The 57671-nt window shown below is 47.6% G+C and carries 55 protein-coding genes, 1 tRNA gene, 1 rRNA gene and 1 pseudogene (1 of these 58 running past the window's edge); 41 read left to right on the top strand and 17 right to left on the bottom strand.

Features of this window, described 5'->3' with window-relative positions; translation table 11 throughout:
- The 5 genes from BLT32_RS08770 to BLT32_RS13110 form a co-directional block, all read left to right on the top strand.
- Nucleotides 1-1703, top strand: the 3' portion of a protein-coding gene (locus BLT32_RS08770; protein WP_053954054.1) for a heavy metal translocating P-type ATPase. Its footprint begins 559 nt before the window's first position; the window shows 1703 of its 2262 coding nt (coding positions 560-2262); the start codon falls outside the window, past its left edge; it ends in the stop codon at nucleotides 1701-1703.
- Between the two features lie 37 nt (nucleotides 1704-1740).
- A complete protein-coding gene (locus BLT32_RS08765) occupies nucleotides 1741-2094 on the top strand; it encodes a cupredoxin domain-containing protein (RefSeq protein ID WP_011234468.1) in 354 nt (117 codons plus the stop codon).
- 214 nt (nucleotides 2095-2308) lie between these two features.
- The gene (locus BLT32_RS08760) at nucleotides 2309-2749 is read left to right on the top strand and encodes an EMC3/TMCO1 family protein (protein ID WP_034818226.1); all 441 of its coding nucleotides are present in this window, start codon (nucleotides 2309-2311) and stop codon (nucleotides 2747-2749) included.
- A gap of 103 nt (nucleotides 2750-2852) precedes the next feature.
- Nucleotides 2853-3119, top strand: coding sequence for a DUF5676 family membrane protein (locus BLT32_RS08755; protein ID WP_034818180.1), 267 nt, complete (start codon nucleotides 2853-2855; stop codon nucleotides 3117-3119).
- 45 nt (nucleotides 3120-3164) lie between these two features.
- Nucleotides 3165-3305 (top strand): cupredoxin domain-containing protein, encoded by a 141-nt coding sequence (locus tag BLT32_RS13110; protein WP_268762569.1) that lies wholly within the window; start codon nucleotides 3165-3167, stop codon nucleotides 3303-3305.
- Nucleotides 3306-3447: 142 nt separating this feature from the next.
- Here the strand turns inward: BLT32_RS13110 and merA are convergent, their stop codons facing one another.
- Genes merA through merT form a run of 3 tightly spaced genes read right to left on the bottom strand, consistent with a single transcriptional unit; the run spans nucleotide 3448 to nucleotide 5570 of the window.
- Nucleotides 3448-4851 (bottom strand): mercury(II) reductase, encoded by a 1404-nt coding sequence (gene merA / locus BLT32_RS08745; protein WP_053954053.1) that lies wholly within the window; start codon nucleotides 4849-4851, stop codon nucleotides 3448-3450.
- 55 nt (nucleotides 4852-4906) lie between these two features.
- A complete protein-coding gene (gene merP, locus BLT32_RS08740; protein WP_034818174.1) occupies nucleotides 4907-5206 on the bottom strand; it encodes a mercury resistance system periplasmic binding protein MerP in 300 nt (99 codons plus the stop codon).
- A gap of 13 nt (nucleotides 5207-5219) precedes the next feature.
- Nucleotides 5220-5570 (bottom strand): mercuric ion transporter MerT, encoded by a 351-nt coding sequence (merT, locus tag BLT32_RS08735; protein ID WP_011234881.1) that lies wholly within the window; start codon nucleotides 5568-5570, stop codon nucleotides 5220-5222.
- A gap of 74 nt (nucleotides 5571-5644) precedes the next feature.
- On the opposite strand from merT, the gene merR reads away from it, so the two are divergent.
- The gene (gene merR, locus BLT32_RS08730) at nucleotides 5645-6088 is read left to right on the top strand and encodes a mercury resistance transcriptional regulator MerR (RefSeq protein ID WP_011234880.1); all 444 of its coding nucleotides are present in this window, start codon (nucleotides 5645-5647) and stop codon (nucleotides 6086-6088) included.
- 51 nt (nucleotides 6089-6139) lie between these two features.
- On the opposite strand, the gene BLT32_RS08725 is transcribed toward merR, so the two are convergent.
- Genes BLT32_RS08725 through BLT32_RS08705 form a run of 5 tightly spaced genes read right to left on the bottom strand, consistent with a single transcriptional unit; the run spans nucleotide 6140 to nucleotide 13033 of the window.
- Nucleotides 6140-6475 carry a YnfA family protein gene (locus BLT32_RS08725; protein ID WP_053954052.1) on the bottom strand — a complete coding sequence of 112 codons (336 nt, stop codon included), beginning with the start codon at nucleotides 6473-6475 and terminating at the stop codon, nucleotides 6140-6142.
- A 2-nt stretch (nucleotides 6476-6477) separates the two neighbouring features.
- A complete protein-coding gene (locus BLT32_RS08720; RefSeq protein WP_053954051.1) occupies nucleotides 6478-7365 on the bottom strand; it encodes a cation diffusion facilitator family transporter in 888 nt (295 codons plus the stop codon).
- Between the two features lie 59 nt (nucleotides 7366-7424).
- The gene (locus BLT32_RS08715; RefSeq protein ID WP_053954050.1) at nucleotides 7425-10622 is read right to left on the bottom strand and encodes an efflux RND transporter permease subunit; all 3198 of its coding nucleotides are present in this window, start codon (nucleotides 10620-10622) and stop codon (nucleotides 7425-7427) included.
- An 11-nt stretch (nucleotides 10623-10633) separates the two neighbouring features.
- The gene (locus BLT32_RS08710; protein ID WP_053954049.1) at nucleotides 10634-11779 is read right to left on the bottom strand and encodes an efflux RND transporter periplasmic adaptor subunit; all 1146 of its coding nucleotides are present in this window, start codon (nucleotides 11777-11779) and stop codon (nucleotides 10634-10636) included.
- A 3-nt stretch (nucleotides 11780-11782) separates the two neighbouring features.
- Nucleotides 11783-13033, bottom strand: a complete 1251-nt coding sequence (locus BLT32_RS08705) for a TolC family protein (protein WP_053954048.1) — start codon at nucleotides 13031-13033, stop codon at nucleotides 11783-11785.
- A 211-nt stretch (nucleotides 13034-13244) separates the two neighbouring features.
- Here BLT32_RS08705 and BLT32_RS08700 point away from each other — a divergent pair, with 211 nt between their 5' ends.
- Nucleotides 13245-13430, top strand: a complete 186-nt coding sequence (locus BLT32_RS08700) for a hypothetical protein (protein WP_006956204.1) — start codon at nucleotides 13245-13247, stop codon at nucleotides 13428-13430.
- 186 nt (nucleotides 13431-13616) lie between these two features.
- Here BLT32_RS08700 and cadR read toward each other — a convergent pair whose 3' ends face one another.
- Complete coding sequence (cadR, locus tag BLT32_RS08695; protein ID WP_074668950.1) at nucleotides 13617-14036, bottom strand: Cd(II)/Pb(II)-responsive transcriptional regulator; 420 nt, start codon at nucleotides 14034-14036, stop codon at nucleotides 13617-13619.
- Nucleotides 14037-14130: 94 nt separating this feature from the next.
- Between cadR and BLT32_RS08690 the strand changes: the two are divergent.
- The 6 genes and pseudogenes from BLT32_RS08690 to BLT32_RS08665 all read left to right on the top strand — a co-directional run bounded on the left by BLT32_RS08690 (nucleotide 14131) and on the right by BLT32_RS08665 (nucleotide 21237).
- Nucleotides 14131-15008, top strand: a pseudogene (locus BLT32_RS08690) (cation efflux transmembrane domain-containing protein).
- Nucleotides 15009-15512 carry a signal peptidase II gene (lspA, locus tag BLT32_RS08685; protein ID WP_034818150.1) on the top strand — a complete coding sequence of 168 codons (504 nt, stop codon included), beginning with the start codon at nucleotides 15009-15011 and terminating at the stop codon, nucleotides 15510-15512.
- A 75-nt stretch (nucleotides 15513-15587) separates the two neighbouring features.
- Nucleotides 15588-15911: a hypothetical protein gene (locus tag BLT32_RS08680; RefSeq protein ID WP_006955685.1), complete on the top strand. Its 324-nt coding sequence runs from the start codon at nucleotides 15588-15590 to the stop codon at nucleotides 15909-15911.
- Between the two features lie 47 nt (nucleotides 15912-15958).
- Nucleotides 15959-17206: a TolC family protein gene (locus BLT32_RS08675; protein ID WP_006955684.1), complete on the top strand. Its 1248-nt coding sequence runs from the start codon at nucleotides 15959-15961 to the stop codon at nucleotides 17204-17206.
- On the top strand, nucleotides 17203-18105 hold the full coding sequence (locus tag BLT32_RS08670) for an efflux RND transporter periplasmic adaptor subunit (protein ID WP_053954046.1): 903 nt from the start codon (nucleotides 17203-17205) through the stop codon (nucleotides 18103-18105). The genes BLT32_RS08675 and BLT32_RS08670 overlap by 4 nt, the downstream gene beginning before the upstream one ends.
- A 12-nt stretch (nucleotides 18106-18117) precedes the next feature.
- A complete protein-coding gene (locus BLT32_RS08665; protein WP_053954045.1) occupies nucleotides 18118-21237 on the top strand; it encodes an efflux RND transporter permease subunit in 3120 nt (1039 codons plus the stop codon).
- 191 nt (nucleotides 21238-21428) lie between these two features.
- Here BLT32_RS08665 and BLT32_RS08660 read toward each other — a convergent pair.
- The 4 genes from BLT32_RS08660 to BLT32_RS08645 all read right to left on the bottom strand — a co-directional run bounded on the left by BLT32_RS08660 (nucleotide 21429) and on the right by BLT32_RS08645 (nucleotide 25501).
- Nucleotides 21429-21504: transfer RNA gene (locus BLT32_RS08660), tRNA-Phe, on the bottom strand.
- A 103-nt stretch (nucleotides 21505-21607) separates the two neighbouring features.
- Nucleotides 21608-23518, bottom strand: coding sequence for a biosynthetic arginine decarboxylase (speA, locus tag BLT32_RS08655; protein ID WP_053954044.1), 1911 nt, complete (start codon nucleotides 23516-23518; stop codon nucleotides 21608-21610).
- A gap of 3 nt (nucleotides 23519-23521) precedes the next feature.
- Nucleotides 23522-24436 (bottom strand): agmatinase, encoded by a 915-nt coding sequence (gene speB, locus BLT32_RS08650; protein ID WP_053954043.1) that lies wholly within the window; start codon nucleotides 24434-24436, stop codon nucleotides 23522-23524.
- 21 nt (nucleotides 24437-24457) lie between these two features.
- On the bottom strand, nucleotides 24458-25501 hold the full coding sequence (locus BLT32_RS08645; RefSeq protein ID WP_053954042.1) for an ATP-dependent 6-phosphofructokinase: 1044 nt from the start codon (nucleotides 25499-25501) through the stop codon (nucleotides 24458-24460).
- 71 nt (nucleotides 25502-25572) lie between these two features.
- Between BLT32_RS08645 and BLT32_RS08640 the strand changes: the two genes are divergently transcribed.
- The gene (locus BLT32_RS08640; protein ID WP_053954041.1) at nucleotides 25573-26643 is read left to right on the top strand and encodes an Ldh family oxidoreductase; all 1071 of its coding nucleotides are present in this window, start codon (nucleotides 25573-25575) and stop codon (nucleotides 26641-26643) included.
- Here the strand turns inward: BLT32_RS08640 and pdxH are convergent.
- Genes pdxH through BLT32_RS08625 form a run of 3 tightly spaced genes read right to left on the bottom strand, consistent with a single transcriptional unit; the run spans nucleotide 26624 to nucleotide 30537 of the window.
- Nucleotides 26624-27262, bottom strand: a complete 639-nt coding sequence (gene pdxH / locus BLT32_RS08635) for a pyridoxamine 5'-phosphate oxidase (RefSeq protein WP_053954040.1) — start codon at nucleotides 27260-27262, stop codon at nucleotides 26624-26626. The two genes, BLT32_RS08640 and pdxH, sit on opposite strands and share 20 nt — an antisense overlap.
- Before the next feature lie 30 nt (nucleotides 27263-27292).
- Nucleotides 27293-28840, bottom strand: coding sequence for a response regulator (locus BLT32_RS08630; RefSeq protein ID WP_053954039.1), 1548 nt, complete (start codon nucleotides 28838-28840; stop codon nucleotides 27293-27295).
- Nucleotides 28840-30537, bottom strand: a complete 1698-nt coding sequence (locus tag BLT32_RS08625) for an amidohydrolase (RefSeq protein ID WP_053954038.1) — start codon at nucleotides 30535-30537, stop codon at nucleotides 28840-28842. Before BLT32_RS08625 ends, BLT32_RS08630 begins: the two co-directional genes overlap by 1 nt.
- A 203-nt stretch (nucleotides 30538-30740) precedes the next feature.
- Between BLT32_RS08625 and BLT32_RS08620 the strand changes: the two genes are divergently transcribed.
- The 22 genes from BLT32_RS08620 to glnB all read left to right on the top strand — a co-directional run bounded on the left by BLT32_RS08620 (nucleotide 30741) and on the right by glnB (nucleotide 51065).
- Nucleotides 30741-31364: a LuxR C-terminal-related transcriptional regulator gene (locus tag BLT32_RS08620; RefSeq protein ID WP_053954037.1), complete on the top strand. Its 624-nt coding sequence runs from the start codon at nucleotides 30741-30743 to the stop codon at nucleotides 31362-31364.
- Nucleotides 31365-31373: 9 nt separating this feature from the next.
- On the top strand, nucleotides 31374-31901 hold the full coding sequence (locus BLT32_RS08615; RefSeq protein WP_053954036.1) for a DUF1285 domain-containing protein: 528 nt from the start codon (nucleotides 31374-31376) through the stop codon (nucleotides 31899-31901).
- A 21-nt stretch (nucleotides 31902-31922) separates the two neighbouring features.
- Nucleotides 31923-33368, top strand: coding sequence for a sigma-54 dependent transcriptional regulator (locus BLT32_RS08610; protein WP_053954035.1), 1446 nt, complete (start codon nucleotides 31923-31925; stop codon nucleotides 33366-33368).
- 115 nt (nucleotides 33369-33483) lie between these two features.
- On the top strand, nucleotides 33484-34491 hold the full coding sequence (locus tag BLT32_RS08605) for a sensor histidine kinase (RefSeq protein WP_053954034.1): 1008 nt from the start codon (nucleotides 33484-33486) through the stop codon (nucleotides 34489-34491).
- A 10-nt stretch (nucleotides 34492-34501) separates the two neighbouring features.
- Entirely contained in the window at nucleotides 34502-35902 is a 1401-nt protein-coding gene (locus tag BLT32_RS08600) for a sigma-54-dependent transcriptional regulator (RefSeq protein ID WP_053954078.1), read from the top strand.
- A gap of 67 nt (nucleotides 35903-35969) precedes the next feature.
- The gene (gene fliE, locus BLT32_RS08595) at nucleotides 35970-36302 is read left to right on the top strand and encodes a flagellar hook-basal body complex protein FliE (protein ID WP_053954033.1); all 333 of its coding nucleotides are present in this window, start codon (nucleotides 35970-35972) and stop codon (nucleotides 36300-36302) included.
- A gap of 48 nt (nucleotides 36303-36350) precedes the next feature.
- Entirely contained in the window at nucleotides 36351-38048 is a 1698-nt protein-coding gene (gene fliF, locus BLT32_RS08590) for a flagellar basal-body MS-ring/collar protein FliF (RefSeq protein WP_162838080.1), read from the top strand.
- Complete coding sequence (gene fliG / locus BLT32_RS08585; RefSeq protein WP_053954031.1) at nucleotides 38041-39087, top strand: flagellar motor switch protein FliG; 1047 nt, start codon at nucleotides 38041-38043, stop codon at nucleotides 39085-39087. Before fliF ends, fliG begins: the two co-directional genes overlap by 8 nt.
- 13 nt (nucleotides 39088-39100) lie before the next feature.
- Nucleotides 39101-39859 carry a flagellar assembly protein FliH gene (gene fliH / locus BLT32_RS08580; protein ID WP_053954030.1) on the top strand — a complete coding sequence of 253 codons (759 nt, stop codon included), beginning with the start codon at nucleotides 39101-39103 and terminating at the stop codon, nucleotides 39857-39859.
- A gap of 3 nt (nucleotides 39860-39862) precedes the next feature.
- The gene (fliI, locus tag BLT32_RS08575) at nucleotides 39863-41212 is read left to right on the top strand and encodes a flagellar protein export ATPase FliI (protein ID WP_053954029.1); all 1350 of its coding nucleotides are present in this window, start codon (nucleotides 39863-39865) and stop codon (nucleotides 41210-41212) included.
- A 4-nt stretch (nucleotides 41213-41216) separates the two neighbouring features.
- Entirely contained in the window at nucleotides 41217-41663 is a 447-nt protein-coding gene (gene fliJ, locus BLT32_RS08570; protein ID WP_053954028.1) for a flagellar export protein FliJ, read from the top strand.
- A 63-nt stretch (nucleotides 41664-41726) separates the two neighbouring features.
- Nucleotides 41727-43550, top strand: a complete 1824-nt coding sequence (locus BLT32_RS08565; RefSeq protein WP_053954027.1) for a flagellar hook-length control protein FliK — start codon at nucleotides 41727-41729, stop codon at nucleotides 43548-43550.
- 75 nt (nucleotides 43551-43625) lie between these two features.
- Entirely contained in the window at nucleotides 43626-44165 is a 540-nt protein-coding gene (fliL, locus tag BLT32_RS08560) for a flagellar basal body-associated protein FliL (RefSeq protein WP_053954026.1), read from the top strand.
- Nucleotides 44166-44181: 16 nt separating this feature from the next.
- On the top strand, nucleotides 44182-45246 hold the full coding sequence (gene fliM / locus BLT32_RS08555; RefSeq protein WP_053954077.1) for a flagellar motor switch protein FliM: 1065 nt from the start codon (nucleotides 44182-44184) through the stop codon (nucleotides 45244-45246).
- A 30-nt stretch (nucleotides 45247-45276) separates the two neighbouring features.
- Nucleotides 45277-45735 carry a flagellar motor switch protein FliN gene (fliN, locus tag BLT32_RS08550; RefSeq protein WP_053954025.1) on the top strand — a complete coding sequence of 153 codons (459 nt, stop codon included), beginning with the start codon at nucleotides 45277-45279 and terminating at the stop codon, nucleotides 45733-45735.
- Nucleotides 45695-46060: a flagellar biosynthetic protein FliO gene (fliO, locus tag BLT32_RS08545; protein ID WP_235443993.1), complete on the top strand. Its 366-nt coding sequence runs from the start codon at nucleotides 45695-45697 to the stop codon at nucleotides 46058-46060. Before fliN ends, fliO begins: the two co-directional genes overlap by 41 nt.
- Nucleotides 46060-46806, top strand: coding sequence for a flagellar type III secretion system pore protein FliP (gene fliP, locus BLT32_RS08540; RefSeq protein ID WP_053954023.1), 747 nt, complete (start codon nucleotides 46060-46062; stop codon nucleotides 46804-46806). Before fliO ends, fliP begins: the two co-directional genes overlap by 1 nt.
- Nucleotides 46807-46814: 8 nt before the next feature.
- Nucleotides 46815-47084 (top strand): flagellar biosynthesis protein FliQ, encoded by a 270-nt coding sequence (fliQ, locus tag BLT32_RS08535; protein WP_053954022.1) that lies wholly within the window; start codon nucleotides 46815-46817, stop codon nucleotides 47082-47084.
- A complete protein-coding gene (gene fliR / locus BLT32_RS08530) occupies nucleotides 47084-47869 on the top strand; it encodes a flagellar biosynthetic protein FliR (protein WP_053954021.1) in 786 nt (261 codons plus the stop codon). The genes fliQ and fliR overlap by 1 nt, the downstream gene beginning before the upstream one ends.
- Before the next feature lie 23 nt (nucleotides 47870-47892).
- Complete coding sequence (gene flhB, locus BLT32_RS08525; RefSeq protein WP_053954020.1) at nucleotides 47893-49020, top strand: flagellar biosynthesis protein FlhB; 1128 nt, start codon at nucleotides 47893-47895, stop codon at nucleotides 49018-49020.
- 65 nt (nucleotides 49021-49085) lie between these two features.
- A complete protein-coding gene (locus BLT32_RS08520; protein ID WP_053954076.1) occupies nucleotides 49086-50717 on the top strand; it encodes an NAD+ synthase in 1632 nt (543 codons plus the stop codon).
- 9 nt (nucleotides 50718-50726) lie between these two features.
- A complete protein-coding gene (gene glnB, locus BLT32_RS08515) occupies nucleotides 50727-51065 on the top strand; it encodes a nitrogen regulatory protein P-II (RefSeq protein ID WP_053954019.1) in 339 nt (112 codons plus the stop codon).
- Nucleotides 51066-51083: 18 nt separating this feature from the next.
- On the opposite strand, the gene BLT32_RS08510 is transcribed toward glnB, so the two are convergent.
- Nucleotides 51084-51854 carry an outer membrane protein assembly factor BamD gene (locus tag BLT32_RS08510; RefSeq protein WP_053954018.1) on the bottom strand — a complete coding sequence of 257 codons (771 nt, stop codon included), beginning with the start codon at nucleotides 51852-51854 and terminating at the stop codon, nucleotides 51084-51086.
- Between the two features lie 111 nt (nucleotides 51855-51965).
- On the opposite strand from BLT32_RS08510, the gene rluD reads away from it, so the two are divergent.
- The 5 genes from rluD to BLT32_RS08485 all read left to right on the top strand — a co-directional run.
- Nucleotides 51966-52931, top strand: a complete 966-nt coding sequence (gene rluD / locus BLT32_RS08505; RefSeq protein WP_053954017.1) for a 23S rRNA pseudouridine(1911/1915/1917) synthase RluD — start codon at nucleotides 51966-51968, stop codon at nucleotides 52929-52931.
- Nucleotides 52906-53604 carry a peptidoglycan editing factor PgeF gene (gene pgeF / locus BLT32_RS08500; RefSeq protein ID WP_053954016.1) on the top strand — a complete coding sequence of 233 codons (699 nt, stop codon included), beginning with the start codon at nucleotides 52906-52908 and terminating at the stop codon, nucleotides 53602-53604. The genes rluD and pgeF overlap by 26 nt, the downstream gene beginning before the upstream one ends.
- 72 nt (nucleotides 53605-53676) lie before the next feature.
- Complete coding sequence (gene clpB, locus BLT32_RS08495) at nucleotides 53677-56250, top strand: ATP-dependent chaperone ClpB (RefSeq protein WP_053954015.1); 2574 nt, start codon at nucleotides 53677-53679, stop codon at nucleotides 56248-56250.
- Nucleotides 56251-56338: 88 nt separating this feature from the next.
- Nucleotides 56339-57169, top strand: a complete 831-nt coding sequence (pssA, locus tag BLT32_RS08490; RefSeq protein ID WP_053954014.1) for a CDP-diacylglycerol--serine O-phosphatidyltransferase — start codon at nucleotides 56339-56341, stop codon at nucleotides 57167-57169.
- A 382-nt stretch (nucleotides 57170-57551) separates the two neighbouring features.
- Nucleotides 57552-57671: ribosomal RNA gene (locus BLT32_RS08485) — 16S ribosomal RNA — on the top strand; the annotation flags it as partial.

Here is a 57671-nt window from a genome sequence, read left to right as displayed (position 1 = left end):
TAATCGTTCCACACCTAGTTCCGGAAATGGCGCGTCACGTTTACTTTGAAGCGACTGCGATGATTATCGGTTTGATCAATCTGGGGTTGGCACTTGAACTGAAAGCTCGTGGGCGCACGTCCGAAGCCATAAAACGTCTCATTGGTTTGCAGGCGAAAACCGCAAGGGTGATTCGTGACGATAAACAATTGGATATCGCTATCGAAGACGTACTCGAGGAGGACGTAGTACGTGTTCGTCCCGGAGAAAAAATCCCTGTTGATGGAAAAGTTATAGAGGGAAGTACCACCGTTGATGAATCTATGCTAACGGGTGAACCCATGCCCGTGGAAAAATCAGTTGGTGATGACGTTGTGGCGGGCACGATAAATAAAAGTGGTTCCTTTTTGTTTCAAGCGACAAGAGTCGGAAAAGATACAGCACTTGCTCAAATTATTAACATGGTGAAACGGGCGCAAAACTCTAAGCCCCCAATCGGTCGTCTTGCCGATGTTATTTCAGCTTACTTTGTGCCAGTCGTTATGATTATCGCTGTTATCAGTGCTCTAGCTTGGCTTAACTTTGGGCCTGAGCCGGCACTGGCCTTTGCTGTGGTATCAGCGACCACTGTCTTGATTATTGCTTGCCCTTGCGCATTAGGCCTGGCGACGCCTATGTCGGTAATGGTGGGTGTAGGAAAAGCCGCAGAGGCAGGTGTGCTGATTCGCAATGGCGAAGCATTGCAAACAGCGTCGAAAGTATCGGCTATGATCCTGGATAAAACGGGCACCATTACACTTGGTTCTCCTAAAGTCACCGACGTATTAGTAGCGAGTGAGTACGATGAGCAAACCGTACTGCAACTTGCAGCGACACTTGAGTCTGGCTCTGAACATCCGCTAGCACAGGCGATAGTTGAGTCAGCCAGGGAAAGAGGGATTAAGACAAGTAAGGTCTCGAACTTCAACGCCATCGCTGGTCATGGCGTGGAGGCAGAAGTTGACGGGAAGTCCCTCCTTTTCGGTAATGAAAAGCTGTTGCGTGAACGTCAAGTTGAGCTCGGTAACTTTGTTGAAAAAGCCCAAGGCTTAGCTGCTGAAGCTAAGACGCCTATGTACTTTGCCGTTGATAATGAGTTAGCTGCAATTATTGCAGTTGCCGACCCGATAAAAGACGACTCCGTAGCCGCCATTAAACGTTTGCAAGATAACGGTGTGCGAGTAGTGATGCTTACTGGTGATAATCGCGCGACAGCAGAAGCAGTTGCTGAAAAAGTAGGAATTAAAGAATTTTTCGCTGAAGTTCTGCCGGAAGAAAAATCAAAAAAGGTTCAGGAGCTGCAGATGGAAGGCGAAATCGTTGGCATGACGGGAGATGGTATTAATGATGCGCCAGCACTAGCTATTGCCAATGTAGGCTTCGCGATTGGCACGGGAACGGACGTCGCTATTGAAAGTGCTGATATTACATTGATGCGTGGGTCGTTGCACGGGCTTGCCGATGCGGTCGCGGTGAGCAAGGCCACACTGAGCAACATTAAACAAAACTTATTTGGTGCTTTTATTTACAACGTAGCAGGTATTCCTTTTGCCGCAGGCGTTCTGTATCCATTTTTTGGAATGCTGTTGAGTCCGGTTATTGCAGGTGCAGCAATGGCTTTTTCTTCGCTTACGGTAGTGAGCAACGCTAACCGGTTACGCTTTTTCAAAGCCAAGAAACATTAATGCACCTTTTAACATTGGCGCATTCAGGAGAATAAATATGTTATTTATTAATATTGCTGGTATCGCTCTGATCGCACTGATCGTCTGGTGGTTTTGGCTTTACACGCCCAAGCAGATGAAGCTGGGAGAAGGTGATTGGGTGATTGCCGTCGAAAACGGCACCTACTCGCCTTCGAGAATAAACGTACCTGAAGGTAAGCCGGTTGAACTCAGGTTTCTGCGGAAGGATCAATCGCCTTGCTCTGAAACTCTGCTTATCCCTGACCTGGAAATCAGTGAAACGTTGCCTTTTAACAAATTAAAGCCAATTCAAATACCAGCACTGGAACCCGGAGAGTATGACTTTCATTGCCAGATGCAAATGTATCGGGGAAAAATCGTTGCTGGTTAAATGGCTTAAAACGTCCAGGTCACAATGAGAATTTTAAAAGTTTTCCGCTAGATTCAATGAAATTCAATTTCATCGAAGGCATTGAAGAATTCGGCGATGAATACTGCCGTTATATGGGATCTACGTCAGCGTGGGTTCCAAGATTTAACGATAGTGAAACAAAGTAAAATTAATGAGACCAATACAATTTGGTCATAGTCAAGAGGGTAATAAAATGAAAAAAGTACTTTCAGCTTTAACTATCACAGCTTTAATGGCCTCTCCTGTCTTTGCTGATGCACAGCATAAACATGGTGATGATAAAACAGGTTCAATGAGTGGAATGATGCATCATGAAAAAATGACATCAATGAATGAGCACATGCAAGAAATGCGCGAAGCTATGGAAAAAATAAAAAGCGAATCCGATCCCAAGAAACGTAAAAAACTAATGGAAGAACACATGAAGTCAATGCAGAAGGGAATGCAAATGATGAACCATGGGATGGATAAAGGCATGAACAAAGGAGAACATAAAAAGGGAGACAAAGCAGAGCAAATGGGCAAAGAGAATATGATGAATAAAATGAAAATGATGGAGCATAGAATGGATATGATGCAAATGATGATGGAGCAGATGATGGAACATCAGAGTGAAGAAAAAAAGGAAATGTAGTAGAGATTAAGCTCTCCGTTGGAAATGCCGCTACTTGCAGTGTGCAAGTAGCGGTACTTTTTCAATATATCTAATTTACAACGGTATTTTTAAGGAGGAAGTTATGAAACTTAATGCAAAGAAATTTGGCTTAGCAGCTGGCGGTGCTTTCGCAGTTTTATGGGGAGTTTGTAGCTTGCTAGTGCTTATTATGCCCTCTAGCATGATGGCTTTAACAGAAGGCATGGTTCACGGAAAACTCTCTGGTTTCGAGTGGCATTTGAGTTTTAGTGGATTTGTTACGGGATTATTCGGGTGGTCCTTGGGAGCTATGATTACTGGCTGGCTAATTGTAACGTTATATAATAAACAAATGAAAACGGCTAAATGAGATTGTTGTCAAACTGGAAGCCTTTAAATCTGTTGCTCTGAAACTTTGCTTATTCCTGATCTGGGGATCAGCGATACTTTACCGACCAAAAAGTTAAAGTTGATCGAATTGCCAGTATTAAAGACCGGAGAATACGATTTTCATTGTCAGATGCAAAGGTATCTAGGAAAACTTATTGTCAAATAAGTGAGACAAATAAGAGCTAATATGAATGAGAAAAAAGTGCTTATAACAACTATTATCACTCCTGAACTAGCTTAACCTATCACCAACCAGCAGCTAAATCCGAAATATTGGTAACTGTCCAGTGAAGTTAAGCTAGGTTATCTCACCCAGCGCAGCAAGATAATTGGCTAACATCTTTAGTAAACGTTTGAGCGCATAATTTTAAGCCTTCTACCATCGTAAGGTATGGGAAGAGCTCATCAGCCAACTCATTGACTGTCATTCCTGCTCTTATCGCCATTACAGCAGCCTGAATCAACTCACCGGCTTCTCCTGCGACGACTTGAACACCGAGCAGTCGGCCGCTGCCACTCTCTGCGACAATTTTTATAAACCCTTGGGTATTGAAGTTAACCAATGCCCGTGGGACATTTTCAAGGCCCAACGTGCGGCTTTCGGTGACGTAACCACCAGTTTTAGCATCAGCTTCTGATAAACCCACCGTGGCGACTTGTGGATCAGTAAAGATAACCTTGGGCATTGCACTGAGATCAAGATGCGCATCACCGCCCGTCATGTTAATAGCGGCTCGGCTGCCGCCTGCGGCGGCGACATAGACAAACTGCGGCTGATTCGTACAGTCGCCTGCCGCATATACTCTTGAGTTAGAGGTTTGCATGCGCTCGTTAATCGTTATTGTACCGCGTTCAGTTTGTACACCGATGGTTTTTAAATCGAGGTTTTCCGTATTGGGCGTACGGCCTGTGGCCACGAGCAGTTGTTCTGCTTTTAATGTTCCGGCATTGGTTTTGAGAATGAAGTGTTGTCCGTCGTAACGCACTTCGCTGGCTTCTGTATGCTCAAGCACATTGATGCCTTCGCGATCAAAAACAGTCGCTATTGCTTCACCAATGGCAGGCTCGTCTTGGGATAACACCCGATTGCGGGCCAAAACAGTAACTTCACTACCGAGACGCGCGAAGGCTTGTGCTAACTCAAGAGCAACGACCGAGGCTCCAATAATAAGGAGGCGCTTAGGAATGTCATTTAGCTCTAATGCGCTTGTCGAAGTAAGGTAAGGGGTTTCAGCTAAGCCGGGGATGGGGGGGTGTGCGGGTCGGGCCCCGGTGCCGATAAAAGCACGGTCAAAGTAAATCGTTTGCTCACCGCCATCGCGAAGTGATACGGAAAGAGTTTCATCGTTTATAAAGCGGGCTTCGCCGTTAATAACGGTAATGGCGGAATTCTCTCTAAGAATACTCTGGTATTTGGATTCACGGAGTTCTTCTACCCGAGCCTGTTGTTGCTCGAGGAGAGCTGATCGATTTACCTTAAGAGTATGAGTACTTAAGCCTTTATCAAAAGAGCTTTCTCGCCGCAGTTGGGCGATATGAGCCGCTCGGATCATGATTTTAGACGGGACACAGCCAATATTGACACAAGTTCCGCCAATAGTACCTCTCTCAATGAGCGTCACTCGGGCACCTCCCTCGGTCGCTTTGAGTGCCGCAGCCATCGCACTGCCGCCGCTACCAATGACAGCAATGTGTAAATTGTTATTACTCATAACGGTTACTCCTTGGTCTTTCAGTTTTACAGCAGCTATAAGGCATTGTGATGTTTCATGACTGATTTTTTGGTGCCGTTGCTTTCAGTGTTGATGGGTATCCTGCATTTGTCGTTGCTTCAGTGAGCTGCTTAACTGACGTTTTTTCGTCGTCGAATGTCACGGTTGCATCCCGCTCTTCAAAACGGACATCGACGGCGCTCACACCTGCAACTTGGCCAAGTGCAGCTTTGACAGTAATTGGGCAGGTGACGCATGTCATACCGGGTACTGATAGCGTAACCGTTTTCTCAACCGCCAATGCGGGCATGCTAAACAGTAAAAATAAAATGGTTGTTATCATTGTTTTTTTCATCGTGTATTGCCTCCTAGTAAAACAAAGGAACAACATAGGGGTAAGCCAATGCTGTTAAAGTAAGCACCGCAACGAGCCAAAACATCACTTTGTAGCTCTTACGAGCATTTGGCGTTGCGCAGGTGTTATCAGGGTTGCAGTCATCAGCACGCCGGTATATTCGACGCCAGGCAAAGAATATGGCAATCAATGCAATGGTAATAAAAATGGGTCGATAAGGCTCAAGTGCTGTGAGGCTCCCAATCCAGGCCCCGGATACACCGAGTGCAAGTAATATGAGGGGACCCAGACAACACGCAGATGCCAGAGTCGCTGCGATCCCTCCCGCGAGAAGAGAGCCCCGACCAGATTTTGAATTTGACATAAGAGTAACTCCTTCGGGCATTTTGCTTTAATGTGTTAATCTTAAACCCGTACCTCACTACGGAAGCAATAGCTATGTTAAAAAAACGCAACGTAATGACAATTGGCACGCTGGCCAAAACAGCCGGCGTGGGCGTGGAAACGGTGCGCTATTATCAGCGCCGAGGGCTAATGAGCGAGCCGGAAAAGCCGTATGGGGGGATCCGACATTACGACGAACAAGCGCTTGCTCGGCTTCATTTTATTCGCGCGTCTCAATGGCTTGGATTTAGTCTGGATGAAATTGGTGAGCTATTAACTCTGCAAGATGGCGCTCATTGCGATGAGGCACGGGAGCTTGGGGAGCAAAAGCTCACCAGTGTTCGTCGAAAGATATCGCACTTACAGCAAATTGAACGAGCGTTGAATGAGCTGGTGCAAAAATGCAGCGCCGGACACGGAGATGTCTATTGTCCACTGATGGCCTCGCTTAATGACGGGGTTGAGGACGCTACCACGGACAAACATAAGGTGCGTTAGTCTGTGTAGTAAAACTTTTGAGCGGAGTTCTTTAACTGAATTGCTTTATAGCTAACGCCAGCCATACACAAGAATCCCCATACCGGTTAGCACAAACGCCGTGCCAATCAGGTCGAAATTGGATAGTGGCGATTTATCGACAATTCGCAGCCAGACTATGGCAGTTAACACGTAAATACCACCATAAGCTGCGTAGACCCGCCCGCTTTCCGCTGGATGAAGTGTTAATAAGTAAGCAAATAAAGCTAAGCTTATTGCTGCCGGAATGAGCAACCAAACGGAATGGCCCTCTTTGAGCCATAGGTAGGGTAAATAGCAACCGACAATTTCGGCAATTGCGGTTGCAATAAATAACCCGAGCGTTTTCAATAAAAATAATGCACTCATTATCAGTTGTCCCTACACGCTTCATCAGGATCTTCTAGTTCTACCGTTGTATGGCTTAGAGCATAGGGCGCAAGGACGTTATCGATGTGCTGTTTTAAGTCGCTACGGGCCTCGATATCAAGATTTTCAGTTAACACCAAATGAACGGTTAATACATGCTCCTCGCCGTCTAGTGACCAAAAATGCAAATGGTGTAGGTCAGCAACATGAGGTAGCTCCAGTAAAGCGTCAGCGACTTGTCTGTAGGTTTTTTTGTCCGGAGTTGCTTGTATGAAGAGTTTCAGCGTTGCCCACAGGTTGCGCAGCACATTCACTAAAATAAATAGAGTAAAGCCAATCGACAATATAGGGTCGAGAATTGGCCAGTCTACGAACAACAAAACAATACCAACGATAAGTACAGCAACCCAGCCGAGAACATCCTCCAGCAAGTGCCAGTTAACAACGCGTTCGTTTAACGTTTTGCCCTCTGACAATTTGTAAGCGGCAAATCCATTAACTGTAATGCCAACGACGGCTAAAGCGATCATGCCATCAGCGATGGGCATTTGAGGGTTCCAGAGTCTGGGAATCGCTTCCACAAGTACCCAGGCAGAGCCTGCGATTAAAACAACGGCATTAATAAATGCACCGGCAAGATTGAGTCGCTTATAACCGTAGGTAAAGTGTTGGTTAGCCTGTTTTTTGCCCAGCTTATTAAGTACCCACCCCAGGCCAAGCGACAAGCTATCGCCAAGATCATGAACGGCATCAGCTAAAATGGCGGTACTGTTGGTAAGAAAGCCACCAATAAACTCGATAATGGTGAAAACAAAGTTAAGAACAAATGCCCACCCTAATCGGTTGGACGGCATGTCCTTTGAGTGATCATGGTTATGGTGATGCCCCATAATACGTTCCTCTTTGTAGTAGAAGGGGCGGCAATAACCGCCCCCTTAAGTGCTGAACCCTAACGGCTCAGATCCTTAATTTTTTGTTTCGAAAACCAAGGATAGAGCACGGGTAAGATAACCAGTGTTAGCAATGTCGCAGACACCAAACCGCCAACAATGACGGTGGCCAATGGACGCTGAATTTCAGCGCCTGCGCCGGTTGCAAACAGCATGGGAATGAGTCCTAACGCTGAGGTTATTGCCGTCATTAATACCGGGCGTAGTCGCGACCATGCGCCATCAAACACGGCATCATTAACTGCATGCCCATCGGTTATTCTCTGGTTTATACTTTCGACCAGAACCACACCGTTTAGTACCGCCACACCAAACAGTGTGATGAAACCCACGGCGCTGGGCACCGATAAGTACTGTCCTGACACATAGAGTGCCACAATACCACCGATGACTGCCAACGGTACATTCACCAAAATCAACATGGCTTGACCCATGGTGCCGAAAGCAAAATAAAGCAGCAGGGCGATGAGTGCCAGCGATATGGGAACGACAATGGACAAGCGCTCCTGTGCTCGTTGTTGACTTTCGAACTGGCCACCAATATCGACTGAGTAACCGGTTGGTAAATCCACCTTCTCGTCAATCGCCTTCCGAATATCGGCAACCACGCTACCCATGTCACGACCCTGAACGTTCGATTGAATCACAACGCGACGCTGTACATCATCACGACGGATTTGCGGTGGTCCTGATTCAATTGCGACGTGGGCGACTTCGCCTACGGTTACCCAGGCTCCCGAAGGAGTTAACAAGCGTAACGAGCGAATAGACTCCGGCGTATCGCGGAATTGCTTGGCCAGCCGCACGTAAATATCATAGCGCTCATTACCGCGAATGATCTGGCCTGCCGAAGCGCCACCCAAGCCATTGTCGACAACGCTAAGTACATCGGAGACATTTAAGCCGTAGCGTGAGAGTTGTTGGCGTTTCGGCGAAACCACCAGTTGTGCTTCACCTTTTATTTGCTCCATCGCTACTGCAACGGCCCCGTCAACCTGCTTGACGGCACTTTCTATTTCCTGGCCTTTACGGGCCAACACGTCAAGCTCGGGTCCAAATAGTTTGATGGCTAGCTGCGATCTTACACCTGAGAGCAGTTCATCAACCCGTGTTGCAATAGGTTGTGAAAAATTAAACAACAAGCCTGGGTGATCATCTAGTTTTGCTTCCATCTTTTCCTGCAAAGCGTAACGGTCTGATGCCGTAGTCCATTCTGACTGGGGTTTAACACCGACATAGATCTCAATATTACTGATAGGCTCCGGATCGCCGCCGACCTCTGCGCGACCAATACGGCTCAGCGCATACGTGGTTTCTGGAAATGACATCAGTATTTTTTCGAGCTTAGGAGCAACCTCCAACGCCGTTTCGAGATTAGAAGAGGGGGCCAATGTCACGCGAATATTAATCGTGCCTTCTTCTAGCTCAGGCGCAAACTCGGTGCCGAGACGAGGCACTAACACCAAAGCGCCGACAAACAGCACACTGGCCAGGGTAATAACAGCCTTTTTACTGCGTAACGCCACCGATAATAGTCTTTTATAACCATTATCTAGTGGTTTAAGCAGTTTATTTTCACGAGGCTTAATACCCCGACTGAAAAAGTAACTGGCTAATGCCGGTACAACCATGATGGCCACAAAAACCGCGGAGATAATGGCCAACATAATACTGATAGCCATGGGCTCAAATAATTTAGCTTCAACACCCTGAAAACTAAACAGTGGCATAAAGACCACCAAGATAATCATGGCGGCAAAGAATACCGGTCGTGCCACTTCGTTAGCCGCTTCCTTAACTCGCAGCTTGATACCATGACTATCGAGTTTGGCTGCCTGAGGATCCGGGTCGCGGTGCTCTGTGCGTTGCTCGGCGTCGTCTTGGTGTTCACTATCCGGACGACTTAAGTGCTTAAAGATGTTTTCAACCATCACCACGGAGCCGTCGACCAGCATACCAATGGCAACAGCAATCCCGCCCAGCGACATCAGGTTAGCTGACATGCCCATCGCGGACATTACCATCAGGGCAATGGCGATAGAAACGGGAATGGACAGTAACACTAAAAAAGTAGCGCGTATGTTGAGCAAAAACAGTGTTAATACTGCGATAATAAACACAAAGGCAATGAGCAGTGAATACGCGACCGTAGATACGGCTTTTTGTATTAAATCGGCCTGATCATAATACGGCTCAAAGGTGACACCCTCGGGTAATGCTTGCTGAATAAGCGGAATGCGCTTTTTAATACCGTCGATGGTGGCTTTGGTATTCGAGCCCATGCGTTTGAGCACAATACCCGACACCACTTCGCCCAACTGGTTGACCTCGCCGTCGACTTTACGCGACATTGAGACCGCCCCCTGGCGAATTTCACTGCCGATTTCGACGTCGGCAACCTGTCCCAGTGTTACGGAAACGCCGTCAACGGTTTTGAGCGGTATTTGTCGTATTTGTTGCAGGCCTTTTTTACCGCTTTCCAGCCAGCCGGTGCCGCGAATAACCAACTGCTCCTGACCGCGGGGCATATACCAACCACCAACGTTACCGTTATTCTTGTTGACCGCGCTCATCACATCTTGCTGGGTAAGGTCGTAAGACAGCAGCTTGGCGGGATTGAGGTTAACCTGATATTGCTTAACTTCACCGCCAAAGGACAAGACTTCGGTAATTCCCTCAACGGGCATCAGTAGCAGTTTAACCACATAGTCGTTAAGACTGCGTAGCTCGATGCTACTGACACCAGAGCCCGGCTCGGCAAGTAGCAGATACTGATAAACCTGGCCGAGACCGGAAGAGTTAGGGCCCATTTCGGGCGTGCCGACTCCCTCTGGAATCAACTCCTTTGCCGCTTGCAGCCGCTCGAATACCAGTTGCCGGGCAAAGTAGATATCGACACTCTCGTCAAATACCACGGTAATGCCCGATAAACCTGTTTTTGAGATTGACCGAACTTCTTTGACGTCGGGCAGGGCATACATCACCGACTCTATCGGATAGGTAATCAGCTGCTCGACTTCGGGCGCTGCTAATCCTGGTGCTTCCGTATTTACCGTTACCTGAACGTTGGTAACATCGGGAAAGGCATCCAGATTAAGTTTGGGAATAATAAAAAATGACGCAATGCTGATGCTGAATAAAGCCAATACCAATAACAGGCGATTGGCGACAGCAAACTGAATAATGCGCTGAAACATACAACCTCCTGTTAGTGGTTATGTGGGTCAAAACCGCCTTTAGCGATTTGTGAGCGAACGAAAAACGCGCCGTTGTCTACGTATTTTGTGCCTTCCTTAACGCCTCGAATGACTTTCCACGGACCCTTTTCATCAACCAATTCGACTTTCTTCGGTTCAAACTTTCCGGGTTCGTGCTCAATGAATATCTGCCAGTCACCATCAGATGCCCGCATTAAGGCTGAGTCCTTAACTGCAAGCACCGGTCCATCCGACTTGACTGAGAAATAAACATCCGCAAATAAACCAGGGTGTAATTGGTCCTTTTCGTTATTTACCGCAAGTCGTACCGTTCGGTTGCGGGTTTTATGGTCGATTGTGTGGCCTTCCTGAATGACTTTTGCCGCAAAGCGCTGATTGTCGACACTCACTGTAACAGGATCACCAAACTGCACACTAAGGTCAGCTGAGCCTGGTAGACGAGCATTAACCCACAAGGTTTCTTCTTGCAGCACTTCAACCAAGTGATTACCGGCATTAACTTGCTGGCCTTGCTTGAAATTATCGCTAACCACAATTCCGCCAATTTCTGAGGTCAGTTGGTATTCGCCGATAGGGTAGTCAGCTTTACTTAAACGCTTAATATCACTGGCTGACATACCAAATGCTTTGAGCTGCGCTTGCGCTGAAGTAAAGGCGTTTTTCGCTTCGACAAAGCGTTTTTCACCCACCGTTGACTCGCCGAGTGACTGCACGCGTTGCCACTCGTTAAGTGTGACCAAATACTGACTTTGCGCCTCCGCCATGGTGGCGCTGAAGAGGGTGGCTAGAGGTTCACCTTTTTCGACGTGGTCGCCAATACTGACAAAACGTTTGAGCACGGTCGAGTCGATGCGCGGACTCACGATATAGCTGTTAAAGTCGTTAGCAACCACCTCGCCCGGAGCATAAACCGGGTATTCAATAACTTGAGTTTGCAAGGTTCGCGTGGTGATATCTGCCATGGATAGCTGCTTGCTGGATAGCTCCACGCCTGAGCTTTCCTTATGTTCACCTTGCTCGTGTTTGCCTTCTTCCTTGTGGGTATCTTCTTTTTCGTCGTGTCCGTGTTCATCCTGCGCCATAACCGAAAAGCTCAGCGCAAGTGCTATTGCTGCGTATAAAGGTTTTACTGACATCGTTTACTCTCCAATCTCTGCGTTTGTTGGCTGGCTTAACGGCGATAACGTCAGCGCTTTACTGAGTTCGCCCGAACGGTACAACCATTCAATGGCGGCCAACCGATATTGTGTTTGCAGCGCTATCCCTGCAAATTGGCTATCGAGCTGCTGTTGCACAGCGGTGAGGTAGTCGGTGGTGGATAGGTCACCGGCGAGCCAGGACTGTTCAATCACCTGCATCGACTCATCCTGCCGAGATTGAAAGTCTCTTTGCCAGCTTTGCCACTGTTTTTTCACAAAACGATAATTGTTAAGAGACGATTTCAGTGCTGCTTGCCATTGTTGCCTTAGTGCAATCAAACGTTTTTCTTCAGCAACAGCTTCGCTATTGGCTGCGCGCACCGCATCGCTGTAGTTATTGCGAATCTGTAGTGGAATGCTGAATGATAAGCCAACTACTGTTTCGTTATCGTTCTCGCCCGCTTCGACGCCTACGGTTGGGTTGGCGGTGGTTAACGAGCGTTTCCAGTCGACATCGGCGCGCTTTAATTGCCATTGCAGGTAAGCAGCTTTTAACGCCGGATGTTGTTGCCAGCGAGCCGTTAACGCAGGTTCAACGTTAAATAGCTCCTCATTCACGGAGAGTTGAGCGACGTCAATCGTGGTTAGCAGAGCGTTTAACTCTGCTTCAGCGGATTGCAGCTGTTGATAAGCCGCTGCCGTTTGTTGCAGTTGCCGACTTAGTGCGAGTACCGTCAGTTGTTCGTCGACGGCACCTAAGTCACCGGCTTTACGTCGTTCGGCAACCAAGCTTATCGCCTGTTTAACGATTTTCTCTTGTTGCTCGGCCAGTGCGTAACGCTGTTTTGCGTCCAGCCATTGCACATAGGCATTCAACAAAGTTTTAGCATGCGATGTCGCCGACTGGCGATAAATACTCACTGCCATAGCCGTCATGGCGTCACTCTGACTGGCCCTTGCTTCATTGCGAGTGCTCCAGTCCAGCGTCTGGCTTAGACCAACAGCGTAATTATTGATGTCACCATCGCGCTCTAAGCGTGACGATAAGCTAGGGTTGTACAAAGGCTGATTTAATTGTTTGCCCTGTTGGATCAGCGCTTCAGCCTGCTGTTGAGCGGCTTCAACACTGGGGTGTTGCTGCACAGTTTTTTGCCATTGCTCGGGCAACTGTTGTGCATTGGCGTAGCTTGAACTTATTGCCAGACTTACGGCAATAAACAAGCGTTTGCTATGTGTCGAAAACGGACCCATAGATAGACTCCTCAGTCATATTACTGCGTAAAATAATGATTTTCTTGCGCTGCTAAAGCAGCGTATTAGGCAGCTATGAGGAGATGGGAGGCCGGAACAGCGGCGATGATAGTGGGTTAGTGTAAAACTCAGTATACCCAAGACGTATTGTGCCCATTCGTGGTAACGCGAGAGTTTTTTCAGCCTTCATGGCATATAAATGAAATGAACCATGGCAGTGACAGCAATGATGGTAGTCAAAGCTGATTTCGCCACTTTTAGGGAGATTGCGCTTATCGATGTGGGATTCGTCATGCTCAAAATTGAGGTGTTGCTCAGAAGAGGACTGGTGAGATTGATGCACATCAGCAACCGCCTGACTGATTTGAGTCAGAACAGCAACAAGCACCAGTATTAAAAATCCGAGTCTAAGCATCATTACCTACAGTTCTAAATAAGCAGCTTAACGGTACATTAATTAAAAATAGTTTTCAACTAGTGCATTCTGAATCGCCACTAGTTCACTAGACACTCAGTAGCCTAACGAAGCTCCGCTGGACAACCTTAAAAAATTGTGTAAGTACGTTGTGTAACCTCCGGAAATTTAGACGTCTCGGTTACAACTAACAGATTCTATTTCATCAATTTTATTAAGAATTGTACACGCAATAACTTTGCTTTGGCCAGTACAACTTGTTCTAATTGAAGTGAGTTGCTTCTCAAGATCTTGCAAAGAAGTAATTTGAGAGCGTATGTGCATTATGTGTTCATCAATCAGGGTATTAACGGCTGAGCAAGGTTGATGTGGATTGTCTTGATAATCTTGTAATCTGCGGGTTTCAGATAATGAAAGGCCTATAGCTCTGCAGCTACATACAAACTTAAGTCTTTTGTAATGTTTTTCAGTGTATACTCGATATCCGTTATAACTACGAGCTGGTAAAGGTAACAAACCCTTTTTTTCATAGAACCTTATTGTCTGGGTTTGAATTCCTAATAAGTCTGCTAGTTGACCAATACGCATAAGAAAATTTCCTATCTAGTTAAGTAATTTCTTGACCTTATAGTAACTTTATAGTTTTTAATTGTGAAACTATATATTTAAGGTAAGTAATACGATGGCTAGTTCCTTTGATACGGTTCGAACAAATGGCGACTCAAAAAATGCCTACGAAGAGTCAGGTAAACGGCTCATCGTTTACTCTGTAGCAAAAATGGATTGCCCATCAGAAGAACGAATGATTCGCTTGGCCTGAATGGGTTTGAGGAAATTCATTCATTATCCTTCGACTTGTCAAACCGTCGGCTGAAGGTATTACATGATGGTGAGACAGCCTTTATTACTTCTAAATTAGAGACTCTAGGTTTGGGGGCCTCGCTTGAAAGAGACACTGCTGCGGACTCCGAGGCAATCAAAGCTGAGGAGTTTTCGGCAAGTTCGGATAAGCAGGAGTCCCGCACCTTGTGTTGGTTGCTCACCATCAATACTCTTCTGTTCTTGGTGGAAATGACTGCCGGACTGCTTTGGCAGTCTGCTGGTTTGATTGGGGAATCTTTAGATAATTTTGCCGATGCGGCAGTTTACGGGCTTTCTCTTTATGCCGTAGCGCGTAGTGTTAATATGCAAATACGTGCTGCGCACCTAGCTGGCGTACTACAACTGGTTTTGGCTCTGGGTGTACTTGCAGAAGTTGTGAGACGCTTCGTATTCGGGAGTGAACCTGAGTCACTTGCGATGATGGGGATTGCATTTGTCGCGTTGATTGGCAATACCATCTGTCTTCTACTTATCTCCAAACATAGAGGAGGTGGTGCGCATATGAAAGCAAGTTGGATTTTTTCAGCTAATGATGTAGTGATTAACCTTGGCGTAATCATCGCTGGCACCCTCGTTGCGTTGACCGGGTCGAATTACCCAGATCTTATTATAGGTAGCATAGCAGGTTTAATCGTGCTTAACGGGTCAAGACGCATTTTTGCACTGAAGGGGAACTGAATGTCCTGCGTTGATAAAGGATTTTCGCCCTATATTTCTCTGTTAATTTCTGGTTTAACTGTAGTCCTTGACCAAGTGATCAAGTGGCAGACGCAGCAATCAATAGCTTACGGTGATTCGATTTCATTGACCCCTTTTTTCAATTGGGTACACACTTGGAACACTGGTGCGGCATTTGGCCTGCTTTCAAATGGTGGAGGTTGGCAGCGCTATTTTTTTATTGGGGTTGCTCTGCTAATGTCTGTGGCTTTAACGAGGTTGATCTTTAATAAAGTAAGTAAACGGGATGGCATTAGCTACGGGCTGATTCTTGGGGGGGCGGTTGGGAACCTCATTGACCGACTGTTTCGTGGCTATGTTGTCGACTCCCTTCATCTAGGTTGGCAAACGTGGCAATTGCCAGTTTTTAATATTGCCGATATTGCAATTACCCTAGGAGTTATCCTATTACTGTTAAGCAACTTGCAGGTCTCAATGATACCGAATCTACCGGGTTCTAAGTAAATAGTAAGTATAATAATTAATATGGCCGAGCTTATTTTGGATGGATTAGGAATTTATATTGAGTGGGGTAATTGAATGAAAATATCTTGGTTTTTAATACTGACTGTGCTCATTCATAGCTCTTTTGCCTGTGCTCCTGTGGCTGGTACTTTCAGTCAGTCTTCAATAAAGAGTGCAGGAGTTGCGTATGACTTAGTCTTAGAAATTGAGCGTGAAAATCAAGACTTAAATAAATCAATATATGATAGTAAACAACAAACACAACCTCATATTAGTTGCATTACTGGTTATAACCTCTTAATTTCAGCCGTGCCTGTTATTTTGGCACCCAACTCAAACTCGGTAGGTTTTGACCAAAGCCTGACTCACCAACCCCCTGTACCTCCACCAAACGCGTAACCGTTAACTTAGACTTTTTAAAACCTATAAGTTAATGGAGAAGCAACATGAAGTATTTATACTTCGTGGCAGCCTTTTGCTTAGGTGCGCTAGTGCCTGTGGCGACGGCTGCGACGACAGATTTAAAGCTGAAAGAAGCGTTACAAAAAACGATCAAGAATAACCCTGAGTTACTGGAGTATGATTATAAAATACGAGCTGCAGGAGCACTGATAGAGCAGGCTGAGTTTTCAGCGAACCCAAGGGTATCTGCGGAAATAGAAAACTTTGCCGGCTCAGGACGGCTAGAAGGTATCAGTAACTCAGAATTGACCGTATCCTTTTCTCAGCTCATAGAGTTAGGGGACAAACGGCAGTTACGAGTTAAAGCTGCAACCGAAAAAGAGAAAGCTCAGCGAGCAGAGTTTGAGTATCGTCAAATTGAGGTTTTGGCAGAAACCACACAGCGTTTCTATGACATTTTAAAACTTCAGCAAGTCGCGCATACCAGCGAGCGTCAAATTCAGCGAACTGAGCGACTGATAAAAGTGGCACAGGAGCGTGTAGAAGCTGGCGCGGTGCCTAAATCCGAGGTTATTCGCATTAAATTACAGTTAGAGCGCCAATACGCTTTCTCTGACGAGTTGAACGGTAAACTGAAAAAGCAACAAGCTGAACTGGCTTCAATGTGGGCAGGCGAGCTCAATTTTACGCGCGTCTCTGGAGACTTTACTTTTCCGCTAAGCCTCCCGGAAAAAGCCAACGTGTTATCGGCTGTTAATCGGGCGCCGGAGTATTTGCGTTTACTGGACTCTGAGCAACTTCTACAAGCGCAAGCCAGAGCGTTAGCAGCGGACTCAAAGTCGGATATTACCGTTGGTGTCGGGGCTCGCTACAATAATGAGTTCGATGATGTAGGTTTAATCGTCCAGGCATCGATGCCATTGCAGTTCACTGACCCTAACGTCGGTCGCATAAAACAAAGCCGATTACTGCATCAGTCTAACCTGGCGCAGCAAAAACAGGTTCGGCAGCAACTAAAATCACTGGCTTTATCGCTAGTGCACAGTTTGCAAACTCACCAAAGTTATCTGCAAAAGATAAATCAGCGACTGATGCCATTATCTGAGCAATTACTTGAACAGACTCAACAGGGTTACGCACGCGGAACGCATTCTTTGTTGCAAGTGTTAGACGCGCAAACGGAGTTAGCCAAACTCGAGTACGAAAAAGTTTCTCGGAAACATGCGATTTACAGCGACATCATCGAATTAGAGCGCATGACCGGACAGCCGTTTTTAGGAGTACAACAATGAAACTCAACACATTGATTACAATTATCTGCATTGCCAGTTTTTCACTGCCCGCATTGGCTTATGAGAAAGAACACGAAGAGCATGAAGCACCCCATACCAATTTAAGTGATGCAGCAATAGAAAACGCGAAATTAACGTTGGCAACAGCGAGCGCTCAAAGCATTCGAGTAAAGCAAACAATTTTCGGTGTAATAGCCCCCAATAATAACAATATTGTGCATATCGGAGCGAAGTACAAAGGTATTGTTACGTCACTAAAGGCCAATATCGGCGATGCCATAAAAGCCGGGCAAACTCTGGCTGTTGTTGAGAATGTTACGACAGGCACGGCATTTGAAGTCATCAGCCCAATTAGCGGAGAGGTAACTGCACGTTTTACCAACGTTGGTGAAGTGGTTGAGCAAAAGCCATTATTTGAAGTCCTGGATCCATCATCGGTCTGGGTAGAGCTTTCAGCGTTCCCGGAGAACATTGAGTCGTTAGAAGAAGAGCAAACGACCTATGTGTACGACTTGCATCATCATAAAACCGTCGAAGGAACTGTGTCTTATATCTCGCCACAAATGACTGGCGGACATATTGCACGCGCACTTATCGAGTTGCCCAATCAGTCGGGGCATTGGCGACCGGGAATGCACGTAAAAGCGGATGTCGTTACAGACAGCTTTAACGCGAGCTTGGCGATAAACAATGATGCTGTTCAACGTTTAGACGATAACCCCGTTGTTTTTATTAAAGAGGGTAATCGTTTCGAAGCCAGGGAAGTTGAGTTAGGCCGAACTGACGGTGAATACACCGAGGTGTTATCGGGTATTGAGAATGGCGAAAGTTATGTCGTTGAAAACAGCTACTTGATAAAGGCTGACATTCTAAAACAAGGCGCAGGCCACAGCGATTAGGGAGAGTAAACAATGATAGATGCACTCATTCGCTTTGCTGTTGAGCGTCGATGGCTGGTGCTTGCCGCAACTTTGTTAGTAGCAGCTGCGGGCGTTTATAGCACATTAAAGCTACCCATCGATGCTGTGCCGGATATTACCAATGTTCAGGTACAGATAAATTCAGAAGCGCCAGGCTATTCGCCATTAGAAACCGAACAACGTATTTCTTATCCGGTGGAAACCGCGATGGCAGGTTTACCAAAGCTGGACTACACCCGCTCGATCTCACGCTATGGGTTGTCGCAAGTTACCGTGGTGTTTGAAGAGGGCACCGATATTTACTGGGCTAGACAGCAAATCAGTGAGCGATTGCAAAAGGTAAGGGGAGAAGTACCCGACGGTATCGAGCCGACGATGGGGCCAATAGCCTCCGGCCTTGGTGAAATTGTTAATTATGTAGTACGCGCGAAAGAGGGGGCTACCAATGCCGATGGCGAGGCGTATACGCCCGAGCAGTTGCGTACCATCCAGGATTGGATCATTAAGCCGCAACTGGTCAAGGTGCCCGGTGTTACCGAGATTAATAGTGTGGGGGGTTATGAAAAGCAATACCAGGTGGCTCCCATCCCCGGTCGTATGCTGGCCTATAAAGTGACCATGCAGGACCTTTTGGCAGCATTGGATCTTAACAATAGAAACGCTGGTGCCGGTTATATCGAGAAAAATGGTGAGCAATGGTTGGTGCGTTCGCCTGGACAGCTTAAGACACTTGACGATATTCGTGATGTGGTCGTGACAAAACGTGATGATGCACCGGTGCGCGTGAGTGACGTGGCTGAGGTCAAACTGGGAGAACAATTACGCACTGGCGCTTCAACCTCGGGCGAGAGCGAGGTGGTATTGGGCACGGCCATGATGCTTATCGGCGAAAACAGCCGTATTGTTGCACAGAATGTGGCCAATAAAATTGAGGAGGTGCAACGAAGCTTGCCAGACGGTGTCGTCATCGAAACGGTTTATAACCGCACATCCTTAGTGGATAAAACCATTGCAACGGTAGAGAAAAATCTGTTTGAAGGTGCCGTGCTGGTTATTGTCGTGCTTTTCATTCTACTCGGAAATGCCCGTGCAGCACTGATTACCGCCTGTGTCATTCCGTTAAGTATGCTGTTTGCGGTAAGCGGCATGGTCGCCAACAAGGTGTCTGGTAATTTAATGAGCCTGGGCGCAATTGATTTTGGTATTATCGTCGATGGTGCGGTCATTGTGGTTGAAAACGCTTTGCGACGGCTTGGAATTGCACAGCAACGCTTAGGCCGGGTACTTACCACTAAAGAGCGCTTAATTGAAGTAACCCATAGTACTCGTGAGGTATTTAACCCTGCGGTATTTGGTGTGCTTATCATTATGCTGGTGTACTTGCCCATATTTGCGTTAAGTGGTGTTGAAGGCAAAATGTTTCATCCCATGGCGTTTACTGTCGTAGCCGCGCTTTTAGGGGCTCTGATTTTCAGCGTTACCTTTGTACCCGCTGCTATTGCAATATTTGTCCGTGGCAATATTAAGCACGGTGAAAACCGAATAATGCGAGCCGCCCGCAAAGTGTATCAGCCGGTTTTACGGCAAACACTGAAGCTTCCAGTTGTCATTATTTTGCTTGGCTTTGGGCTGTTTGCGGTATCAATGTTTCAGGCGAGTCGCATGGGAACTGAGTTTTTGCCACAGCTTGATGAAGGCGATATTGCCATGCAAGCCTTGCGCATTCCGGGGACTGGCTTGCAGCAGTCTATAGCAATGCAAAAAGATGTCGAGTCTGTGGTGTCACGCTTTGACGAAGTTAAACTGGTATTCTCAAAAATTGGTACCCCGGATGTTGCGACCGACCCTATGCCACCGAGCGTCGCTGATACCATTATTATTTTAAAGGAGCGTGAGGACTGGCTAAACCCAGAAAAAACCAAAGAGCAACTGGTTGCTGAAATACGAACTGCTGTGCAAGAGCTTCCCGGTAATAAGTACGAGTTCACTCAACCGATTGAAATGCGGTTTAACGAACTTATTGCAGGCGTTCGAGCTGACTTGGGGGTTCGTATTTATGGCGATGACTTGCAAACGCTTAAACGGTTAGGCGACTCAGCCGCGGCAGTCATTCGCACCGTTGATGGCGCTGCTGATGTTCGGGTTGAACAAATGACCGGTTTATCGACACTCTCAGTTATACCTAAGCGTGATCATTTAGCGTTATTAGGCCTAACAGTCGCTGATGTACAGCGAGCAGTTCAAGCTGCGGTTGGTGGAGTTCAGTCAGGGATTATTTACGAGGGGGATAAACGCTTCAAGCTAATGGTACGTCTCGACAAAGAATGGCGTAAGAGCATTGAACAGCTTAAATCACTGCCTATTGATCTGCCTGCCGGCAACCCTGAGCTGCGCTATGTGCCGTTGGGAGAGGTCGCCGAATTGAGTTTGGAAAGTGGACCGAACCAAATTAACCGAGAAAGCAGCAAACGCAATGTTATTGTGAGTGCGAATGTTGAAGATCGTGATTTGGGCTCTTTTGTGGCAGATGTTCAGGATGCGCTAACGACTGACGTTGATTTGCCAGCAGGTTATTGGGTTAACTACGACGGTACCTTTGAACAGCTGCAATCAGCTTCCCAACGGTTGAGTTTGGTTGTGCCATTAGCGCTGCTATTAATTATTGGCCTGCTATACAGTGCGTTTAATTCGCTGAGCAGTGCACTCGTCATATTCACAGGCGTTCCCTTAGCGCTGACCGGCGGGATATTCGCATTAGCGCTGCGTGATATGCCGCTATCAATTTCCGCTGCAGTCGGCTTCATTGCACTGTCGGGCGTGGCGGTTTTGAACGGCGTGGTCATGCTGACATTCATACGGCAACTGCTGCGCGACGGACTGCCATTGAAAGATGCGGTGTTTGAAGGCGCGCAACAGCGGTTAAGACCTGTACTGATGACTGCTCTCGTAGCTAGCCTGGGCTTTGTCCCTATGGCATTTAATACCGGTGTGGGTGCCGAAGTGCAGCGGCCGTTAGCGACAGTGGTTATTGGCGGTATTGTATCGTCAACATTGCTGACGTTGGTGGTGCTTCCAGCGCTTTATTATTTAGTGCAGCGTTTTAAAGAATAGAGAGTTAGGTCATTGAGCGCAGTTAGAGCCCGCTTTTATGAGCGAGCTTTAACTGCCTCAACTCACGCGAACGTCGCCTTGGCTTTGGAAGGCGGTAACGTCAGGTTATAGGCCTGTGTTACTAAGCGTGTTACATCCGTTGCTCAGAAACGAAAAAGCCCCGCACTAAGTGCAGGGCTTTAGAAAGAAGTTGGTGCCCGGAGGCGGAATCGAACCACCGACACGAGGATTTTCAATCCTCTGCTCTACCGACTGAGCTATCCGGGCAACGGCGTGTATTAAACGTTTTTTTCGGTTTCGAGTCAACCGATTTTCGTGCCTTTTTTACTGTTTGCTCAGTAATTGCACATTAAGCGGTTGTTTTGGTGAATTATTCAACGCTTAAGTAGGTGCTGCCGGCCAAACACTTCTCGTAAAAGTTTGTCCAGCGAACACCGGCTCTTGGTGCGAGACCACCATTTCGAACCTGACGGTCAATTTGCTTTTTCACCGCTTTCGCCATGTATTCTGTATTGTATTGCATGGTTTGCAGTACTTTTTCAGCGGAAGTACCTGGCACCACTTCTTCAATGTAGAAGTCGCCGCGCTCGTCATCGTGACAATACACGTGCACCTCTGTGAGTCGACCAAAGAGGTTATGCATGTCGCCCATGACGTCCTGATACGCACCCGTTAAGAACAGCCCAACATGATAATCTTCGCCCTTACGCAAAGAGTGCATTGGAATGTTATCGCTAATTTCGGTGCCTTCAATGTATTTGCCCAGCTTACCGTCACTGTCACACGTAATATCAGCAATAGAGCAGCGCACTTCCGGCTTCTCGTTTAAACGCGAAATAGGCACTATTGGCAGTACCTGACCAATGGCCCAAGTGTCTGCGGCTGACTGGAAAATAGAGAAGTTACACAGGTACTGGCTGGCGAGCATATCTTCAAGCTCTTCCAGCTCTTGAATAACATAGGCGTCTTTGTCCAGCGACTGATGAATGTCTGCCAGTATTTGCCAATACATGGTATCTAGCTTCGCCATTTCCTGTAACGACAAAATGCCCAGTTTAAAGGCTTCATAAGCATTCTGCTTATAACCAGCGGCATCGTTATAGCGTTCTTGCGGATGGAACTGGTCACCCGACTGGTGCAGTTCACGCATATTCTTCACTAAAATATGCTCGTCCTCGCTAGGGCTGACATCGAAATTGGTGCTGGCTGGCTTTATTTCACCGACAATGTTGGTGACGACACAGCTGTGGTGCGCGGTCATTGCACGCCCACTCTCGCTGACTAAATTCGGGTGCGGCACCTCTTCTAGGTCACACACCTGTTTGACGCCCCAAACCACGTCGGCAACGTATTCTTCGGTCGAGTAGTTACGGGAAGAGTCGCTGGTGGTACTGGTGCCGTCATAGTCAATGCCCAAACCACCGCCTATGTCTAAATACTCGAGCGGAACACCTTCCTGAATGAGCTTGGCGTACAGACGTGCGCCTTCGCTGACCGCTTCTTTAATTTTGCGAATGTCGGACAGCTGGCTACCAATGTGGAAGTGCAGAAGTTTGGCGCAGTGCAGCATGTCTTCCTGGCGCAAACGCTCAATCACATTCAGTATTTCAGCAATGCTTAAGCCGAATTTAGCGCGGTCACCACTGGAGCCGGCCCATTTACCGGCGCTTTTCACCATCATTTTTGAGCGCAGACCAATCATAGGTTCAACGCCTAATTCTTTGGCCAGCGGAATCAGCATTTCCAGCTCGCTGTACTTCTCAATGACTATGATCATCTTACGGCGTAGCTGACGGCCCAGCAGCGCCAGTGTCAGATAGTCTTTGTCTTTGTAGCCGTTCAGTATGGTCAGCGCATCCGGGTTTTCGTTATACGCCATAACGGCCATAAGTTCTGGCTTAGAGCCAGCTTCCAGTCCGTAATTGTACGGCTCGCCGGCATCCATGATTTCTTCAACCACTTCACGCATTTGGTTGACTTTAATCGGGAATACACCGCAATACTTGCCTTTGTAGTCGGCCTCCTGAATTTGCTGGGCAAAGGTCTCGTTAATAATTTCAACTTGCGAGCGAAGAATGTCGTGAAAACGAATAACCGCCGGCAGCTCAATGCCCTCGGCTTTTATCTCTTCAACCACTTCCTGCATATCAATAGCCAGGTCAGGCAAGCGGTGATTCGGGCGAATTTGGATATTGCCGTTTTCACCAATAGAAAAATAACCTGCGCCCCAACGGTTAACGCCATACAATTCTTCTGCTTGATCAATATTCCAGTCTGACATTAATTAGGCTCCTGAGCGCTCTAAAACAAGTAACAACTCGCGCACCACTTTGGCCGCGAATACATTGGAGTTGCCGGTAGGGTCTATCGGCGGTGAAAGCTCAACAGCGTCGGCGCCGACCAAGTTCTTTTGACGCAGAATTTTCATGAGGCTGACGAACGAGTGAAAGTCTTCGCCACCCGGCTCTGGAGTGCCTGTACCCGGGAAAAATGACGGATCGAAATAATCCAAATCTAACGTCAAATACACCGGTCTGTCTGCCGCAATGGCTTCAACGCTTTCTAAAAACTCTTGGCGTGATTTACGAATGGTTTTGTGCTCTTTCATCCACTGATATTCATCGCGAGTGCCGGAGCGAATGCCGTATTGAATAAGCTCGTGGCCGGGACCAAAATGGTCCACCGAGCGACGAATTATCGACGCGTGTGAATAATGGTAGCCGAGGAACCCGTCGCGCAAATCGGCATGAGCGTCTAAATGCAGTAAAACCAAGTCGGGGTATTGCTTCAAATACTTCACGATAGGGGCGTAGGAAATAGAGTGCTCGCCACCTAACGTTAGTAACTTGATGTTTTCTTTGGCTAAGTCGACGTTGTCAAAAATCTGATTAAAGTCACTCAATGCATGATGCCATTGCTGCTCTTCGTCATCGTCAAAGCCCAGTCGCAAATTACCTAAGTCATAAAAGGTATGGTCTTCAAGGTCGGCATCTAAATACGGCGAGTAAGACTCGATGTCTTCAGAAACCGAGCGCAGGCCATCCGGCCCCTCTTTGGTGCCTTTGCGAAAACAGGCGGTGCCGTCAAATCCGAACCCTAAAATATGAGTATGACCCGAATGCAATTCGGTACTGTGTTCCGCGCCAAAATATGGGCGAATAGGATCGTTCAACGATACGGGTAATGACAATGCGGGCATGCGCTTTGGTGACCTCTCTTTCTAGTCGTCGACTTGTGTCGATTTCTGCCGATTTTTCTTAATCGGGTTAAACAGACTTTGTTGAATATTAATGAGCTCTTCGCTCAATTTTTTACGTTTTGTCCAGGTGTCTGACAGCGGCGTTGCACTTAGCTCATTGGCGCTGACGCCGGCCATAACACCGGTCTGATTTTGGCGGACTAATTCTACCGCATGAACGCCCAAACGTGTTGCTAAAATTCTGTCCATAGCAGTGGGGCGACCACCGCGTTGCACGTGTCCTAATAAACACGGACGACAAGGTAAGTTAAGACGATCTTCCAGCTGCTCTGCAAGTCGAACCGCGCCACCGGGCCACTGGTTTTCACACAGCACCATTACGTAGCTGGAGTCTCCGCGAACACGTTGCACTGACTCAATGTGCTTCACCAGCGCCTCGACCGTTAACGGTTTGTCTTTTTGCAGCTCCGGTAGAATCATACGCTCGGCGCCGCTTGCCATAGCACTGCTTATACCAATATAGCCAGCATTACGCCCCATTACTTCAACAATAAACACGCGATCCATGGCTTCTGCGGTGTCGCGAATTTTATCCAGGGCGTCCATAGCGGTTTCCACCGCCGTGTCATATCCAATAGTGTGATCGGTGCCGTACAGATCATTATCGATAGTGCCGGGCACACCAATGACTGGTCCGTTCCAAAATTTCGCTAAATGGTCAGCACCACGGAAAGAGCCATCGCCACCAATGACAATAAAGGCGTCAATTTGGTGTGCGTCTAAATTTGTTGCCGCTTCGCGTCCGCCTTCATCGGTTTTAAAGCGCTCGCTACGAGCACTTTTAATAATGGTGCCTGAATACTGCATAATGTGCTCGACGTCTTCCCTGTCCAGGCGCACGAAGTCGTTGCTCAGTAAGCCTTCGTAGCCGTGGCGAAAACCAATGACTTCAATGCCATAATTTTCCGCGGCCAATACCACGGCGCGAATGGCGGCGTTCATCCCTGGCGCGTCACCGCCGCTGGTAATCAATGCTATTCTGTTTATTGTGTTATCAGATGACACAATCTGTACTCCTTGATAATGTCTTATGCGTAGCTTAAACGACCTGTCAGCCGTCACCAAGAGGAAATTTCATGAACACCGACGTGTCACGTTTTGATTATTCTGAATTAGCGCAATGGGCGCAGTCGTGCTTAACCAATTCAGGGGCTTCGGGCGAGGTCGCTCGTAATGTGGCTTATTATCTTTTAGAAGGTGATTTACTGGGTTTTAGTACGCATGGCTTAATTCGTTTGCTGAATAACTGCCAATGGTTAAAAGACGGCAAGAGTCTGCCAAAAGGGCAGCCTGTGGTATTAAGTGAACGCGCCGCCGTCGCAAATTGGGATGCCCAGTTTCTGCCTGGGCCCTATGTGGTGCCGCAAGCAGTCAATGCGGCGTGCGATATGGCGAAACAGGCGGGAACAGGGACCGTGGTATTGCGCCGGAGCCAACATGTCGCTTCGCTGGCGGCGTATTTAACCATTGCCACCGATAAAGGCATGGTTGTGAATTTAATGTGCTCGACTCCGGGGCAACGAGCGGTGGCACCGTTTGGCGGAAAAGAGGCCGTGTTTTCGCCGAATCCGTTTGCGGTGGGGGTACCCAGTTCAAAAGAGCCGATGCTGTTTGACATCAGCTTTTCGATGACAGCGGCGGGTAAGGTGCGCCAGGCAAAAGCTAATGGCGAAAAATTACCTTATAAAGCGTTGATAAAACCGAACGGTGAATGGACCGATGACCCGCTTAGTTTCTTTGAGTCGCCGGGCAGTGCTATTGCGCCTCTTGGTGGCGAGCAATTGGGCTATAAAGGGTACGGTTTAACCTTGTTCAGTGAAATTTGGTCCATGGCACTGGCACAATACGGTCGTGTGCAAGGAGCTGATGACGGCGATGCAAATACCGTATGGGTTCAGGTGATTGACCCGGCAGCCTTTGGTGATAAAAGCGAGTTTCTGAAGCAAGTTGACAGTTTGCTGGACGATGCGCGCAACAGCGCTCCTGCTGACTCCGACGCACCGGTTCGTGTGCCGGGCGAAGCTGCCCTTGCCCGTAAGCGCGAGCAGCTCAAGAAAGGCGTTATCTACGCACCTTCGACACTTAAAGTGTTAAAACGTTGTGCCGAGTTCTGTGGGGTTGAACTGCCTAAGGTTGCAACCGGGTAATTCGCCAGTTGACACCATCTTGGGTGTACTGGTAGCGATCGTGAAGGCGGTGTTTGCCGCCTTGCCAGAATTCAAAGGTGTCCGGTATAACTCGATATCCACCCCAGTGACGTGGGCGTGGCACTTCGGTATCGGCGTACTCTTTTAATAGCGCTTGATAATGGCTTTCTAACACATCTCGACTGTCGACCGGGCGACTTTGCTGGGAGGCAAGGGCGGCCACTTGGCTTTCTTTCGGGCGTGAATGAAAGTAGGCGTCGTTTTCCTCGTCACTTAATTCCACTGCTTTACCGGCAATGCTGACTTGTCGCTCAAGCGCAAGCCAGGCGAAATGCAGCGAAACCTGACTGTTTCCGCGAATATCGTCGCCTTTTTGGCTGTTTTTATTGGTGTAAAAGCAAAAGCCTTGCTCGTTATAGCCTTTTAGCAACACTATGCGTTGGCTTGGCACTCCTTCTGCATTAACCGTTGCTACCGTCATCGCTGTTGGGTCAGTCAGCACACCGCTATCAATGGCGTGTTTCATCCAGTGTTCGAACTGCTCAACCGGGCTGGCAAATAATTGCTCTCGGTGCAAACTGCCTAAACCGTATTCACGGCGCATGGCCTGTAAATCCATAGTGGTTCCTTTTATTACACCTGTTATAACTTAATGATTGTCCTGATAACGCTTGCGGATTTTTTCCATTGCATCCAGGTTATCCAGCATAAGGCCGACTAACTCTGGGTCAAAAAACTGACCGCTGTGTTTCAGCAGATAGTCTGCGGCTTCTTCCGCGTCCTGCGCATCACGGTAGCTGCGCTGAGTGCGTAGTGCATCGTAATGGCTGGTTATTGACAAAATACGGGCATTGAGATTAATGGCGTCGCCGGTTTTCTGCGCGGGAAAGCCAGAGCCGTCCCAACGTTCATGAATGTCCTGCGCGATGCCGGCCGCTATTTTAGCCACTGCAGTATCCGTTTGCTGCAAATAATCATGCCCTTGTATGACTTTTTGCATGATCTCTTCATAGTCATGAATGCTCAGAGCGTCAGCACGTTGCGCTAACTCCAGCTGCACCGACACTTTACCAATATCATATACCGATGCGGCTTGCTTTAACGCTTGCGCCTGCTCGTGGTCACAACCGGCTGCAATAGCCAGCTGTCCAGCCATTTCTGCCGAACGTTTCACGTGGTGACTGACTTCATCAATAGAGCGTTTCTCGATGGCTTCGCCTACGCTGTACAGAAGTTCGCGCTGCGCTTCTCGCTCGCTTTCAGTGGCCTGTAAGTTATCAATGGCAATGGAGCTATTATTCACAAATAGACCTAAGAGGTTTTGATCCAACTCAGACAAGTCACGAACCCCCTTAATGAACAGTAAATATTGACGCGAGCTACTGGTTTTATACAGACCGTAATAGTTGTTGTTTACGATGCGAAAGTCGACGTTTTTTGAGCTTTGCTGCATGGGGCGCACAATATCCCAGTCAATTTCGCTATTGACTGGGTCGCCCACAGCCTGCTCGAAGTCCCCAGTGCCGCCAATAATTTCAAAGGGCTCGTTGGTGTCTGAGCTGGCGGTGAGTGCATCAATGCGGCAATACATGGCGTCATCGCTGTGAGTAATTAATGCGACCAACTGCTCTAAAATGCCCTGACAGAGGCCTTGCATTGAACGCGCTGAAAACACTTCCGCTGAGGCATTAATGACTTTTTCGAGTCCGCGCTTATTTCGCTCAATAGCGTTTAAGTCGCGGTAAGCGCGTAAGCATGAGTACATTAATGTGACCAGCTTGCGGTATGTCAGCTCGGTTTTTTCTTTGTAGTCATCAATATCAAAGCGGGCAATGACATCTTCTTCTGGCGCCTGACCCGGTTGGCCAGTACGAAGTACAATGCGTATTAAGCGGTTTTTTAATTCTTCGCGCACCCATTTGGCTACGTCTAAGCCAGCGTGGTCGGTTTCCATAACCACATCGAGCAACATCATGGCAATATCGCGATTTTTATTCAAAAAAGCGATAGCTTCCTTGCCTGAGTGAACCGAATGGAACTCCAGCGGGCGACCATCGAGACGAAACTCGCTGAGTGCCATTTTGGTTATCGTGTGAATTTCTTCATCATCATCGACAATGAGAATATGGTACGGTTCGATGGCCTCGTCGCTGACTGACTCTACTTCGTCTTCTGCGAATAGAAAGTCATCACTCATTAGTCGTTGTCTCCCTTCGTATAAACGCGCTCACCAGCAACATAGGTGGCTTGCACATTAGTACGCCAAATATCTTCAGCGTCGACTGCAAATGGGTCTTGGTCCACAATAATAAAGTCCGCCCATTTGCCCGGCTCTAAAGAGCCTAGTTGCTGCTCCTGCCATGCGGAGTAGGCGGCATCAATAGTGAAAGAACGCAGTGCTTGTGCACGGCTCATGCTCTCATCGGCATACCAACCGCCTTCTGGCATATTTTCACGGTCCTGACGGGTCACGGCGGCATGTAAGCCATAAAACGGGTTGGCAAGTTCAACCGGGAAGTCAGAACCAGAGGCAACGATAGTGCCTTGTTGCAGGAATGTCTGCCAGGCATAGGCGCCTTTCATGCGCGCTTTGCCTAAACGATCTTCCGCCATGTTCTTGTCACTGGTCGCGTGAGTTGGCTGCATGGATGCGACTAAGTTCAATTCTTTAAACCGGTGCAGGTCATCGGGGTGCACAATTTGTGAATGTTCAATGCGGTTACGCAAATTACGGCCACCCATTGTTTCGTAGGCTTTTTCGATATTATTCAGTACAACTCGGTTGGCACGGTCACCGATAGCGTGTGTATTAACCTGGAAGCCCTGTGGAATAATCAAGCGGTACAGCGACATCATTTGTTCTTGTGAGGTCACCATAAGACCGTGATTACCATGGTCGTCGCTATAATCTTCGATAAGCGCCGCACCGCGGCTTCCTAAAGCGCCGTCTGCGTATATTTTGACACTACGAATTGTTAGCTTGTCGTCGTCGGTATAGTAAGGGCCCTCAGCCAAAAGTTGCGGTAGTTTAGGCTCTGTAGCTGCGAGCATGCCATAAATACGCAGCGGCATTAGTCCTTGATTATGTAGTCCTTTATAAACCGATACTTCATCTGCGCTTATACCGGCGTCGTGAACCGACGTAATACCGCGCTCGACTAAATGCTCGAAGGCCAGCTGAAACGCTTGTCGTTGTTGCTCAAAGCTAGCTTCCGGTATGACTTTTTCAACCAGTTGCATGGCGTTATCAATGAGTACACCGGTAGGCTCGCCATTTTCGTCTTTAACAATTTCGCCACCATCAGGAGACACGGTGTCTTTATCAATACCGGCTAAACGCAGTGCTTCTGAATTAGCCCAGCCGGCATGACCGTCTACGCGGGTTAGCCAAACGGGGCGTTCATTAACTAACTCGTCAAGGTCGCTGGCGCGCGGAAAACGCTTCTCTTCCCAGTTTTCCTGGTTCCAGCTGCGTCCAGTGATCCACGGCAGTGCTTGTTGTTCGTCAGCGTAGCGTTTAACTCGCTGAGCCGCGTCCTGAACTGATGTGCTGTCGCGTAAATCGACTTGTAATAAACTGTTACCCAAGCCCAGCACATGGCCATGTGCGTCAATGAGTCCTGGGAGAACGGTTTTACCTTGTAAGTTGACGATATCATCCGTACTTGAGTAGCGTTCGTTGAGTTCGTCACCACCAATAGCTTTTATTTTACCGTTGTCGACCAGTATTGATGAAAACTGCTGTAAAACGGCGTTTTCTCCGGCTGGGCTGGTTAATGTATAACCATTGGCATTGGTATATAAGGTGTCAGCGCCTGCAGCCGTGCTTAGAAGCGCGCTGGCAAGAGTCGCTGTAGCTATTGACGTTAACGAAAAACGACGTGAAAAAGACATACTCAAAACACTCTTTATTTTTTAATTTAACTCACACTATAGCGTTTTTTGCCCTGAATAAACCAGACAGCATAATAAACTTTTTGTTAACGAAACTAACAACTCATCTGGGATAGACAACATCGCCGACCGAAATACTTGCTGTCTGTTATATTTTAGGTATGCTAAAAGTTAATTTTAGAACGAGTGATTTGGACGTCGGAATGAAGATTCTCATTATAGACCCTGAGTTTTTTATGCGTGCAGGGCTGATACAACTTTTAACAAACTATGCGAATCAGCCTTCGATTTATGAAGCCGACTCATTTGAGGTCGCTGAAAGTTATTTATCGGCCGATAAATACGACCTTATTTTCCTGGATATGGATTTACCGGACGCTGAAATCCGCCCGGCACTGCAGAAAATTAAAAAAGAAGCCCCTATGGCGCATTTGGTTGTATTTACACGCCCGCGCTCTATTTCGGAAGTGCGCCAGGTATTGGCGGTAGGGGTACGTAGCTATTTACCGAAAGACAGTACTGCAGAGCAGGCGAAATTAGCCGTTCGCGCATTGCTAAACGGCGATCGTTACATTCCCGATGACCCTTACCTGAATGAGCCTCGTGACAAGTCCAGCGGCGCCGAGGGCTTTTTGTCGCCACGTCAGCTGGAAATTATGCAGTTACTGGCGCAAGGTCTTTCTAATAAAGAAATCGCTAACATTTTGGGCATTACCGAAGGCACGATACGTGTGCATTTGTCTGCGATATTTAAAGCCATAAAAGTGTCCAACCGCACCGAAGCGACACTGTGGTATTTGCTGCGTCAAAAGAAGTTAGTTGACTGATAACTCCGTATGTCGTTAAACCATCTTATTGCTGAGCTGGAAAAGCATCAACATGCGCCCACCGAGCAGTGGGACCCACCCTACTGTGGAGAAATTCCAATACGCATTGACGGCGACGGCTGTTGGTATTATCAAGGCAGTGAAATTAAGCGGCAGGCGCTTGTGAAACTTTTCGCTTCGGTGCTTGTAAAAGAAGACGATGACTACTTTTTGATCACGCCGGCTGAAAAAGTGAAAATTACCGTCGATGATGCGCCTTTTATGGTGGTCGATTGGGAGCAACGCACAGAAGATGGTGAAAGCCTCTTGCTGTTAACAACCAATATCGGTGATACTCTTGTTTTGAGTTCTGAACATCCGTTACAAATTAAAGAGGGTGTTCCTTACGTCGTGATGCCAAGAGAGCTCGAAGCGAAAGTGCATCGAAATGTATTTTATCAGTGGGTATCGATTGCACAGACTCGAGAAGTCGATGGAGCGGAAGAATATTTTCTTTCCAGTGCGGGCGAGACCTTTGTGTTGGGCAGTATGAAGTAGGACGTTGCGGTAAATTCGTCTATGGTAAGAACAAGAACAGTCTATCTGGTTGAGCAGCAACCTGAGCGCCGACAACATTTTGAAACGGTTCTGACCTTTATTGGTGAATCTGTCAAAGTAGTCGAGCCGTCGCAATTGTTGGATCTCAGCCCGACTGAAGCGCTCTGCATTATTGCTGGAACCGGGGTTGATAACCTTAGGGACTTAGCCAGTAACGTTCCACACCTGCCTTTTATTTGCGCGGCCAGCGAGCACCAAAGTGCGTTGGAAAAAGCGAACGTCCTGGGCCCACTGGACGACTCTTTTGACTATTCGAGTTTATCGAACCTGCTGCATTACTGTCAGGCCTACCATCAACAAATGCCTGGCCGTAAGATTAAGAAAGAACACCCGAAACGTTCTCACTTAGAGCAAACCCTTGTTGGTCAGGGGCGTGCTATGAAGCATGTCAGACAGCTTATTGAGCAAGTGGCGGGCTCTGACGCAAACGTACTGATTCTTGGCGAGTCGGGAACGGGTAAAGAAGTGGTCGCACGCGGCGTTCACGATTTGTCGCAGCGACACAAAGGACCCTTTGTGCCAGTGAACTGCGGTGCCATTCCTGGTGACCTGTTAGAAAGTGAATTATTCGGTCACGAAAAAGGCGCTTTTACGGGGGCTATAGGCGCTCGGAAAGGACGTTTCGAGCTGGCGCAAGGCGGTACTCTGTTTCTGGATGAAATTGGCGATATGCCAATGCCAATGCAGGTAAAGTTACTGCGTGTTCTTCAAGAGCGTACGTTCGAACGGGTTGGTGGTACTAAAAGTATTGCCGCCGACGTTCGTGTCGTAGCAGCCACTCACCGTGAGCTCGAACAAATGATTATTGACGGTAACTTCAGGGAAGACTTGTATTACCGTTTGAATGTGTTCCCAATTGAGATGCCGGCGCTGCGTGAGCGTCAGGAAGACGTACCGCTGCTTATGCAAGAACTGACACAGCGCTTTAAAAAAGAGCAGGGGGTAGGAGTTCGTTTTACCGACCGAGCGTTGGAATCCTTGTCTTATCATCGCTGGCCGGGCAACGTGCGAGAGCTGACCAACCTTATTGAGCGCTTGACCATAATGCACCCTGACAGCTTGGTTGATGTGTCTGACTTACCTCCTAAGTATCAGCATATTGATCACAGCAGTCCGACCCCCGATTACCCGGAAGAGGTGCTTGAACGTGAAGCACTGAACGCTATTTTCTCAGACTCTGAAGACGACGAGGATATCGAGGAGTCGACAAGCGCTTCATTAGACTCGGAGCTACCCGACGACGGTGTGAACCTAAAAGACATGCTCAGCGAGATTGAAACCGGCATGATAGCCCAAGCACTGGAAAAGTCCGATTGGGTTGTGGCGAAAGCGGCTGAGCTACTCAGTATGCGGCGCACCACCTTGGTCGAGAAAATGAAAAAGTACGGTATTCAAAAAGACGACTAACTCTGCCGCCGATTTTTTGACATCTTAACTCATTGAAATAAAACAATAATTTGCTGGCATCCATTTTGCATTACTAAGCCTAATTAAAACTTAGTGTGAAGTGGGAGATGTCAGTATGGCGACCTACCATCAAATTATTGATGCGATGCCAAATGCCGTAATTTTGCTCGACAGTCACGGTGTTGTGGACTACTGCAATGACAATGCGCAATCATTACTGGAACACTCGCTCAAAGGCGAAGTATGGCGTGATCTTGTCGCGACACTGTTCGCTCCCAAAGCCGATGACTGGCACGAAGTGTCGTTAAAAAATGGGCGACGAGTTCGTATAGATACCTCTGAGGTGAATGAAAAACCAGGCCAGCTAATTGTCTTAACTGATTTAACCGAAACTCGGCAACTGCAACAGCGTATTTCTCACTTACAGCGTTTATCATCAATGGGGAAAATGGTGGCGTCGTTAGCGCACCAAATACGAACCCCTTTGTCAGCTGCGATTCTCTACGCACAAAACTTATCACAAGGCATGATATCGCCGGTTAAGCAGCAACGTTTCTCCCATAAATTACTGTCTCGTTTGCATAACCTCGAACAGCAGGTCAATGACATGCTGTTGTTTGCTAAAAGCGGCGAAAAGCCCGTCTTGGAAGAACTGACAACGGACAGCTTATTGAGTACGGTTGCTTCAAATGTTGAGTCTTATGCGGCACAGCATCATGTCAATATTGTCATGCCTGAATGCGGGCACAGTGCTGTGTTGAAAGGGAATAAAACCGCACTAACTGGTGCATTACAGAATTTGATTAATAACGCCATAGATGCCAGCCAGGCGGGCCAAGAGGTATTGGTCAAAACACATGTCGAAGGAAATAACTGGTGTGTTTCCGTCATAGATGCAGGTGCTGGCATTGATAAAGAAAAGCAAGCGCAAATATTTACGCCCTTTTTTACCGGAAAATCAAATGGCACCGGGCTTGGTTTAGCTGTCGTACAAACGGTTTTACGAGCTCATCATGGCAGCATTGACTGGGAAAGCGAGCTGGGTAAAGGCAGTCGCTTCACACTCTCTATTCCGGTTCATTGTTTTAATGAGCAACCGGTAAGCGAGGTGCGTTATGGCTAACGGTGAAACTATGAATGCACGAAATGTTCTGGTCGTCGAAGACGATGTTTCCCTTCGCGAGGCTATTGTCGACACACTTGAGCTGGCTGATTGTGAGTGTATTGAAGCGGCCAACGGCGAAGAAGCGCTCATTGCGCTGAAAGGCAATAAAGTGTCGTTAGTGATAAGCGATGTGCAAATGCCAGGTGTTGATGGCTTGCAGCTGCTGCGCAGCATGAATCGTCAACAGTTTGATATTCCGGTCATTATGATGACAGCCTTTGCCAAAGTTGACGACGCTGTCGTGGCTATGCGTGAAGGCGCTGTCGATTATTTGACGAAGCCGTTTTCCATCGAAAAGTTACAAACATTGGTGCAACGGTATTTACCGGACGGTGCTATTGATGATGTGAGTCCGGTAGCGGAAGAAGCGTCCAGCCAACAGGTGTTTGCCATGGCAAAACGTGTTGCAGACAGTGATGCCAGTGTGATGATCACAGGCCCAAGTGGGACCGGTAAAGAAGTGCTGGCGCGCTATATCCATAAACAATCCAGTCGTGCACAGGCGCCTTTTGTTGCCATTAACTGCGCAGCAATTCCTGAAAATATGCTGGAGTCCATGCTGTTTGGCTATGAGAAAGGTGCATTTACCGGCGCAACACAGTCGCAGCCGGGTAAGTTTGAACTGGCGCAGGGCGGTACTATTTTGCTCGATGAAGTCACGGAAATGCCGTTGCACTTACAGGCAAAGCTTTTGCGCGTGATTCAGGAAAAGCAGGTGGAGCGTTTAGGCTCCCGGAAGACCATTCAATTGGATGTTAGAATTCTGGCGACATCGAATAGAGACTTGCAGCAAGCAGTGACCGAAGGCGAGTTTCGTGAAGACTTGATGTATCGCTTAAATGTGTTTCCTCTGCACTGGCGGCCGTTGGCTGAGCGTCCCGCCGATATTCTGCCGTTGGCAGAAAACCTGTTGCAGCGGCACAAACAGCGCTCGGGCATTAAAACGCCAGTGTCGTTTAGTGAGCATGCTAAACATTGCTTAACCCAGTATCACTGGCCGGGTAATGTCAGGGAATTGGAGAATGTGGTTCAGCGCGCGCTGGTGTTGCATCGCAATGAAGTGATTGAGCCTGATGACTTAATGCTGGAGTTAAACCAAAGCACCGAGTCCGATGCCAATAGCGAAGCTGTATTTCCTGAGCAAGTGAGTTACTCACAAAACTCAACGAAAGACACACTCGAAGGTGCATCGGAGTCAGCCGATAAATTAGATGATTCGTTGTTTCACCAAGAGTATCGAATTATTAAAGACGCACTTCAGCGGCACCAGGGAAAACGTAAGCCGGTTGCCGATGAGCTAGGCATTAGCCCACGCACGCTGCGTTACAAATTAGCAAAAATCCGCGAACAAGGTCTCTCCATAAATTAAAGTTGGCATTTCACTTGCATAATATCTGTTAAGAATTGTTAATGATGATTTTTTGACGGGGTGAATTATGAAAGTGGAAGCCAACGCTCTCTACCAGCAGATGCAGGCTATGTCTGCACAAGCGTCTCAAAGCGACAAGGCAACCAATGTAAATGCCCTTCCGGGAAATACTGCGAATGCCGACTTTTCGAATATGCTGAAAAGCGCTATCGATAATGTTAACGAGCTGCAGCAAACCTCGGGCGACTTAAAAACTCGTATGGAGCTTGGTGACCCCAATGTAACGTTGGAACAAACCATGATAGCCAGTCAAAAATCAAGCATTGCCTTTGAGGCAACCGTTCAGGTACGCAACAAGATAGTCGATGCGTACAAAGAAATCATGTCAATGCCGGTATAAACCGCAGTAGCACTGGAGATTTGAATTGTGGCTGAATCAACAGACTTAATGGTGCAGGACAATGCACTTCCGGACTCTCCGGACACAGGCGCTTCGGGTGAAGGCAATGAGAAATCCGGCATTATGGATATGCTGGGCAACTTTGACATGCTGCGCCAGGTTATTGTGGTACTGGCACTGGCTATCTGTGTTGCTATTGCCGTATTTATTATGCTGTGGGCGCAAGAGCCAACGTATCGCCCTTTGGGTAAACTGGAAACCGAGGAGTTAGTCAGCACGCTGGACTATATGGATGCCAATGGCATTGACTATAAAGTGAACGGCAATACGGTTTCTGTGCCTGAAGAAAAATACGATGCGATAAAGTTAGAGTTGACTCGTGCGGGTGTCAGCTATGGCAATGCTGAGTCAGATGGCTCGGAAATTTTAATGAGCGAACCGGGCTTTGGTGTCAGTCAGCGTCTGGAAAGAGAGCGCTTAATTCACTCTCGCGAAGTACAGTTAGCCCGTGCTATTGAAGAGATGAAAAAGATATCAGCCGCGCGCGTGCTGCTGGCTGTACCTAAGCAGAACGTTTTTGCTCGCCGTGAGAAGCAGCCAAAAGCGTCGGTTATGCTGAATGTTCGTGGCGGTACTTCATTGAGCGAAGAAGAAGTCGCGTCGATTGTCGACATGGTGGCTTCTTCGGTTACAGGCTTAAGCACCGAGCATGTCACCGTTACCGATCAGGCCGGCCGTTTATTAAATTCTGGTTCGCAAAGTGCACTGGCTGCTAAAAGCTCGCGCGAATATCAAATTGAACAAAAACGCGAAGCAGAATATTTAGAAAAAATTGACAGTATTCTGATTCCAGTGCTGGGTTATGACAACTATACGGCGCAGGTGGATGTCACTATGGACTTCACTCAGCGTGAATCAACGCAGCGCCAGTTTAACCCTGATATGCCGGCGATTCGCAGTGAAATGACCGTAGAAAATCGTTCTACGGGTAGTCCTATTGGCGGTATTCCGGGCGCGTTAACCAACCAGCCTCCACTGGAGTCGGATATACCGGAAGAGGCGGGGCCAGGCAGCGCCGGCGGCTCTGTGAATGGCAGTAGTCACCGTGAAGCGACACGTAACTATGAGCTGGATAATTCAATTACACACACAAGAAACCAAACCGGTACTATCGAGCGCCTGAGCGTTTCGGTTGCTGTGAATCATGAGCAAGTCACTGGTGAAGGTGGTGAGGCACAACAACAAGCGCGCAGTGCGGAAGAGCTCGCCAATATCCGTCGCTTATTGCAAGGTGGTTTAGGTTTTGACATTAACCGTGGCGATGCTTTGGAAGTCGTGTCTGTACCTTTTGCTCAGTTGCCGCAACTCGGTGATGGTGAAGTACCTTTATGGGAGCAACCGTGGTTTTGGCGCGCTTTCCGCTTGGTCATGGGCGCGTTAGTTATCATGGTCTTGATATTAGCAGTCGTTCGTCCGATGCTTAAGAAACTGATGAATCCGGAAGCCGGTGTTGAGGACGATGCAGAAGCGCTATTTGAAGGCGATGAAGCAATGGGCGATGAAACCATTGATCTGTTATCCTCACAGTTTGATGAGAGTGCAGTTGGGTTTGGTGCAGACGGCAGCCTGCAGTTACCGGACTTGCATAAAGATGAAGACTTGTTGAAAGCGGTTCGAGCGCTGGTTGCCAACGAGCCTGAACTGTCTTCGCAAGTTGTCAAAGCATGGTTGAACGAAGATGCCTGATCAAGATATGAAAACTAAACGCGGCAAGGTTGAGTTCGATGTGAACTCCCTTGAGGGCGTTGAAAAAGCGGCTATATTGCTGCTGAGTCTTTCTGAAGAAGACGCAGCACAAATTCTGAAGCACCTCGAGCCTAAGCAGGTACAGAAGGTGGGTATGGCCATGGCAAGTCTGGAAGATTTCAACCAGGACAAAGTCAACGCTGTTCATCACTTGTTCCTGGAAGAAATTCAGAAGTTCACCAATATTGGCTTCAAGAGTGAAGAGTTTGTGCGTAAGGCACTGACCTCGGCGCTGGGTGAAGACAAAGCCGGCAACTTGATTGAGCAAATTGTCATGGGCGGCGGCTCGAAAGGCCTCGACTCATTGAAGTGGATGGACTCAAAACAAGTGGCGACCATTATTCGCAACGAACACCCGCAAATTCAGACTATTGTTCTGTCGTATCTTGACCCTGAGCAAAGCGCCGAAATTATGGCGCAGTTCCCGGAGAAGGTTCGCTTAGACCTAATGATGCGAATTGCCAACTTAGAAGAGGTTCAACCAGCAGCACTGCAAGAGTTGAACGAGATTATGGAGAAACAATTCGCGGGTCAGGCAGGCGCTCAGGCAGCGAAGATGGGCGGCCTGAAAGCGGCAGCGAATATCATGAACTACCTGGATACCAACATCGAAGGTCAGTTGATGGACTCTATCCGCGAGCAGGACGAAGAAATGAGCCAGAACATTCAGGACTTGATGTTCGTTTTCGAGAATTTGGTCGATGTCGACGACCGTGGTATTCAGACTCTGTTGCGTGAGGTCGAGGGCGAAACATTGCAAAAAGCAATGAAAGGTGCCGACGAAGCGGTTCAGGAGAAAATTTTCAAGAATATGTCGAAACGTGCTGGCGATATGCTGCGTGACGACCTTGAAGCCATGGGACCCATACGTATTAGTGACGTAGAAGCAGCGCAGAAAGACATTCTGGCGGCGGCACGTCGATTAGCTGACGCAGGCGAAATTATGCTTGGCGGCGGTGGCGGTGAAGAGTTCCTATAAGGATTAAAGCTGTATGAGCGACAACCGCGATGACAATACGCATTTCAGTCACTGGGACTTGCCGGACATGACCTCGCAGGAACTGCGCGAAGGGTCCCAGGTAAATGCGTTAAACAAACCAAGACGGTGGCAGTATGAGCCGCCGGAAGCGGACGATAATGACGAAGAAGAGTTGCAGCCGTTAACTGCTGAACAGCTGGAAGAAATTCGTCAGGCGGCTCGCGACGAGGGGTATCAGGAAGGTTTTGAAAACGGTCGCACAGACGGTCTCAAAAAGGGCTACGACGAAGGCTATGAAGCCGGCAAAGAAGAAGGTGTTGCAGCCGGTAAAGAGGAAGGTATCGCCGCCGGTCACGAGGTTATTGAAGAGCAACGCAGTAAACTCGAAGCCTTATTGCAAAGCTTATCGACACCGAATGAACGTATTACCGAAGCGGTGCAGGAAGAGCTCATTGATATGGTCAGCGAACTGACCCGTGTCATTTGTCTGGATGCAGCCGAACACTCAAAAGACATGATTGTGAATGCGGTGCGCGAAGCGGTATCGGTATTGCCGGTCACCGATCAGCGGGTGGTTATACACTTAAACCCCGATGATATCGAACTGATTGAGTCGGTTTACAGTGAGTCTGAGCTGAAAGAAAAAGGCTGGTTGCTGAACAAAGACGAGTTACTTGAACGCGGTGGTTGTCGTGTGACGACTGAGAGCTCGACCATAGATTACAGTTTAGAGACGCGTATGGAAGATGTTTTCAGCCGCGTTAAGGGGTAACCGATGGGCGCATCAGAGACACTGATTCAAGAACTTCGAAAAAAGCGTCAGCGCATTGAAAAGCCGTCGGTGGCTGTATCGGGCTATTTAACTCGCGTTGTGGGGCTAATGTTTGAAGCTGTTGGTTGCCGTGCGTCTGTGGGCTCCAGCGTTGCGGTGGAAGCCGCCGGTGGCGACATTGAGGCCGAAGTGGTGGGCTTTGAAGGTAACATTAGTTATTTAATGCCTACGGAAGACGCCTTAGGTGTCGTGCCAGGCGCCCGTGTTCGTCCCTTAAGCCGCAAGAATCAACTCCCCTTAGGCATGGAATTACTCGGACGGGTTATTGACGCCCGCGGTGAACCTCTCGACGGCAAAGGCCCTATTTTTTCTGACGGTAAAACCTACCGTAGTAAACCCATGAACCCATTGAATCGCCGCCAGGTAAAACAACCACTGGATGTTGGTGTGACCGCAATTAATGCTTGCTTAACCGTCGGGCAGGGGCAGCGTATGGGTCTGTTCGCCGGTAGTGGTGTTGGTAAAAGTGTGTTACTTGGCATGATGACCCGAGGTACTAACGCTGACGTCATTGTTGTTGGCCTGATCGGTGAGCGGGGGCGTGAGGTCAAAGAGTTTATTGAAGAGATACTGGGTGAGGAAGGTTTGGAAAAAGCCGTGGTTATTGCGGCACCGGCTGACCAGTCTCCCCTTATTCGTTTGCGCGGTTGTGAAACGGCAGCACAAGTCGCGGAGTATTTCCGTGACCAAGGTTTAAACGTTTTGCTGCTAATGGACTCACTCACTCGTTACGCCATGGCACAACGTGAAATTGCCCTGGCGGTGGGTGAGCCCCCGGCAACCAAGGGCTATCCACCGTCTGTATTTGCTAAATTACCGGCACTTGTTGAGCGGGCGGGCAATGGCGGCGAAGGACAGGGCTCTGTCACCGCGTTTTATACCGTTCTAACCGAAGGCGATGACTTACAGGATCCGATTGCCGACTCAGCGCGAGCAATTCTTGACGGACACATCGTTTTAAATCGTGAGCTGGCGGACTCTGGGCACTATCCAGCCATAGATGTCGAAGCATCAATTAGTCGTGTTATGCCGCAAGTCGTTTCTGAAGAACATATGAAACAAGCCATTCAGGTGCGGCAATGGTATTCGAATTACCGTCGTAACCGAGATCTTATCTCTATTGGCGCCTACACCCGCGGGAGTGATCCGGCTATTGATCAAGCCATTGCGATGCAGCCAAAAGTTGCTCAGTTTCTTCAACAGCCAATGAAACAGGTGGTTAGCTACGATGAGAGCTTGTTGGAACTGAATCAATTAATTCATCCGAATCAGCAACAGTCAGCCGGTAGCTAGATAAATGGCCGAATTAAGCCAACTAAAAATGCTGCTGGACTTGGAACAACAGCGTGAAGATAAGACCGCAAAAGACTTTGCTGAGGTGCAACAGCAGGTTCAGGATAACCAGATGCGACTGGACGGCATGTCAAAATACCGACTCGACTACTTGAATCAGCTACAACAGCGGGGTCAGGGCGGCATTCAGTCGATGCAGGTGAGCCAATACCATGCGTTTGTCGGCAAACTCGATGAGGGTGTTGAACAATTGCACCACGAAGTTGTTAAGTTGCAGCAGGTGTTGGCTCAGCGTAAAGAGCGGTGGTTGGCGCAGCGTCGAAAACGAGAATCTATCGAGCACCTGATTAAAGAAAAAGAAAAACGTGCGCAAAAGGTGCAAGCACGCAAAGAGCAAAAGAATTTGGACGACTTTTCCAGTCAACGCTTTATTCGGGATAAAAAAGCCTGACGCAAATAGTTGGAACGCTTCTTGCTTCACTTGGAGCAAGTCAGTTATTCAGGACATGAAACTATGCAACAGCTGCTGAATTTAACAGAATCAACGGAAAACTTTGTCCGCACTGGCGGCAAAGCCTCAGGGAAAGAGTGGTCGCTTGGCACGGACAAAAGTTCTGAAGGCGAATTCTCCCGTTTGATGATGCAACAAACCGAAAAAGGCAAAGAGTTCCAGCAAGTGAAGCTGACACCGGAACAAGCCATTATCAAGAAAGAGATTGGTGATGAAGGGCGTCGGAATGTTGGCGGGCCGGTGGAAAGTAACCTGTTTGAGCTATTGCAGGAAATGCAGCAGCAGATGGCCGAAGTGTCCAGCGAAGAGGGAGAGGCAGAGTTATCGGCCGATGAGGTTGCTGCGGTGGTCAGTATTGAGGAAACGCAGCTGGAGAAAACTGGTGATATCGAACTGAGTGACGCAGACCTTGAAAAGTTACTGGCTGTGTTTGTGGATAAACTCAGTCATAAGCAAGGTGAGCGAAAAGAGCTTTCGGCTGAACAGCGGCAAAGTCTTGCCGAAAGTATGCTGGCAAAAATGACCGACGAGCAGAAACAACAGCTGATGGAGCAATTAAATGCGATTGCCAAGGGCGGTACTGATGCAGCCAATCAAAAGTTCCTTGTGCAATTGCTTGAACCCATGATGCCTAAGTCTGATGCGGATAAATTGTTGGTTGGTAAAGATAAAGCATTGTCAGAGAATATTGCTGCAGGGAAAGACACCAATAAACAGTCGGATGCCAGGCAGGTATCACATGCATTGTTGGCTGCGCTACGAGACGTCGCACCTGAATCAAAGCAGGAGTCACAAAAAAGTTCTGATCCTTCACAGTTAATGAAGCAACTGGAAGCCCAGTTAGCGGCGCTGAAAGAGAACGGCAATACGGATGCTAAGGCGCTTACGGGCAAAGAACGCGGCAACTTAGAGCAATTAATGGCTGAGCTTCGTCAGTTAATGGCGGGGGCGTCTGGTAATAAAGAGTCACTGACGAAAGAACAGGCGACTAAAGCAGAACAACTGATTGCCGATTTAAGGCAAACACTGAAACAAAGTAGTGATAAGGCATCGGCGGTAGGAGCTTCGACTGATGCGAAGTCTGGTAAAGCGGAATTTGCGATAAGTGCAACGGACGCAAACAAAGGTCAAAGTGAGTCCAGAGCCGAGCAGTTAGCGAAAACCGATAAAAATACTAAGGCTGAGTTGGCTACTGATGGTCAGATAAAAGGCGACAAAGCGTTAAAATCTGATGGTGAGTTGGCGACTAAAACGGCTGAAAATGCCCAGGTGAATCAAGCGTTCAGAAATACAGTCGATGCATTGTCTGATGCTGGAGCCGCCAAAGCAATACAAGGTCAAATGGTGTCGACGACTCAAGGCACTGTAGCAGCATCAGAGAGCAGCTCGGCGAATACTTTGCAGGCACTACAAAGGCCGTTAGATTTGCAGCAGACTGAAGCGTCGCAAAAACTGCAAGAGCGCATCAATATTATGATGAGCAAAAATATTCAGCGAGCCGACATCCGGCTTGATCCACCTGAGCTTGGCAACGTGCAAATACGAGTCAATGTAAGCGGTGAACAGACAACGGTTCAGTTTCAGGTACAGAATGCTCAAGCCCGAGAGGCGATAGAATCGGCTATGCCTCGTCTGCGGGAAATGATGGAGCAGCAAGGGCTGAACTTAGCGGATACTCAGGTCGGTGAGCAGGCTAGGGATGGTAGTGGTACAGGCGACGGTGAAAATACCTCCGGTTCGGAAGGAGAGCACTGGACGCAGGAGTCTGAAATTGCCTTGCAGGATGGTCAGGTTGTGACCGATGGTCGCGTGGATTTTTACGTATAACGGTGACGTTGGGAGCCTATTCAGGCTATAGTAGCAACATAAAAACCGATATAGCGTTGACCCAAGGAAAGCGAAATGGCTGAAGAGAAAGATACAGAGCAAAACGAAGAGCAGGAAGACACCGGCGGTAAGAAGAAAAAGCTGATACTGTTCGGCGTTATTGGTTTAGTACTGGTTGCTACTGTCATACTGGTTCTATGGCTTTTCGGCGGCACATCGTCCAATGAAGCGACGCCGCGGGAGACTCCGGAGCAGGCGAGTAATGACTTCGAGAATGCGTCAGCCCCGGAAATTGGTAATGCGCTGTATGTGGGTATGCCACGTCCATTTGTGTTTATCGTGCCGGGAGACTCAAGAGAGCGGACGGTGCAGATAAAAGCGCAATTAATGGTACGCGGTGAGGAAAACGAAGAGCTGGCGAAAAAACATATCCCGTTGATTGAAGGAACGTTACATGAAGTGTTCTCATCATCGACGGCAGACCGATTAAAAACGGCGGAAGGCAAAGGACAATTGCGCGAATTAGCGTTAACGGAAGTGCGAAATGCACTTCAGGAAGTGACTGGGAAGCCTGTCGTCGAACAAGTTTTATTTACCAGTTTGGTAATGCAATAAGTGAGCATTTATGGCTGTGAGCGACTTACTATCACAAGACGAAATTGACGCACTCTTACACGGCGTTGACGACGTAGAAGAAGAGGATTCGGAGGGGCAAGAAGCCTCGGCGGATGCGCTCGACTATGACTTTTCGTCGCAAGACCGAATTGTTCGTGGGCGTATGCCAACTCTCGAAATCGTTAATGAACGGTTCGCTCGTCATATGCGCGTAAGCTTATTCAATATGATGCGTCGCACTGCCGAGGTCTCCATTAACGGTGTGCAAATGATTAAATTCGGCGAGTATGTGCATACACTGTTTGTTCCAACGAGTTTGAACATGGTGCGTTTTCGTCCGCTTAAAGGTACTGCGCTGATAACTATGGAAGCCCGCCTGGTCTTTATTCTGGTCGACAATTTCTTCGGTGGCGACGGCCGTTATCATGCAAAAATAGAAGGTCGTGAGTTTACGCCGACGGAACGCCGTATAATTCAAATGCTGCTGAAATTAGTCTTTGAAGACTATAAGGAAGCCTGGGCACCGGTCATGGATGTCGGCTTTGAGTATCTGGACTCAGAGGTAAACCCGGCGATGGCTAATATTGTGAGTCCGACGGAAGTTATCGTTATCAGTTCGTTCCATATTGAGCTTGATGGTGGTGGTGGTGACTTCCACATAGCTTTACCTTATTCCATGCTTGAGCCTATCCGAGAGCTGCTAGACGCCGGTGTTCAGTCAGACAAAGAAGATACCGATATGCGCTGGAGTAAAGCGCTGCGTGATGAAATTATGGACGTTCCGGTTGAAATGATTGCCAAATTGGCGGAAACCGAAATGTCGCTACGGGAAGTTATGGACTTGCAAGAAGGCGACGTTATTCCTCTGGAAGTGCCGGATGATTTAACCGTTCTGATAGAAGACTTACCAACGTTCCATGCGAAAATGGGGCGCTCAAGAGACAATGTGGCGTTGAAGATTTCCGACAAAATTAAACGTCCGGAAACCGTCAAATCTGATATTCACATGTTGACGCGTGGTGGTCGCCGAATAGGCGGAGATGCTGAGCTTCAACAGTTAGAAGAAGACATTGATTTATAATAATTGCTGCTTAGAAAGTGAGGTTGCAAAATGAGTAACGACGATAAAGATATGGATGACTGGGAAGCAGCAATGGCTGAACAGGCAGCTGCAGAAGATGAAGAGTCTTCAGAAGGCGATGCATCGGAAAGCGAAAAGCCAAGTAATGCCAGTCATTCAGGCATGGACAACGTGCAAACCGCAGAGCTGGAAGAGCTTAACGAAGATGCGCCGGTTGGTGAAGAAGAGAAGCGTAAACTGGATGCAATTCTTGATATTCCGGTCACTATTTCAATGGAAGTAGGGCGTAGCCAAATAAGCATTCGTAACTTACTTCAGCTGAATCAGGGCTCTGTTGTTGAATTAGAACGTGTTGCTGGGGAACCCTTGGATGTTTTGGTGAACGGTACCTTGATTGCGCACGGCGAAGTGGTTGTTGTTAATGATAAATTCGGGATACGATTAACCGATGTTATTAGTCAAATTGAGCGTATTCGCAAGCTTCGTTAGTTTGCTGGCGCTGCCGGTGACGGTACTTGCCCAAACCGAGCAAAAAGCAATAGTGTCCGGTAATGATATAGGCGCCATGGTATTGGCGCTTTTTGCCGTTTTAGTGGTCATTGTTGTATTGGCGTCACTGTTAAAACGGTTTAACCTGAAATTTCAGGGCGCTTCGGGTATGAAAGTGTTAAGTAGCGTGTCCTTAGGCGCCAAAGAGCGCTTGGTCATTGTCGATGTTGGGGGCGAAAAACTGTTGTTAGGTGTTACCCAGCAGCGCATTGACTGTTTAAAAGAACTACCGTCTGATATCAACCTGGAAGGAAAAAAAGAATAATGAATCGCTGGTTGTATCTCATACTATTTACGACGTTTTTGCTGATACCCGAGCAGGCTTTTGCCTGGCAGGATCTTTCCGCTGTTACGGTCAAAACAAACCCTGACGGTACTCAAGAGTACTCAGTAACACTGCAAATTCTCGCGATAATGACCGCGCTGACCTTTATACCGGCAATGGTCATTATGATGACGTCTTTCACTCGAATTATTATTGTTTTGGCGATACTGCGCCAGGCTATAGGTTTACAGCAGTCACCGTCGAATCAGGTGTTATTGGGTATTGCATTGTTTTTGAGTTTTTTCATTATGTCGCCGGTGCTGAATGAAATTAATGACAAAGCTTTGCAGCCCTACATGAATGAAGAAATTCAGTCACTGGAAGCCGTTGACCGAGCAAAAGCACCGTTGAAAGCCTTTATGCTGGCGCAAACACGATTAACTGACCTGGAAACTTTTATTGATATTTCAGGTGAAGAGGGCATTGAAGCACCAGAAGACGTGCCGATGTCTATTTTGATCCCGTCTTTTATTACCTCAGAGCTCAAAACGGCCTTCCAAATTGGCTTTATGCTGTTTATTCCATTCCTAATCATCGACTTAGTGGTCGCCAGTGTTCTTATGGCCATGGGTATGATGATGTTATCGCCAATGATTGTGTCACTGCCCTTTAAGCTGATGCTATTTGTGTTAGTGGATGGCTGGAGTCTGACCATGAGTACGCTGGCCGGAAGTTTCGGGGTCTAGGAGGACGTATGTCACCAGAAATGTTTTTGGATATTTTTCAGGAAGCGCTGAAAACTATTGTGATTATGGTGGCATTCATCATTTTGCCCGGGTTGTTGGTCGGGTTAGTGGTTGCTGTTTTTCAGGCCGCCACCTCAATTAACGAACAGACCTTAAGTTTCTTACCTCGTTTATTAGTGACGCTTGCTGTTATCGGTCTTGGGGGGCATTTCCTGACCGAAACGGTGATGGACTTTACCATCGAAATGTTTAATCGGATTCCTGAAGTGGTTGGCTAATGGACTTGGTCACTTCTGTTGTCCTGGAGTGGCTAGAGCAACATCTCTGGCCGTTAACACGGGTCTCCGCCATGATAGGCAGTATGGCGCTATTTTCCGGCACCCTGGTTAACGCACGTATCAAGATCTTCCTATCGTTAGCCATCATTTTAGCTATTTCTCCTGCATTGCCTGAGGTGTCAACTGGTGTTGAAATGACATCAGTGGGTGGTTTTTTAGTGACCGCGCAACAAGTGGTTATTGGTGTAGCCTTGGGGCTGGTATCGCTGCTTTTCCTACAAATATTTGTACTTGGCGGCCAGGTTATAGCTATGCAGATTGGTTTGGGGTTTGCGTCGATGGTTGACCCCACGAATGGCCAGCAGGTACCGGTTATTGCGCAATTTTTTCTAATGCTTGCCAGTTTAGTATTTCTAGCCTTTGATGGTCATTTATTGATGATTCACATGATAATGGCCAGTTTTGAGGCTGTGCCCGTTGGCATGACCGGGCTGGATGCTGATGCTTTTATGGCGATTGCTGAATATGGTGCGGTGATGTTCTCAGCCGCTTTAGCCGCGATGCTCTCCGGTGTTATTGCTATTTTACTCATTAATTTAGGTTTCGGCGTAATGACACGAGCAGCACCACAACTGAACATTTTCGCAATAGGTTTCCCAATTACTATGGTGAGTGGTTTGGTCGTACTTTGGTTGACAATGGGCGGCTTCATTTTCCATTTTGAAAATCAATGGCAGCGTGCAATTGACGTGATGTGCACAGTTATTGGCTCTCAGTGTAGCTAGACTCGGGGATAAGGTAGAGAGTAATGGCAGAGACTGATCAGGAACGCACAGAAGACCCCACGGAGCGACGAAAACAGCAGGCCCGCGAGAAGGGCCAGGTTGCGCGCTCCAAAGAAATGGGAACGGCGTTTGTATTGGTGAGCGCTGCTATTGCGTTTATGTGGTTTGGTGATTGGTTGTATGAGGGTGCTCGCAATGTGTTCCAAACGATGTTTACTATCGACCGTCAGCAAGCCTTTGATACCACAAAAATTTACGAAGCTTTTGGTATTGCCTTCGGCTTTATCATGTGGCCAGTACTCATTATTTTCGCTTTTGTTTTAGTGGCCACCTTTTTCGGTAATAGCTGGTTGGGTGGTATTTCCTTCTCGACCAAAGCCATGGCGCCTAAATTCAGTCGTATGAACCCCCTTAACGGCTTTAAGCGCATGTTTGGTATTCAAGCTTTAGTCGAGCTTGTTAAAGCCATTGCCAAGTTTTCGGTTGTTGCTGTTTCGGCGTACTTTTTGTTGAAATGGCAGTTTGTCGATATTCTCCAAATGTCGATGGGGCAAATGCCAAATATGATAGGGAATGCGCTTGATATTCTGCTATGGATGTTCTTACTACTTTGCTGTTCAATCTTTTTGATTGTGGTGATCGATGCGCCTTTCCAGTTATGGAAACACAACAAAGACTTACGCATGACGAAACAGGAAGTCAAAGACGAACATAAAGATACAGAGGGTAGCCCGGAAGTTAAAGGTCGTATTCGTCGCTTGCAAATGGAAATGGCGAATCGCCGCATGATGCAGGAAGTGCCTAAAGCAGACGTAGTGGTAACCAACCCAACCCATTATGCGGTGGCGTTAAAATATGAAGATGGTGGCTCACAAGCGCCTGTGCTATTAGCGAAAGGAACCGACGAAACAGCAGCGAAGATTCGGGAAATTGCTTTGGAGTATGACATTCCATTGGTGCAGTCGCCCGCATTGGCGCGTTCTGTTTACCACACCACGGAGCTGGAGAAAGAAATTCCGCAGGGGCTGTTTGTTGCTGTCGCACAAATTCTTGCTTATGTATATCAGTTACGCCTGTTTAAGCAAGGTCAGGCGAAACGTCCGAAAAAGCCTGACAGCGAGTCACCAATTCCCGAAGATTTGCGCTACTAACAACGCTGCTATATCATTCGCCACCATTCGTGCCGATGTCGGCAGTGGTTAAATTGGAAGCAGTTATGGCTGAACTTAATTTGTGCCTGGCGCAACTGGACTTTACCGTTGGCGCAATTTACAACAATACCGCATTAATTTTAAAAACCATTCGTGAGCAGGGTCAGCAACACGACATTATCGTGTTCCCGGAGTTGGCCATTACGGGGTATCCACCGGAAGACTTACTGTTACGCAACGATTTAAGTCAGGCTGTCGATAACGCCGTGGAGCAAATAAGCGCCGCAGCGTCTGACTGTGTGGTTATTGTCGGACACCCACAGCATGTTGGTGGCGAACTTTTTAATGCCATGTCGGTGCTGCATCGCGGTGAATGCTTATTACGTTATTTCAAGCAGCGCTTACCTAATCATGGTGTGTTTGACGAACAGCGTTACTTTATTCCAGGTCATGAAAGTCAGGTGTTCGAGTGGCATGGCGTCCGCATTGGCCTACAAATATGTGAAGATTTGTGGCATCCCGAGCCATTACAACGATTGGCTGAAGACGACATTGATTTTGTCTTATCGATAAATGCGTCGCCTTATGAGCTGAATAAGCATGAGCAACGTTTGGGCGTATTGAGACAACGCGTATCGGAGTCGTCTAAGCCCATTGTGTACCTAAATAACTGTGGTGGACAAGACGAGCTGGTTTTCGATGGACATTCTGTTGTGATGGATGACGATGGTCAATTGCTGGCCGAGCTGCCGCATTGTCAGACAACGCTGACTAGTTTGAGTTATGAAAACGGGAAACTTCATTGTCAGACCTTCCCTCCGCATAAGTCGCAAAATGACTTAGCCAATGTGTATGACGCTCTGGTTTTAGCGGTTAGAGATTATGTCACGAAAAATGGATTCCCAGGTGTAGTGTTAGGCTTATCTGGCGGTATTGATTCGGCATTAACTCTGGCTATCGCTGTTGATGCGTTGGGTGCTGATAAAGTTCAGGCCGTGATGATGCCCTTCCGGTATACCTCAGACATGAGCCTTGAAGATGCTGAAAAGCAGGCGCATACGCTTGGCGTTCAATATGACTCTGTGCCTATTGAGCCAATGTTCGACCAATTTATGCAGCAATTAACGCCGCTTTTTAAAGGCGCGGAAACCGACACAACGGAAGAAAACTTACAATCACGTTGTCGTGGTGTACTGCTTATGGCGCTGTCGAATAAAACCGGGTCGTTGGTGCTGACAACGGGTAATAAAAGTGAAATGGCTGTGGGTTATGCAACGCTTTATGGCGATATGTGTGGTGGTTTTGCGCCGATAAAGGATGTGCCTAAATTGTTGGTGTATCAGTTGGCTGAATATCGAAACACATTAGGCGACTGTATTCCTCAGCGAGTGATAGATCGTCCTCCATCGGCAGAGTTAGCACCAGACCAAGTCGATTCAGACTCGTTGCCTGACTATGGCGATTTAGACCGAATTCTGGCATTGTATGTAGAGAGAGACTGGTCAGTAACGGATATTGTTGCTGCAGGGTTTAGCGAAGAAGATGTTCGCCGGGTGGTTCGATTAGTCGACTTGAACGAATACAAACGTCGTCAGTCGGCAGTTGGTCCGAAAGTGACACCAAGAAACTTCGGTAAAGATCGCCGTTATCCTATTACCAGTCATTATCGCTATGAATTGCAACGACAAGGGCAATAGGGAAGCGTTATGAAAAAAGTTGAAGCCATTATAAAACCTTTCAAGCTTGATGACGTGAGAGAAGCATTGTCAGAAGTCGGTATTGCCGGCATGACTGTGTCTGAGGTTAAAGGCTTCGGTCGTCAGAAAGGCCACACTGAGCTGTATCGCGGTGCAGAGTATATGGTCGACTTTTTGCCGAAGGTAAAATTAGAAGTAGTCGTTGGCGATGATGATGTCGAGCGGTGTATTGAGGCCATTATGGAAACCGCTCAAACCGGCAAAATAGGTGATGGCAAAATCTTCATTACCGATATTGAACGAGTCATTCGCATTCGAACCGGTGAGGAAAATGAAGACGCGGTTTAAACAACCGCGCCTTTCTCATTAATTGCTGACTAACTGATTCCCCGGGAAGTTAGCTCTTAACACTTTCAAAGCGTCTTCGCGTAATTCTGGTAAATCTAATTGATCGTAACTTTCTACCATCATCGCTAAAGCGTTTTCCACTTCTGGCGTGTCAGAAAAGTGCTCCAGAATGTAGCGCCCTCGATTGGCCGCCGCTAAATAAGCTTGGCGATCCATATAATATTGAGCAACAGCTAATTCTTTTTTCGCCAGACGACTCTTTATAGCGACTAACCGTTTTTTTGCATCGGCTGCATATTCACTGTCCGGGTATTTCCGAACTAATTCTGCAAAGTCCTTAAACGCTTCTTCAGCCATTGAAGAGTCGCGGTCAGAGCGGTCAACGCCAAACATTGCATGAATACCGTTGTGCTCAGCGCGCTGGTTGACCAAGCCGCGCATATACATGGCGTAATCAATGTCTTTATGATTCGGGTTAAGGCTAATAAAGCGATCAATTGCGGCTAGCGCTTCCTCGGTATTATCTAACTTGTAATGTAAGTATATGAGGTCGAGTTGCACCTGGTGCGCATAAGGACCAAACGGGAAACGTCGGTTCAGATTCGACAGCTGCTCTTGGGCTAAATTGAAGTTACCTGCCGCCATACTTTCACGAGCTTGCTCGTAAAGTGACTCAATTTGGGTTTTAGCAACTTGTTGTTCTTCGTCAGGTTGGCTCGAACAACCAACAGCCATAAAGCAAAGCGCTGTGGATAATACAATGTGTCGGCCGAGTTGTTTACTTAACATATTTAGCAGTATTCCCTATATTTTTTTGGCGCTGCACGGGCAAACCGTTACACTAGCATATTCTTGCATTCTAACGCAGCCTTTAAGGCTTTGACAGTCGAAACCGAATATATGAATAAACGTATTGAATTAGAAGCTATTGTTCCTGAGTCATTAACAGGAAAACGATTAGACCAGGCACTTGCTGAGTTGTTCCCGGACTATTCTCGCTCTCGTTTAAAAGGGTGGATAACCGAGGAGAAGGTTTCGGTTAATGCCGAGGTCGTGAAAAAGCCCCGTGAGAAAGTCGAGACCGGCATGTTAGTGGCCGTGGATGCTGAAATTGAAAGTGAAGAGCGTCACGTTCCGCAGCCGGTAGAGTTGGATATTGTTTATCAGGACGATGACATTTTGGTGATTAATAAGCCAGCAGGTCTGGTAGTTCATCCAGGAGCCGGAGCGCCGGATAGAACTCTGCTCAACGGTTTGTTGCATTATGATCCACAATTCGATTTGGTGCCACGAGCCGGTATTATTCACCGGTTGGACAAGGATACAACCGGGTTGATGGTGGTTGCACGTACGGTACCTGCGCAGACACAATTAGTGTCCATGATGCAGGCGCGTGAAATTACACGCGAGTATGAGGCCGTGTGTAACGGCGTGATGACCGCCGGCGGGATGGTCGACGAGCCCATTGGGCGGCACCCAACTAAGCGAACGCACATGGCCGTGGTTCAGTCCGGAAAGCCCGCAGTGACTCATTATCGAGTATTAGACCGCTACCGGGCACACACCTTGTTGCGCTTGCGTCTGGAATCTGGACGAACGCATCAAATTCGTGTGCACATGGCACATATCAAACATCCGCTGGTTGGTGACTTGACCTATGGAGGCCGTCCGCGCCCGCCGAAACAAGCCGATGACCAATTCTTACAAACTCTGAGAAACTTTAATCGACAAGCTTTACACGCTGCTTCTCTGGGGTTACATCATCCCATTACGGGTGAATGGCTTGAATTCCACGTTGACCGTCCGGACGATTTTGAGCATTTAATTGAAGAGTTGAAGCGTGACGCAAAACGTTTTTCATCCTAATTGGACGCTGCCTGACAATGTTGGTGTTGCAATTACAACAAGGGCGTTTGGCAACCTAGCGGTTCATGTGGGCGATGATCCAGCTGCTGTGCTGTTGAGACGACGCCGTTTAGAGCGTGAATTATCGCTACCTCATTCCGTGGTGTGGTTGCAGCAACAACATACGAGCAATGTGTTGTCATGGCCTTTTAAAACAAGCATAGCGGATGCTGCTTATAGTTCTCAGCCCGGCAGTGTATGCGCGGTATTGACCGCAGACTGTTTACCTATACTTATTTGTTCATCCGACGGCAAAGAAATAGCGGCAATTCATGCTGGATGGCGAGGTTTGGCAGATGGCGTGTTGCAAAAGGCATTAGAAAAGTTCTCTGCAGATCCATCGAGTTTAAGTGTTTGGATAGGTCCAGCGATTGGCCCAGATGCGTTTGAAGTTGGTCAGGATGTTTTCGATGCGTTTGTCTCGATTAACTCTGACGCGAAACCGTTTTTCAAGGCGGCTGGAGCAAAATGGTTAGCGGACTTGCCTGGTATTGCAGAAATGATTTGCCGCCAGTTTGGTATTACTGCTATTACTCAGAGCTATGAATGTACTGTGACCCACTCTGAATTATGGTACTCCTGGCGTAAGGAAAAAGCCGCAGCCCGATTTGCGTCAATTATTTGGCGAAAATAATAGCTGAAAACTTGAAAACGCCCAAAAAGTACCCACATTTAAATCAACGAAAGATTTAAGTGAGGTAGTACCATGAGGCACGATAAATTCACCAGTAAATTCCAAATGGCGATTGCCGACGCGCAATCCATAGCGCTGGGTCGTGATCACCAATTTATTGAGCCTGTACATTTAATGCAGGCATTGCTAGACCAGAATGGCGGCTCAGTCCGTCCATTATTTACAATGTTGGGTATCGATATCCCACAATTCAGAGCAAGCTTGTCAAAAGCCTTGGATGCATTGCCGCAAGTAGAGGGAACTGGTGGCGACGTCCAGCTTTCTCAGGCGACTGTACAGTTACTCAATTTGTGCGACAAATATGCACAGAAGCGTAACGATTCTTATATTTCTTCTGAACTCTTTTTGCTAGCTGCAACGGAAGACAAAGGCAAATTGGGCGAAATATTTAAAGCGCAGGGTATAAAGCGAGATGCGCTGGAAAAAGCGATTAATGATATTCGAGATGGTCAAAAAGTAGATGATCCGAACGCTGAAGAGCAACGCCAGGCTCTCGATAAATATACGATTGATTTAACAGAGCGCGCCGAGCAGGGCAAACTTGATCCTGTCATTGGTCGGGACGAAGAAATTCGCCGGACTATCCAGGTGTTACAGCGTCGTACTAAAAACAATCCGGTTCTTATTGGTGAGCCGGGGGTGGGTAAAACCGCGATTGTTGAAGGCTTAGCGCAGCGAATTGTTAACGGAGAAGTGCCCGAAGGGCTGAAACACAAACGTGTATTATCACTGGATTTAGGTTCTCTTTTAGCGGGGGCGAAGTTCCGCGGTGAATTTGAAGAACGATTAAAAGCAGTATTGAACGAGCTGTCGAAAGAAGAAGGCCGAATCATCCTCTTTATTGATGAGCTGCATACTATGGTCGGTGCCGGTAAGGCTGAAGGTGCAATGGACGCAGGTAACATGCTGAAACCGGCGCTTGCGCGTGGCGAACTTCATTGCGTCGGTGCAACAACATTAGATGAATACCGCCAATATATTGAGAAAGACGCCGCTTTAGAACGTCGCTTCCAGAAAGTCTTGGTCGATGAGCCAACCGTAGAAGACACCATTGCGATTTTGCGAGGCTTGAAAGAGCGTTATGAGCTACATCACTCGGTGGAAATAACTGATCCCGCAATAGTTGCAGCGGCGTCGTTGTCGCACCGTTATATCAGTGATCGTAAGTTACCCGATAAAGCTATCGATTTAATTGACGAAGCGGCTTCGAGTATTCGTATGCAAATTGACTCTAAACCAGAAGATTTAGATCGGTTAGAGCGTCGCATTATTCAGTTAAAGCTGGAGCGTCAGGCGCTGCAGAAAGAAAAAGATGACGCCAGTAAAAAACGATTAGAAATTTTACACGAAGAGCTGGAAGACCAAGAACGCAAATACAAAGAGTTAGAAGAAGTATGGAATACCGAAAAGGCAGCGGTTCAGGGCACGCAGCATATTAAAGCTCAGCTTGAGCAAGCACGTACCGACATGGATATCGCTCGCCGAGCGGGAGACTTGAACCGCATGTCGGAGCTTCAGTATGGGCGCATTCCTGAATTAGAGCGTCAGTTAGACTTGGCATTGCAGGCCGAAATGCAGGACATGAGCTTGCTGAAAAACCGCGTAACCGACGAAGAGATTGCCGATGTACTGTCGCGTTGGACCGGTATTCCTGTTGCAAGAATGCTTGAGGGTGAGCGTGAAAAACTCATTCATATGGAAGATAACCTGCATAATCGTGTTGTCGGACAAAACGAAGCGGTCGAGGCAGTCGCAAATGCCATTCGTCGTTCGCGCGCGGGCTTGGGTGATCCAAACAGACCTATAGGCTCATTTTTATTCCTGGGTCCAACCGGTGTGGGGAAAACTGAGTTGTCCAAAGCGTTGGCGAATTTTATGTTCGATACAGACGATGCGATGGTTCGAATTGATATGTCTGAGTTTATGGAGAAGCACTCCGTAGCTCGCTTAGTTGGTGCACCTCCGGGTTATGTAGGTTATGAAGAAGGGGGGTATTTAACGGAAGCGGTGCGTCGCAAACCATATTCTGTCATCTTGCTTGACGAAGTAGAGAAAGCCCATCCGGATGTATTCAACATATTGCTTCAGGTATTGGATGACGGTCGCCTAACAGATGGACAGGGTCGCACGGTCGATTTTAAAAATACCGTGATTATTATGACATCGAACTTGGGCTCTGATCTCATACAAGAGCATGCGAAAGAGCATACGTACGAACAAATGAAAGCGGAAGTCATGGAAGTATTGGGGCGTCATTTCAGACCTGAGTTTATTAACCGGGTTGATGACACCGTGGTATTCCATCCATTGGGTGAAGCTGAGATACGCTCGATTGCTCAATTCCAGTTACAGCTGCTGTTTAAGCGCCTGGAAGAGAAAGACTTTGAGATTGAAGTCGATGATGATGCGTTAGCGCATCTGGCTCGTACAGGGTTTGATCCGGTATTTGGGGCGCGACCTCTGAAAAGAGCGATTCAACATGAACTTGAGAATCCGTTAGCGCAGAAAATCTTATCCGGAGAGATTCAACCTGCTAAACCGATAAAAGTCAGTGTTGAGAATGAAGCGCTAGTGATTAGTCAGTAACAGAGGCAACAAGGCTCGGGGATTTCCTACCCGAAGCCTTGTTGTGATAACCTGTTCACTTTCTATTAATAACTAAGAGTGTTTTTGCATGAGTAACGATAGTTCAAATACTAACGGCAAACGCCGGGGTATTTACTTACTGCCAAACTTATTCACTACGGCAGGTTTGTTTTCTGGTTTCTATGCCATTGTTGCCTCGATGAACGAGCGTTTTGTCGAAGCGGCCGTTGCGATTTTTATTGCGATGATTTTTGATGGGCTTGACGGACGTGTAGCCAGAATGACCAATACCGAAAGTGATTTTGGGGCTGAATTTGACAGCATGGCGGATATCGTTTCCTTTGGTATGGCTCCGGCGCTTGTGATGTATAACTATGCACTTGCTGACTTAGGTAAGTTAGGTTGGTTGGCTGCATTTATATTTGTTGCTGGTGGAGCGTTACGACTTGCACGATTTAATACGAATTTAGGCTCTTCTGATAAACGTTACTTTCAGGGGTTAGCTATTCCAAGCGCGGCCGCGATAGTCTCCGGCTTAGTTTGGGTGGGCTCTGAATACGGTATTGAAGGTTCTGATATTGGCGGCATTGCAGCCATTATTACTATTTGTGCTGGCTTATTGATGGTAACAAACTTCCGTTATCACTCTTTTAAAGATGTAGACTGGAAGGGTAAAGTCTCTTTCTTAGTTATATTAGTGATTGTATTGGCTTTCGTTATCGTTGCTACTCAACCATCTTTAGTTTTGTTCTCTATTTTCTTTTTATACGCCTTGTCTGGGCCAGTATTCACCATTAAAAATGTGAAAAAGCTGAAGTTAGAGCATGTCGTTGGAGATGACGACGATGATGATGCTGACTTTAACCAAGACGGCGATGTCGATAAGAAACAGAAAAAAGAGTCTGATAAAGACGAATAAGTCATCAAATTGATTATGATCTAGGCAAGTGATCATTTTTCTTAAAAAAGATCTTGAAAGGGCACAAAAGATCGCTATAATTCGCCGCCGTTGTCACGAGATACTCACTGAGTTGAGTCGGGCAACGGCGGTTTTGTCAGTCGGACAAAAAGTCCAGAAAAAGAGGTTGACGAAATCATCGGGAAGTGTAGAATACGCCTCCCTGCTTCGGAAGAAGCAACGCTCTTTAACAACTATATCAAGCCAAGCAAACTGTGTGGGCACTTGCAGAAGTTACGCAAAACAGAAATATGTATTGCAACTTTTGAATGAGTGTTCAGCAAGGTTTCATTAATGAAGCTAAGCAAAAACGCGTAATTCATTGAGTTGATTGAACTACTTTTAATTGAAGAGTTTGATCATGGCTCAGATTGAACGCTGGCGGCAGGCCTAACACATGCAAGTCGAGCGGTAACAGAGAGAAGCTTGCTTCTCTGCTGACGAGCGGCGGACGGGTGAGTAA

The organism is Idiomarina zobellii (assembly GCF_900100855.1).
Lineage (GTDB): Bacteria > Pseudomonadota > Gammaproteobacteria > Enterobacterales > Alteromonadaceae > Idiomarina > Idiomarina zobellii.
Note: the sequence above shows the minus strand (reverse complement) of the source record. Positions and strands in the feature narration are given on the sequence as shown.

Coding starts and splice junctions, on each gene's coding strand:
- glnB (WP_053954019.1), top strand. CDS start 50,727: ATGAAAAAAGTTGAAGCCATTATAAAACCTTTCAAGCTTGATGACGTG.
- BLT32_RS08520 (WP_053954076.1), top strand. CDS start 49,086: ATGGCTGAACTTAATTTGTGCCTGGCGCAACTGGACTTTACCGTTGGC.
- BLT32_RS08680 (WP_006955685.1), top strand. CDS start 15,588: ATGAAAATATCTTGGTTTTTAATACTGACTGTGCTCATTCATAGCTCT.
- BLT32_RS08615 (WP_053954036.1), top strand. CDS start 31,374: ATGTCGTTAAACCATCTTATTGCTGAGCTGGAAAAGCATCAACATGCG.
- BLT32_RS08670 (WP_053954046.1), top strand. CDS start 17,203: ATGAAACTCAACACATTGATTACAATTATCTGCATTGCCAGTTTTTCA.
- BLT32_RS08725 (WP_053954052.1), bottom strand. CDS start 6,475: ATGAGTGCATTATTTTTATTGAAAACGCTCGGGTTATTTATTGCAACC.
- cadR (WP_074668950.1), bottom strand. CDS start 14,036: ATGCGTATTGGTCAACTAGCAGACTTATTAGGAATTCAAACCCAGACA.
- BLT32_RS08610 (WP_053954035.1), top strand. CDS start 31,923: ATGGTAAGAACAAGAACAGTCTATCTGGTTGAGCAGCAACCTGAGCGC.
- speB (WP_053954043.1), bottom strand. CDS start 24,436: ATGCCCGCATTGTCATTACCCGTATCGTTGAACGATCCTATTCGCCCA.
- lspA (WP_034818150.1), top strand. CDS start 15,009: ATGTCCTGCGTTGATAAAGGATTTTCGCCCTATATTTCTCTGTTAATT.
- fliJ (WP_053954028.1), top strand. CDS start 41,217: ATGGCCGAATTAAGCCAACTAAAAATGCTGCTGGACTTGGAACAACAG.
- BLT32_RS08755 (WP_034818180.1), top strand. CDS start 2,853: ATGAAACTTAATGCAAAGAAATTTGGCTTAGCAGCTGGCGGTGCTTTC.
- pdxH (WP_053954040.1), bottom strand. CDS start 27,262: ATGGATTTACAGGCCATGCGCCGTGAATACGGTTTAGGCAGTTTGCAC.
- fliO (WP_235443993.1), top strand. CDS start 45,695: ATGTTATTAGTCAAATTGAGCGTATTCGCAAGCTTCGTTAGTTTGCTG.
- BLT32_RS08605 (WP_053954034.1), top strand. CDS start 33,484: ATGGCGACCTACCATCAAATTATTGATGCGATGCCAAATGCCGTAATT.
- BLT32_RS08565 (WP_053954027.1), top strand. CDS start 41,727: ATGCAACAGCTGCTGAATTTAACAGAATCAACGGAAAACTTTGTCCGC.
- BLT32_RS08510 (WP_053954018.1), bottom strand. CDS start 51,854: ATGTTAAGTAAACAACTCGGCCGACACATTGTATTATCCACAGCGCTT.
- merA (WP_053954053.1), bottom strand. CDS start 4,851: ATGAGTAATAACAATTTACACATTGCTGTCATTGGTAGCGGCGGCAGT.
- rluD (WP_053954017.1), top strand. CDS start 51,966: ATGAATAAACGTATTGAATTAGAAGCTATTGTTCCTGAGTCATTAACA.
- BLT32_RS08630 (WP_053954039.1), bottom strand. CDS start 28,840: ATGAGTGATGACTTTCTATTCGCAGAAGACGAAGTAGAGTCAGTCAGC.
- BLT32_RS08600 (WP_053954078.1), top strand. CDS start 34,502: ATGAATGCACGAAATGTTCTGGTCGTCGAAGACGATGTTTCCCTTCGC.
- fliR (WP_053954021.1), top strand. CDS start 47,084: ATGGACTTGGTCACTTCTGTTGTCCTGGAGTGGCTAGAGCAACATCTC.
- fliI (WP_053954029.1), top strand. CDS start 39,863: ATGGGCGCATCAGAGACACTGATTCAAGAACTTCGAAAAAAGCGTCAG.
- BLT32_RS08625 (WP_053954038.1), bottom strand. CDS start 30,537: ATGTCTTTTTCACGTCGTTTTTCGTTAACGTCAATAGCTACAGCGACT.
- merP (WP_034818174.1), bottom strand. CDS start 5,206: ATGAAAAAAACAATGATAACAACCATTTTATTTTTACTGTTTAGCATG.
- BLT32_RS08765 (WP_011234468.1), top strand. CDS start 1,741: ATGTTATTTATTAATATTGCTGGTATCGCTCTGATCGCACTGATCGTC.
- BLT32_RS08620 (WP_053954037.1), top strand. CDS start 30,741: ATGAAGATTCTCATTATAGACCCTGAGTTTTTTATGCGTGCAGGGCTG.
- flhB (WP_053954020.1), top strand. CDS start 47,893: ATGGCAGAGACTGATCAGGAACGCACAGAAGACCCCACGGAGCGACGA.
- fliP (WP_053954023.1), top strand. CDS start 46,060: ATGAATCGCTGGTTGTATCTCATACTATTTACGACGTTTTTGCTGATA.
- BLT32_RS08715 (WP_053954050.1), bottom strand. CDS start 10,622: ATGTTTCAGCGCATTATTCAGTTTGCTGTCGCCAATCGCCTGTTATTG.
- BLT32_RS08700 (WP_006956204.1), top strand. CDS start 13,245: ATGGCAGTGACAGCAATGATGGTAGTCAAAGCTGATTTCGCCACTTTT.
- fliH (WP_053954030.1), top strand. CDS start 39,101: ATGAGCGACAACCGCGATGACAATACGCATTTCAGTCACTGGGACTTG.
- fliL (WP_053954026.1), top strand. CDS start 43,626: ATGGCTGAAGAGAAAGATACAGAGCAAAACGAAGAGCAGGAAGACACC.
- fliN (WP_053954025.1), top strand. CDS start 45,277: ATGAGTAACGACGATAAAGATATGGATGACTGGGAAGCAGCAATGGCT.
- BLT32_RS08705 (WP_053954048.1), bottom strand. CDS start 13,033: ATGGGTCCGTTTTCGACACATAGCAAACGCTTGTTTATTGCCGTAAGT.
- BLT32_RS08720 (WP_053954051.1), bottom strand. CDS start 7,365: ATGGGGCATCACCATAACCATGATCACTCAAAGGACATGCCGTCCAAC.
- BLT32_RS08640 (WP_053954041.1), top strand. CDS start 25,573: ATGAACACCGACGTGTCACGTTTTGATTATTCTGAATTAGCGCAATGG.
- merT (WP_011234881.1), bottom strand. CDS start 5,570: ATGTCAAATTCAAAATCTGGTCGGGGCTCTCTTCTCGCGGGAGGGATC.
- BLT32_RS08710 (WP_053954049.1), bottom strand. CDS start 11,779: ATGTCAGTAAAACCTTTATACGCAGCAATAGCACTTGCGCTGAGCTTT.
- fliF (WP_162838080.1), top strand. CDS start 36,351: ATGGTGCAGGACAATGCACTTCCGGACTCTCCGGACACAGGCGCTTCG.
- BLT32_RS08760 (WP_034818226.1), top strand. CDS start 2,309: ATGAAAAAAGTACTTTCAGCTTTAACTATCACAGCTTTAATGGCCTCT.
- BLT32_RS08675 (WP_006955684.1), top strand. CDS start 15,959: ATGAAGTATTTATACTTCGTGGCAGCCTTTTGCTTAGGTGCGCTAGTG.
- fliE (WP_053954033.1), top strand. CDS start 35,970: ATGAAAGTGGAAGCCAACGCTCTCTACCAGCAGATGCAGGCTATGTCT.
- speA (WP_053954044.1), bottom strand. CDS start 23,518: ATGTCAGACTGGAATATTGATCAAGCAGAAGAATTGTATGGCGTTAAC.
- pssA (WP_053954014.1), top strand. CDS start 56,339: ATGAGTAACGATAGTTCAAATACTAACGGCAAACGCCGGGGTATTTAC.
- merR (WP_011234880.1), top strand. CDS start 5,645: ATGTTAAAAAAACGCAACGTAATGACAATTGGCACGCTGGCCAAAACA.
- BLT32_RS08665 (WP_053954045.1), top strand. CDS start 18,118: ATGATAGATGCACTCATTCGCTTTGCTGTTGAGCGTCGATGGCTGGTG.
- clpB (WP_053954015.1), top strand. CDS start 53,677: ATGAGGCACGATAAATTCACCAGTAAATTCCAAATGGCGATTGCCGAC.
- fliG (WP_053954031.1), top strand. CDS start 38,041: ATGCCTGATCAAGATATGAAAACTAAACGCGGCAAGGTTGAGTTCGAT.
- fliQ (WP_053954022.1), top strand. CDS start 46,815: ATGTCACCAGAAATGTTTTTGGATATTTTTCAGGAAGCGCTGAAAACT.